The organism is Escherichia fergusonii ATCC 35469 (genome assembly GCF_000026225.1).
Classification (GTDB): domain Bacteria; phylum Pseudomonadota; class Gammaproteobacteria; order Enterobacterales; family Enterobacteriaceae; genus Escherichia; species Escherichia fergusonii.
Genome location: NC_011740.1, coordinates 2,305,809 through 2,363,479 on the forward strand (window position 1 = coordinate 2,305,809; position 57,671 = coordinate 2,363,479).

Annotated in this window: 55 protein-coding genes and 1 tRNA gene (2 of these 56 cut by a window edge); 25 read left to right on the top strand and 31 right to left on the bottom strand. The window is 50.2% G+C overall.

Features of this window, described 5'->3' with window-relative positions; translation table 11 throughout:
* Positions 1-872, bottom strand: partial view of a NupC/NupG family nucleoside CNT transporter gene (locus EFER_RS11295; protein WP_000382947.1) — the 5' portion only. It extends 379 nt beyond the left edge of the window; the window shows 872 of its 1,251 coding nt (coding positions 1-872); its start codon is at positions 870-872; its stop codon lies off the left edge, out of view.
* 99 nt (positions 873-971) lie between these two features.
* Entirely contained in the window at positions 972-1,913 is a 942-nt protein-coding gene (gene rihB / locus EFER_RS11300) for a ribosylpyrimidine nucleosidase (RefSeq protein ID WP_000415422.1), read from the bottom strand.
* A gap of 129 nt (positions 1,914-2,042) precedes the next feature.
* Between rihB and EFER_RS11305 the strand changes: the two genes are divergently transcribed.
* Positions 2,043-2,741: a transcriptional regulator YeiL gene (locus EFER_RS11305; RefSeq protein WP_000658611.1), complete on the top strand. Its 699-nt coding sequence runs from the start codon at positions 2,043-2,045 to the stop codon at positions 2,739-2,741.
* Positions 2,742-2,809: 68 nt separating this feature from the next.
* Here the strand turns inward: EFER_RS11305 and EFER_RS11310 are convergent, their stop codons facing one another.
* The 6 genes from EFER_RS11310 to fruB form a co-directional block, all read right to left on the bottom strand.
* The gene (locus EFER_RS11310; protein WP_000353870.1) at positions 2,810-4,060 is read right to left on the bottom strand and encodes a NupC/NupG family nucleoside CNT transporter; all 1,251 of its coding nucleotides are present in this window, start codon (positions 4,058-4,060) and stop codon (positions 2,810-2,812) included.
* 93 nt (positions 4,061-4,153) lie between these two features.
* Positions 4,154-5,092 (bottom strand): pseudouridine-5'-phosphate glycosidase, encoded by a 939-nt coding sequence (gene psuG, locus EFER_RS11315; protein ID WP_001293152.1) that lies wholly within the window; start codon positions 5,090-5,092, stop codon positions 4,154-4,156.
* Positions 5,080-6,021, bottom strand: a complete 942-nt coding sequence (locus EFER_RS11320; protein WP_001207103.1) for a pseudouridine kinase — start codon at positions 6,019-6,021, stop codon at positions 5,080-5,082. The genes psuG and EFER_RS11320 overlap by 13 nt, the downstream gene beginning before the upstream one ends.
* Before the next feature lie 423 nt (positions 6,022-6,444).
* The gene (gene fruA / locus EFER_RS11325; protein WP_000854391.1) at positions 6,445-8,130 is read right to left on the bottom strand and encodes a PTS fructose transporter subunit IIBC; all 1,686 of its coding nucleotides are present in this window, start codon (positions 8,128-8,130) and stop codon (positions 6,445-6,447) included.
* A 16-nt stretch (positions 8,131-8,146) separates the two neighbouring features.
* A complete protein-coding gene (gene fruK, locus EFER_RS11330; protein ID WP_000091256.1) occupies positions 8,147-9,085 on the bottom strand; it encodes a 1-phosphofructokinase in 939 nt (312 codons plus the stop codon).
* On the bottom strand, positions 9,085-10,215 hold the full coding sequence (fruB, locus tag EFER_RS11335) for a fused PTS fructose transporter subunit IIA/HPr protein (protein ID WP_000487295.1): 1,131 nt from the start codon (positions 10,213-10,215) through the stop codon (positions 9,085-9,087). Before fruB ends, fruK begins: the two co-directional genes overlap by 1 nt.
* Positions 10,216-10,557: 342 nt before the next feature.
* Here fruB and setB point away from each other — a divergent pair, with 342 nt between their 5' ends.
* Complete coding sequence (gene setB / locus EFER_RS11340) at positions 10,558-11,739, top strand: sugar efflux transporter SetB (protein WP_000551996.1); 1,182 nt, start codon at positions 10,558-10,560, stop codon at positions 11,737-11,739.
* On the opposite strand, the gene EFER_RS11345 is transcribed toward setB, so the two are convergent.
* Positions 11,736-11,990: a YkgJ family cysteine cluster protein gene (locus tag EFER_RS11345; RefSeq protein ID WP_015953559.1), complete on the bottom strand. Its 255-nt coding sequence runs from the start codon at positions 11,988-11,990 to the stop codon at positions 11,736-11,738. The genes setB and EFER_RS11345 overlap by 4 nt on opposite strands.
* Before the next feature lie 156 nt (positions 11,991-12,146).
* Between EFER_RS11345 and yeiP the strand changes: the two genes are divergently transcribed.
* Positions 12,147-12,719 (top strand): elongation factor P-like protein YeiP, encoded by a 573-nt coding sequence (gene yeiP / locus EFER_RS11350; RefSeq protein WP_002431443.1) that lies wholly within the window; start codon positions 12,147-12,149, stop codon positions 12,717-12,719.
* 48 nt (positions 12,720-12,767) lie between these two features.
* Here yeiP and EFER_RS11355 read toward each other — a convergent pair whose 3' ends face one another.
* Entirely contained in the window at positions 12,768-14,096 is a 1,329-nt protein-coding gene (locus tag EFER_RS11355; protein ID WP_000547318.1) for an IS4-like element IS4 family transposase, read from the bottom strand.
* A 258-nt stretch (positions 14,097-14,354) separates the two neighbouring features.
* Here EFER_RS11355 and EFER_RS11360 point away from each other — a divergent pair, with 258 nt between their 5' ends.
* From EFER_RS11360 to yejF, 9 genes are all read left to right on the top strand, one after another.
* Positions 14,355-15,821 (top strand): mannitol dehydrogenase family protein, encoded by a 1,467-nt coding sequence (locus EFER_RS11360; protein ID WP_000848195.1) that lies wholly within the window; start codon positions 14,355-14,357, stop codon positions 15,819-15,821.
* A gap of 117 nt (positions 15,822-15,938) precedes the next feature.
* Positions 15,939-16,925 carry a CobW family GTP-binding protein gene (locus EFER_RS11365; protein WP_000198786.1) on the top strand — a complete coding sequence of 329 codons (987 nt, stop codon included), beginning with the start codon at positions 15,939-15,941 and terminating at the stop codon, positions 16,923-16,925.
* 36 nt (positions 16,926-16,961) lie between these two features.
* On the top strand, positions 16,962-17,675 hold the full coding sequence (locus tag EFER_RS11370; RefSeq protein ID WP_000701630.1) for a phosphatase PAP2 family protein: 714 nt from the start codon (positions 16,962-16,964) through the stop codon (positions 17,673-17,675).
* 413 nt (positions 17,676-18,088) lie between these two features.
* Positions 18,089-18,655, top strand: a complete 567-nt coding sequence (gene mepS, locus EFER_RS11375) for a bifunctional murein DD-endopeptidase/murein LD-carboxypeptidase (RefSeq protein WP_000241014.1) — start codon at positions 18,089-18,091, stop codon at positions 18,653-18,655.
* Positions 18,656-18,837: 182 nt separating this feature from the next.
* The gene (locus EFER_RS11380; RefSeq protein ID WP_000493376.1) at positions 18,838-20,394 is read left to right on the top strand and encodes a cyclic di-GMP phosphodiesterase; all 1,557 of its coding nucleotides are present in this window, start codon (positions 18,838-18,840) and stop codon (positions 20,392-20,394) included.
* A 78-nt stretch (positions 20,395-20,472) separates the two neighbouring features.
* Complete coding sequence (locus tag EFER_RS11385; protein WP_000560236.1) at positions 20,473-22,287, top strand: extracellular solute-binding protein; 1,815 nt, start codon at positions 20,473-20,475, stop codon at positions 22,285-22,287.
* Positions 22,288-23,382 (top strand): microcin C ABC transporter permease YejB, encoded by a 1,095-nt coding sequence (locus EFER_RS11390; protein WP_000501574.1) that lies wholly within the window; start codon positions 22,288-22,290, stop codon positions 23,380-23,382.
* Entirely contained in the window at positions 23,382-24,407 is a 1,026-nt protein-coding gene (locus EFER_RS11395; protein WP_000088890.1) for an ABC transporter permease, read from the top strand. The genes EFER_RS11390 and EFER_RS11395 overlap by 1 nt, the downstream gene beginning before the upstream one ends.
* Position 24,408: 1 nt before the next feature.
* Positions 24,409-25,998 (top strand): microcin C ABC transporter ATP-binding protein YejF, encoded by a 1,590-nt coding sequence (gene yejF / locus EFER_RS11400; RefSeq protein ID WP_000082113.1) that lies wholly within the window; start codon positions 24,409-24,411, stop codon positions 25,996-25,998.
* A 3-nt stretch (positions 25,999-26,001) separates the two neighbouring features.
* On the opposite strand, the gene EFER_RS11405 is transcribed toward yejF, so the two are convergent.
* The 3 genes from EFER_RS11405 to rsuA form a co-directional block, all read right to left on the bottom strand.
* Positions 26,002-26,346, bottom strand: a complete 345-nt coding sequence (locus EFER_RS11405) for a YejG family protein (RefSeq protein ID WP_000209718.1) — start codon at positions 26,344-26,346, stop codon at positions 26,002-26,004.
* Positions 26,347-26,674: 328 nt separating this feature from the next.
* Positions 26,675-27,865: a multidrug efflux MFS transporter Bcr gene (gene bcr / locus EFER_RS11410; RefSeq protein WP_000213373.1), complete on the bottom strand. Its 1,191-nt coding sequence runs from the start codon at positions 27,863-27,865 to the stop codon at positions 26,675-26,677.
* A 27-nt stretch (positions 27,866-27,892) separates the two neighbouring features.
* Positions 27,893-28,588, bottom strand: a complete 696-nt coding sequence (gene rsuA / locus EFER_RS11415; protein WP_001234856.1) for a 16S rRNA pseudouridine(516) synthase RsuA — start codon at positions 28,586-28,588, stop codon at positions 27,893-27,895.
* A 148-nt stretch (positions 28,589-28,736) separates the two neighbouring features.
* Between rsuA and EFER_RS11420 the strand changes: the two genes are divergently transcribed.
* The gene (locus tag EFER_RS11420; RefSeq protein WP_000578094.1) at positions 28,737-30,497 is read left to right on the top strand and encodes a DEAD/DEAH box helicase; all 1,761 of its coding nucleotides are present in this window, start codon (positions 28,737-28,739) and stop codon (positions 30,495-30,497) included.
* A gap of 124 nt (positions 30,498-30,621) precedes the next feature.
* A complete protein-coding gene (gene rplY, locus EFER_RS11425) occupies positions 30,622-30,906 on the top strand; it encodes a 50S ribosomal protein L25 (RefSeq protein ID WP_000494197.1) in 285 nt (94 codons plus the stop codon).
* Positions 30,907-31,103: 197 nt separating this feature from the next.
* Here the strand turns inward: rplY and EFER_RS11430 are convergent, their stop codons facing one another.
* Together EFER_RS11430 and yejK are read right to left on the bottom strand one after the other, a co-directional pair.
* Positions 31,104-31,988, bottom strand: coding sequence for an alpha/beta fold hydrolase (locus tag EFER_RS11430; protein ID WP_000247640.1), 885 nt, complete (start codon positions 31,986-31,988; stop codon positions 31,104-31,106).
* 320 nt (positions 31,989-32,308) lie between these two features.
* Positions 32,309-33,313: a nucleoid-associated protein YejK gene (gene yejK / locus EFER_RS11435; RefSeq protein WP_000050772.1), complete on the bottom strand. Its 1,005-nt coding sequence runs from the start codon at positions 33,311-33,313 to the stop codon at positions 32,309-32,311.
* A 181-nt stretch (positions 33,314-33,494) separates the two neighbouring features.
* On the opposite strand from yejK, the gene EFER_RS11440 reads away from it, so the two are divergent.
* From EFER_RS11440 to narP, 6 genes are all read left to right on the top strand, one after another.
* Positions 33,495-33,722, top strand: coding sequence for a YejL family protein (locus EFER_RS11440; protein WP_001135908.1), 228 nt, complete (start codon positions 33,495-33,497; stop codon positions 33,720-33,722).
* Between the two features lie 30 nt (positions 33,723-33,752).
* On the top strand, positions 33,753-35,513 hold the full coding sequence (yejM, locus tag EFER_RS11445; protein ID WP_000256138.1) for an LPS biosynthesis-modulating metalloenzyme YejM: 1,761 nt from the start codon (positions 33,753-33,755) through the stop codon (positions 35,511-35,513).
* A gap of 74 nt (positions 35,514-35,587) precedes the next feature.
* Positions 35,588-35,664, top strand: a tRNA-Pro gene (locus EFER_RS11450).
* Between the two features lie 505 nt (positions 35,665-36,169).
* Complete coding sequence (locus EFER_RS11455) at positions 36,170-36,514, top strand: YMGG-like glycine zipper-containing protein (RefSeq protein WP_002431441.1); 345 nt, start codon at positions 36,170-36,172, stop codon at positions 36,512-36,514.
* 3 nt (positions 36,515-36,517) lie between these two features.
* Positions 36,518-36,850 carry a YmgD family protein gene (locus tag EFER_RS11460; protein WP_000605457.1) on the top strand — a complete coding sequence of 111 codons (333 nt, stop codon included), beginning with the start codon at positions 36,518-36,520 and terminating at the stop codon, positions 36,848-36,850.
* Between the two features lie 258 nt (positions 36,851-37,108).
* Positions 37,109-37,753 (top strand): nitrate/nitrite response regulator protein NarP, encoded by a 645-nt coding sequence (gene narP, locus EFER_RS11465; RefSeq protein WP_001115371.1) that lies wholly within the window; start codon positions 37,109-37,111, stop codon positions 37,751-37,753.
* 39 nt (positions 37,754-37,792) lie between these two features.
* Here the strand turns inward: narP and ccmH are convergent, their stop codons facing one another.
* Genes ccmH through napF form a run of 15 tightly spaced genes read right to left on the bottom strand, consistent with a single transcriptional unit; the run spans position 37,793 to position 49,934 of the window.
* The gene (gene ccmH / locus EFER_RS11470; RefSeq protein ID WP_001211593.1) at positions 37,793-38,845 is read right to left on the bottom strand and encodes a cytochrome c-type biogenesis thiol:disulfide oxidoreductase CcmH; all 1,053 of its coding nucleotides are present in this window, start codon (positions 38,843-38,845) and stop codon (positions 37,793-37,795) included.
* Complete coding sequence (gene dsbE / locus EFER_RS11475; protein ID WP_000824439.1) at positions 38,842-39,399, bottom strand: thiol:disulfide interchange protein DsbE; 558 nt, start codon at positions 39,397-39,399, stop codon at positions 38,842-38,844. The genes ccmH and dsbE overlap by 4 nt, the downstream gene beginning before the upstream one ends.
* Positions 39,396-41,339 carry a cytochrome c-type biogenesis heme lyase CcmF gene (gene ccmF, locus EFER_RS11480; RefSeq protein ID WP_000982421.1) on the bottom strand — a complete coding sequence of 648 codons (1,944 nt, stop codon included), beginning with the start codon at positions 41,337-41,339 and terminating at the stop codon, positions 39,396-39,398. The genes dsbE and ccmF overlap by 4 nt, the downstream gene beginning before the upstream one ends.
* Entirely contained in the window at positions 41,336-41,815 is a 480-nt protein-coding gene (gene ccmE / locus EFER_RS11485) for a cytochrome c maturation protein CcmE (protein WP_001026418.1), read from the bottom strand. Before ccmE ends, ccmF begins: the two co-directional genes overlap by 4 nt.
* Complete coding sequence (gene ccmD / locus EFER_RS11490; protein WP_000186536.1) at positions 41,812-42,021, bottom strand: heme exporter protein CcmD; 210 nt, start codon at positions 42,019-42,021, stop codon at positions 41,812-41,814. The genes ccmE and ccmD overlap by 4 nt, the downstream gene beginning before the upstream one ends.
* The gene (gene ccmC / locus EFER_RS11495) at positions 42,018-42,755 is read right to left on the bottom strand and encodes a heme exporter protein CcmC (protein WP_001295447.1); all 738 of its coding nucleotides are present in this window, start codon (positions 42,753-42,755) and stop codon (positions 42,018-42,020) included. Before ccmC ends, ccmD begins: the two co-directional genes overlap by 4 nt.
* Before the next feature lie 41 nt (positions 42,756-42,796).
* Positions 42,797-43,459 (bottom strand): heme exporter protein CcmB, encoded by a 663-nt coding sequence (gene ccmB, locus EFER_RS11500; RefSeq protein ID WP_000971725.1) that lies wholly within the window; start codon positions 43,457-43,459, stop codon positions 42,797-42,799.
* Positions 43,456-44,079: a cytochrome c biogenesis heme-transporting ATPase CcmA gene (gene ccmA, locus EFER_RS11505; RefSeq protein ID WP_002432385.1), complete on the bottom strand. Its 624-nt coding sequence runs from the start codon at positions 44,077-44,079 to the stop codon at positions 43,456-43,458. Before ccmA ends, ccmB begins: the two co-directional genes overlap by 4 nt.
* 14 nt (positions 44,080-44,093) lie before the next feature.
* Positions 44,094-44,696 carry a cytochrome c-type protein NapC gene (napC, locus tag EFER_RS11510; RefSeq protein ID WP_000528370.1) on the bottom strand — a complete coding sequence of 201 codons (603 nt, stop codon included), beginning with the start codon at positions 44,694-44,696 and terminating at the stop codon, positions 44,094-44,096.
* 9 nt (positions 44,697-44,705) lie between these two features.
* Positions 44,706-45,155: a nitrate reductase cytochrome c-type subunit gene (napB, locus tag EFER_RS11515; protein ID WP_000835177.1), complete on the bottom strand. Its 450-nt coding sequence runs from the start codon at positions 45,153-45,155 to the stop codon at positions 44,706-44,708.
* Positions 45,152-46,015, bottom strand: coding sequence for a quinol dehydrogenase ferredoxin subunit NapH (napH, locus tag EFER_RS11520; protein WP_000013494.1), 864 nt, complete (start codon positions 46,013-46,015; stop codon positions 45,152-45,154). The genes napB and napH overlap by 4 nt, the downstream gene beginning before the upstream one ends.
* A complete protein-coding gene (gene napG / locus EFER_RS11525) occupies positions 46,002-46,697 on the bottom strand; it encodes a ferredoxin-type protein NapG (RefSeq protein ID WP_000091291.1) in 696 nt (231 codons plus the stop codon). The genes napH and napG overlap by 14 nt, the downstream gene beginning before the upstream one ends.
* 6 nt (positions 46,698-46,703) lie before the next feature.
* A complete protein-coding gene (gene napA / locus EFER_RS11530; RefSeq protein WP_000778067.1) occupies positions 46,704-49,190 on the bottom strand; it encodes a periplasmic nitrate reductase subunit alpha in 2,487 nt (828 codons plus the stop codon).
* Entirely contained in the window at positions 49,187-49,450 is a 264-nt protein-coding gene (gene napD / locus EFER_RS11535) for a chaperone NapD (RefSeq protein ID WP_000557378.1), read from the bottom strand. The genes napA and napD overlap by 4 nt, the downstream gene beginning before the upstream one ends.
* Positions 49,440-49,934 carry a ferredoxin-type protein NapF gene (gene napF / locus EFER_RS11540; protein WP_000686723.1) on the bottom strand — a complete coding sequence of 165 codons (495 nt, stop codon included), beginning with the start codon at positions 49,932-49,934 and terminating at the stop codon, positions 49,440-49,442. The genes napD and napF overlap by 11 nt, the downstream gene beginning before the upstream one ends.
* Before the next feature lie 404 nt (positions 49,935-50,338).
* On the opposite strand from napF, the gene eco reads away from it, so the two are divergent.
* A complete protein-coding gene (eco, locus tag EFER_RS11545; RefSeq protein ID WP_000849219.1) occupies positions 50,339-50,827 on the top strand; it encodes a serine protease inhibitor ecotin in 489 nt (162 codons plus the stop codon).
* A 180-nt stretch (positions 50,828-51,007) separates the two neighbouring features.
* Positions 51,008-53,233: a mechanosensitive channel protein gene (ybiO, locus tag EFER_RS11555; protein WP_001267268.1), complete on the top strand. Its 2,226-nt coding sequence runs from the start codon at positions 51,008-51,010 to the stop codon at positions 53,231-53,233.
* Here ybiO and rlmF read toward each other — a convergent pair.
* Positions 53,230-54,156, bottom strand: a complete 927-nt coding sequence (rlmF, locus tag EFER_RS11560; protein ID WP_001275938.1) for a 23S rRNA (adenine(1618)-N(6))-methyltransferase RlmF — start codon at positions 54,154-54,156, stop codon at positions 53,230-53,232. The genes ybiO and rlmF overlap by 4 nt on opposite strands.
* 274 nt (positions 54,157-54,430) lie before the next feature.
* Between rlmF and mcbA the strand changes: the two genes are divergently transcribed.
* The 3 genes from mcbA to ybiX all read left to right on the top strand — a co-directional run.
* Positions 54,431-54,691, top strand: coding sequence for a DUF1471 family periplasmic protein McbA (gene mcbA / locus EFER_RS24125; RefSeq protein WP_024256498.1), 261 nt, complete (start codon positions 54,431-54,433; stop codon positions 54,689-54,691).
* Between the two features lie 264 nt (positions 54,692-54,955).
* Complete coding sequence (locus tag EFER_RS11570) at positions 54,956-57,238, top strand: catecholate siderophore receptor Fiu (protein WP_000430059.1); 2,283 nt, start codon at positions 54,956-54,958, stop codon at positions 57,236-57,238.
* 41 nt (positions 57,239-57,279) lie between these two features.
* Positions 57,280-57,671, top strand: the 5' portion of a protein-coding gene (gene ybiX, locus EFER_RS11575; protein WP_000990142.1) for a PKHD-type hydroxylase YbiX. 286 nt of this gene lie beyond the right edge of the window; 392 of the gene's 678 nt are visible here — the first part of the coding sequence; its start codon is at positions 57,280-57,282; its stop codon lies beyond the right edge, outside the window.

The following is a 57,671-nucleotide window of genomic DNA, read 5'->3' on the forward strand; positions in this document are numbered from 1 at the left end:
TGTTCAAAACCAAACCAACCGCCAACGCCGCCGATAATACCGTTAATCAACGCAATGATGGCAACAAATGCCATCACCACTGTCGCCACACCTGCGGCGATTTTCAGCCCGGTCATTGCCCCTGTAGCGGCGGCTTCAATAATGCTTTTTGGCGGTGTTTCGGTGAAAGAGAGGTTATTAAAGGAAACCTGCGAAGATTCCGTAGCCGGACTTAACATGCGGGCAAACAAGATCCCGCCAGGGATAGCCATTAACGATGCCGCCAGCAGATATTCCACAGGCACGCCCAGTGCGGCGTAACCAATCATTGTCGAACCAGCAATCGAGGCCATCCCGCTACAAATCGCTGTAAATAATTCATTGCGATTCAGACGATCGATAAAGGGTTTGACGATTGCCGGAATTTCGTTTTGCCCGAGGAAAATGGTAGTGACCGCGACGAATGACTCGATCTTGCTGATATTTAAAGCTTTCTGGAAGATACCGCCGAGAATGCGAATTAAGATCCCCATCACACCGATGTAGTAGAGAATACTCACCAGTGCAGTGACGAAGATAATTGCCGGTAATACCCTGAAACCAAAGATAAATCCTGCACCATCAAATAAGGTGTCCATTTTCGGTCCGACCAGAGAACCGAAGATAAATGCGCTACCTGCATCGCTGTACGCCATCACTTTATGCACGCCAAAAGCGACTTTTTCTGCGACCCAACGCCCTGGCGGTAACCAAAGCATAATGCCGCCAATCACGACCTGTAACACTAACGCCGCGCCAACGGTACGCAGGCTGATCTTCTTCTTGTTTACTGACAGCAAAAACGCAATTGCCAGCAGTACCACCATTCCCAGAACACTTCTCATGACATCCATAGTTATTATCTCTTCATGTCATTTTGGGCGACGGCTTTCTGCCCATCAGAAATAGCCGGGCCTGCATCTTGCGATACTGTCCCAGCTTGTTATCAACACTTAATGGGTTTTGATGTAGCCGCGCACGCACTCTTCGACTAATCCCCAGAACCAGTCGGTATCAATAGTGATGCCGACTTTGGTATTGGCGGGCTTGCCAAGAACGCCCAGCTCGTCGCAGACGGTACGCCCGTAACAAGGGCCACTGTTAACGTCCACTTCGACGTACATCTCCTGGGTTTTAATACCATCGGGGTTAATCAGATAACCGATACAGGTGGCGTCATGTACCGGGCCGCCAGCCAGACCGTAGTTTTCGAACTGGGTTTTCAGAGTGAAGTTCATGATGTCGCTGAACAACTCTCCGGCAGGGCCGCCTGCCCTTTCCATCCGTGCAATCACGTCCGGAGTGCAAACGGTCTGGTTGGTGAGATCGAGGCCCATCATCACTAATGGAACGCCGGAGGTGAACACCACGCGTGCGGCTTCCGGGTCAGCAAAAATGTTGAACTCGGCAGAAGGGGTGAAGTTGCCAGTACCGTAAGCGCCGCCCATTAGCACAATTTCACGGATTTTTGGCAGGATTGCGGGTTGCATACGCATTGCCACCGCGATATTTGAAAGCGGACCAACCGGCACCAGAGTGATATCGCCATCGCTTGCCATCAGGGTATCGATGATATATTTCACCGCATGGGTGTTTTCTGCCTGACGAGTCAGCGGTTCGAATACCGGGCCATCCAGTCCGGTTTCACCGTGAATATTATCGGCAACGATTTGTTGCCGCATAATGGGTTGTGGCATCCCCGCATAAACCGGAACATTAATCTCCAGTTTCTGGCAAACATTCAGGCCATTAATTAATGTTTTATCGAGGGTTTGATTCCCCGCCACAATAGTGATACCTAATAAATCAATCGCCGGATGTTTCGCGGCCATCATTATGGCAATAGCATCATCATGACCCGGATCACAATCCAGAATAATTTTTCTCTTTTCCATTGTTTATTTCCTCTGTTTCCAGTTGCGTTATTTTTTCTACAGCAAAGAAAATTCGACCGGGCCGATGATTGAATCTTAACAACAGCGTACGTATGCTAAATATGAGAAATCTCATAGCGGATAAACATCGTGAAAGAAATCCACAATAATGATCTTAAGCAGCAATTGATGAGTGAGTCCGCGTATAAGGATTGCTTTTCAACGGATGTTTCAGCCGATGCACGGCTGTTTCATTTTTTAGCACGTGACTACATTGTGCAGGAAGGGCAACAGCCGTTATGGCTGTTTTACCTGACGCGAGGCCGCGCCAGGCTTTACGCCACGCTTGCTAATGGTCGTGTGTCGCTGATTGATTTCTTTGCTGCACCCTGTTTTATTGGTGAGATTGAGTTAATCGATAAAGATCATGAACCACGAGCGGTACAGGCGATTGAAGAGTGTTGGTGCCTTGCACTCCCCATGAAACATTACCGTCCGCTGTTATTAAACGACACGCTATTTTTACGAAAACTCTGCGTCACCTTAAGTCATAAAAATTATCGTAATATTGTTTCTTTAACTCAGAATCAATCATTTCCGTTAGTGAATCGCCTGGCAGCATTTATATTACTCTCGCAGGAAGGTGATCTTTATCACGAAAAACATACCCAGGCAGCAGAGTATTTAGGTGTTACTTATCGTCACTTACTATATGTGATCGCTCAACTCATTCACGACGGTTTATTAATTAAAAGTAAGAAAGGGTATTTAATTAAAAACAGAAAGCAGTTGTTAGGGCTGGCACTGGAGATGGACCCGGAGAATAAATTCTCCGGGATGATGCAGTAAAAAATAATCTGGAATAGCGCGATTGCCGGATGCAACGCTTAATAAGCGCGTACATCCGGTAATGAAACTCAAGCTAAACCAATAAAGAACCCGGCAATGGTCGCGCTCATCAGGTTGGAAAGCGTTGCTGCTGCCAACGCCCGTAACCCAAGCTGAGCGATTTCCGGCGCGCGTTTTGGCGAAATAGCCGAAAACGCCCCAACGACTACACCGATAGAACCAAAGTTAGCAAAACCACAAAGCGCAAAGGAGATAATCGCAATGGTTTTCACTTCCAGCGTGCCGCCCGTTTGCAGGTATGGAGAGAAACTCAGGTAAGCGACGAATTCGTTAATCGCCAGTTTCTGCCCAATCAGGCTACCCGCAAGGTTGGCATCACTCCAGTCCACACCCATGATCCACGCCAGCGGTGCCAGCACATAGCCAAAAATACTTTCCAGAGAGGCATTGGAAAAACCAAACCAGCCACCAATTCCGCCGATAATGCCGTTGATCAGCGCAATAATTGCCACAAACGCCATTACCACCGTCGCCACACCAGCGGCGATTTTCAACCCGGTCATCGCACCGCTCGCCGCCGCTTCGATAAAACTTTTTGGCGGCGTTTCGCTGAACGACAGATTTTCAAATGTCACCTGCGAAGGCTCGGTTGCCGGGCTAAGAATACGCGCAAACAGAATACCACCGGGGATCGCCATCAGCGATGCCGCTAACAGGTAGTCTATTGGTACGCCCATTCCGGCATAACCAATCATCATCGAACCAGCAATGGACGCCATCCCGCTGCAAATTGCGGTAAACAACTCGTTGCGATTCATGCGATCGATAAACGGTTTTACGATCGCCGGGATCTCATTTTGCCCAAGGAAAATAGTGGTAACCGCAACAAAAGATTCGATTTTGCTGATGTTGAGGGCTTTCTGAAAAATACTGCCAAGAATGCGGATTAGCAGCCCCATCACGCCAATGTAGTACAGCAGGCTGATGAGCGCAGTGACAAAAATAATCGCCGGAAGTACGCGAAAGGCGAAGATAAAGCCTGCGCCATCAAACAGGACATCCATTTTCGGCCCGACCAACGAACCAAAAATAAAGGCACTTCCGGCGTCACTGTAAGACATCACTTTATGTACGCCTAATGCCGCCTGCTCTACCGCCCATTTTCCGGGTGGAAAATAGAGCATGATTCCGCCAATAGCGATTTGCAGCAGCAATGCAGCTCCGACCGTGCGTACGCTGATACGCTTTTTATTCACTGACAATAAGAATGCAATTGCCAGCAATACCACCATACCCACCAAACTTCTCATTATATCCATAATGATTTTCCTTTCATGCCAGTAAACCCGGCGCAAGCGCCAGGTTTCGGTATGTATGATCAGTACGGGCGACGGCTTTCTGCCCGTCAGAAATTAACCCGCGAGACGCTGGTATTCTTTGGCAATTTCGCTCGCCAGAATGGCGTTGTTGAACACCAGTTGGATGTTGGATTTCAGGCTGTCACCGCCAGTCAGTTCAGCAACACGAGCCAGCAGGAACGGTGTACTTTCTTTACCAATAACGCCCTGCTCTTCGGCTTCGGCGACGGCTTGATCTATGGCTGCATTGATAGATTCCTCCGGCATCGCAAACTGTTCCGGGATCGGATTCGCCACTACCAGGCCGCCGTTCAAACCGGTTTGCCATTTCACTGCCATTGCACGAGCGATTTCCGTGGCACTATCAAGGCGAATACTGACTTCAAATGGGCTGGTACGGCAGAAAAACGCAGGCAGCGCTTTTGTCTGATAGCCAATTAACGGTACACCGAAGGTTTCTAAATATTCTGTTGTTAATCCTAAATCGAGAATAGATTTTGCACCGGCACAAACAACGGTGACATTAGTATTTGCCAGTTCCTGTAAATCGGCAGAAATATCGAATGTATGTTCCGCACCGCGATGCACACCACCAATACCCCCCGTTGCAAATACTTTAATTCCTGCCAGTGCCGCGATAATCATCGTTGAAGCAACGGTGGTCGCACCATTTTTCCCTGCGGCAACGACAAAAGGTAAATCACGGCGACTGACTTTCGTCACGTTATGCCCTTCACGGCCTAACAATTCAATTTCTTCTTTGCTCAAACCTACTTTCATGACACCACCAATAATGGCGATTGTTGCAGGTACAGCACCGTTTTTACGAATTGTGTCTTCTACTTCAATTGCCGTCTGAGCATTTTGCGGAAATGGCATACCATGCGAAATAATGGTTGATTCAAGAGCAACAATCGGTTTTTTATTTTTTAAAGCTTCTTGTACTTCGGCAGATATTTGTAATAGTTCAGGGGACAGAGTTAATTCAGACATTCGGAGTTCTCCACTAACGATGTAACATTGGCAATTGATAATTCAGGGTTATTGGTATATTCACAGGCAAGTGCCATTGACGAACATCCCTGCGCAAATCGAACAGAATCGGTAAACGACATCCCATCTACCCAACAGGAGGCCAGCCCCGCCATCATGGCGTCACCTGCTCCGGTAACATTAATGACATTGGTTTTAATCGGCGCAGACCAGCCACTTTCACCGCCGATATCACTGTAATAAACACCATCACCGCCCATGCTCAGCACCAGGCGGTTCAGGCCGTGTTGATGAAACCAGGCTGCGACCTTTGCGACATCTTCACGCCCAGACAGTGCAATTCCACTCAGTGTTTCAGCTTCAAGACGGTTAGGTTTCAGAGTATGAATTTTGCTCAGATGATCGCGAATTTTGACGCATTTCCACGCCGATACCGGATCAATAAATACAGGCGTTTCCCCGCTATTTTCCAGAACCCAGACCAGCGCCTCTTCACTCAGGTTGCAATCCGCGACAATAACATTTGCACCACGAATAAATTCCTGATGCTGAGACAGAAATTTTGCAGAAATACAGTCGCTAATATTCATGTCATTAATAGCAACAAGCATTTCTCCGGTATTATCGAGCAGTGATAAATAACTGGAGGTATTTTCACCCGGCACAATTAAGCATTTATCGACATAAACACCAGATTGATTAGTTTGCGCCAGTAATGACTGTCCATAGAAATCACCGCCCACTGCACTTAAAAGCCAGGCATTTTTTCCCAGCAACGCCAGATTATGAGCGATATTTCTCCCCACACCGCCTGGGGTAAATTTTATTTTTCCGGGATTCGAATCCGCATAATTCAATGACTGGTGTGAATACCCCGCCACATCAATATTCGCCGAACCAATAATTACTATGTAGTCCTTTTCGCGCATAGCACGCCCCCTGGCAATAAATTGCCAACGAAGAAATTGGGTAAAATAGTCTTTATGAAAGATAAGACTATTAGAGCACATGTTCAGATTTAAACACGTGTTCATAATAGACCTGTTTAAATTAATGTAAATCGATCAGAAAAAGCGAAATAAGCCAGATATGAAGGCGGTCACAAAATTTGGTTGCTTATACAGCAATAAAAGGAAAAGTTGTGATGCATAACACGTTGTACTTGTCATACTTCACGTTGCATGTGCTACGTCTGCGGGTTAATCGGCCTCAGGCCTCAGCCTTTCAGGACCAACACAAGCGTTGTTCAAAACGCCACTGCCGTTGTGTCCTGCAACTCGAATTATTTAGAGAATATAAGAACAGGGAAAGGAAAAGGGCAGAGAAGACTCTGCCCTGATGATGAAGAGGAATTATGCGGTTTTTTCTACTGCTTGTGTTTCGGGACGTTTGAGGAAGGCGTAAGACAAACCAGCCACCAACGTACCCGCGATAATTGCCACCAGATAACCCACTACTGGAGTGATTGCACCAGGGATGAGCAGCACAAACAGACCACCGTGTGGTGCCATCAGTTTCGCGCCAATCGCCATCGAAATTGCGCCTGTCAGCGCGCCACCAACGATACAGCACGGAAGTACACGCATCGGATCACGGGCAGCAAACGGAATCGCACCTTCAGAAATAAAGCACAGTCCCAGTACCAGAGCTGCTTTACCACCTTCCTGCTGCGCTTTGTCGAATTTGCGCCGTGCCACCATTGTTGCCAGACCCATCGCCAGCGGTGGAACCATACCCGCAGCCATGATCGCCGCCATCGGTGCGTAAGTTTGCGTACTCAGCAGACCAACACCAAACGCATATGCTGCTTTGTTTACCGGACCACCCATATCGGTACACATCATGCCGCCGAGGATCGCTCCCAGCAGAACAGCATTCGCAGTACCCATGGTTTGCAGCCAGTGCGTCAAGCCTTCCAGAATACCTGCGACAGGTTTACCGATAAGGTAGATCATCGCCAGACCAACCACCAGGCTGGAGATTAGCGGAATAATCAGAATCGGTTTCAGCGCTTCCATACTTTGTGGCAGCTTAAGCTGAGTGCTAATGAGCTTCGCCATATATCCAGCCAGGAAACCAGCAATGATGCCGCCGATAAAACCTGAGCCGGTGCTGACAGCCAACATACCGCCAATCAAACCTGGCGTCAGACCTGGGCGGTCCGCAATAGAAAACGCAATATATCCCGCCAGTACCGGTACCATTAGCGCAAAGGCTGAACCACCACCAATTTGCATCAAAGCCGCTGCCAGCGTACCCGGTTCTTTGAACGCTTCGATACCGAAGGCAAAAGAAAGGGCGATACACAGACCACCAGCAACCACCATCGGCAGCATATAAGAAACACCCGTCAACAGGTGACGATAGGCGCCAGCACTCTCTTTTTTACTTTCCGTTGGAGTGGCAGATTGCCCCGCAGGTTCATATGGTTTGGCTTCTGCTACTGCTTTATCCAGTTCCTGAGCGGTTTTCTTCAGCGCCAGTCCGGTTGAAGTACGGTACATCGGTTTACCGGCAAATTTGGCCAGATCCACTTCGATATCTGCCGCTACAATCACCAGATCTGCCGCAGCCACCTCTTCCGGAGTAATGGCATTACCCGCTCCCACAGAACCACGGGTTTCAACTTTCACCCACCAGCCGCGTTTTTTCGCTTCGGTTTCAATGGCTTCTGCCGCCATAAAGGTATGAGCAACACCTGTCGGACAAGCTGTCACCGCAACTACACGTTTCTGTCCGCTGGCAGGAACAGGCGTAGCAACAGCCGGAGAACTGTACGGTTTGGCATGACCTTTTGCTTCACTCAGAAACAGTTCAGGATGTGCAACCGCACGGTTGATATCACCCAGCCAGACCTTTTTACCGTTCAGGGCACTGTCGGCAGGCATAGTGCTACCCAGAATAATAGCCATATCGGCATCATTTGGGTTGTCGATAATATCCAGATTCGCTTTATGCGCCGCCGCGCCCAGCAGGGTTTTCGCCATATAGGCGCGAGCCTGACCGAGATTAGCGTCAATAATCAGCAGCGTTTTCATTATGCCTCTCCTGCTGTCAGTTAAACGGTTGTAAGTCGACACGCGCCATCATTGCGGCCAACTGAGGACGATCAGTAATACCGACGTTACTTTGACTAACCGCCAGGGCAGCTACGGCGGTTGCCAGGCGTAACGTGTGTTCGCTGGATTCACGCATCAGCAGGCCGTAAATCAGGCCACCAACCATTGAATCCCCTGCACCTACAGTACTTACCACCTCAACAGCAGGCGGTTTTGCAATCCACTCACCAGACGCATTAACCCACAGCGCGCCTTCTTCACCAAGCGAGATAACCACATGTGCAATGCCCTGTTCACGCAATGCATGTGCGGCTTCAATAACATCTTTCATTTCTGGCAACTTACGGCCTGCCCAGATTTCCAGCTCGCGGCGATTCGGTTTTACCAGCCACGGAGCGGCTTTCAGACCCGCGACCAGCGCTTCACGACTACTGTCGAAAATAATGCACGGACACTGGCTACGCAGGCGAGTCATCCAGTCAGTGAACGCCTCCGGGCTGACACCCGCAGGAAGGCTTCCGCTGACACAAACCATATCGAACTGACCCAGCCAGCTCAGAGAATCATTGACAAAGCGCTCCCAGTCAGCTGGCGTCACTTCAAAACCAGAGAAGTTAAAATCAGTGACTTCACCATCTTTTTCCGTCAGCTTGACGTTAATACGGGTACGCCCCTGCACGACCTGAAAACGGTTAGCAATACCCAATTCGCTGAACAATTGCTGAAAACCGTCCTGATTATCTTTACCCAGAAAACCGCCAACGGTGACATCAATACCCAGATCTTTTAAAACCTTAGCAACGTTGATACCTTTACCCGCCGCATGCAGACCAGTGGTTTTCACCAGATTAACTTCACCACGTTCAATTTCCGGGCAGAAACCGACCAGATCATAAGCCGGGTTAAGGGTGATAGTGGCAACACGTCTGCTCATTACACACCCTCCCCAAGACCTGCTGCGATTGCATCGCCAATAGCATTCAGCGCCTGTTCAGCATCTTCACCTTGTGCGGTAAAGCGTAGACGATGACCTTTCTTAACTCCTAACGCTACGACTTTCATCAAGCTCCTTCCGTTCGCAGGTTTTCCAGTGCCATCAAGGTTTGTCACCGTGATTTCACTGTTAAATTGTTTAATCGTGTTCACCAACATTGTGCCAGGACGGGCGTGCAAACCGTGTTCATTACGCACTACAAATTCCGCACTTAACACGTCGTCAGTCGGCGCATCATCGCTGGTCAGCAGCGCCAGCAATGTCGCTGAATCTGCTTTCAGCAGACGATCTGCTTTGTTATCGAGCAGCAGATCGGCAACACGCTTCAGGACGGCTAACGGCTGTTCGTCATTCATGGCGACAGTCAGCAGTAATGCGGCAGGATCCCCTTCCACTTCAAATGCATTCGCTGCACGGCTGACCGCAACAGCGCTTGCCAGGTTGCCTTCAACACCATCATTGAGCCAAATCCCCTGTCCGAGATGCATCGGAGATTCATTGATAGCTTTAGCAACGAACGCGGCATCAACAGCGCCAGCCTCTTTCAGACGTGCAGCATTCAACGCCTGTAAGGTGACCAGATCATTTGCAGCAACATCCAGCATCAGCATGTCATTATCTAATTTCAGCTGTTCGCTTTGCTTTTCACCCATCAGCAATGCCCGCAGCTCTTCCGCTGTCGTGGCTGATTTAAGTTGACCAGCAACAGAGTCATCACTCAATACGTGCGTTAACTGACGTAGCAAGCCGAGATGTTCATCAGAACTTGCCGCTATACCAATCGCCACATATGCGGTCTGCCCTTCGCCCCAGGTAACACCTTCCGGGAATTGAAACACCTGAACACCGGTTTTCAATACCTGATCACGCGTGTCAGTTGTGCCATGGGGAATAGCAATACCATTACCCAGGAACGTGGAGGTCTGCTGTTCGCGTGCCAGCATCCCATTGACGTAACCCTCAGCAACGTTACCGGCCTGTACCAGCGCAGCGGCAATGTGTCGAATGGCATCTTCTTTGTTTCCGGCCTGTTGGCCCGGATGAATATCTTGTACAGATAACTGAAACATGGTTCTCCTCTCCCGCTGAATTGAAACGATTCAGCCAACATGAGAAAAAAAGCGCCATTCGATCACTTGGTTGATAATACGATAGCGCTGAAACGTTTCAAGAAGTTTCGATCCATCTGCGGAACTTCGCAAGCAAAGCCGTAAAATTGATCACAAAAATTAGACACAATGCACATTTTTACGTCTAAAAATCTTATTTGCTGAACGATACATTACTTCAGCCAGCACGTTTTCAGCTGATTTCAGCCTTTAACATTTCGTGGCGTGCTTGATTTGGCAACCTGTTTATTTTCTGACAAGCCGCGTAAACTCCGCATCTCTTTACGTCACAGATACCGATGTATGCATAACTCCCCTGCTGTCTCCACGCCTAAGGCGTTTGATTTGACTGCCACGGCATTTCTCATCGTGGCCTTTCTCACCGGTATTGCCGGGGCGCTACAAACTCCCACATTAAGTTTGTTTCTGACGGATGAAGTCCATGCCCGGCCTGGTATGGTTGGTTTCTTTTTTACCGGCAGTGCGGTGATCGGCATTCTGGTAAGTCAATTTCTGGCAGGACGTTCAGATAAAAAAGGTGATCGTAAAAAGTTGATTGTCTTTTGTTGTCTGATGGGCACGTTGGCTTGTGTACTTTTCGCCTGGAATCGCAATTACTTTATTTTGTTGTTTCTTGGTGTATTTCTTAGCAGTTTCGGTTCGACTTCCAACCCACAAATGTTTGCTCTGGCGCGGGAACATGCCGATCGCACGGGTCGGGAAGCGGTGATGTTTAGTTCATTTTTGCGCGCTCAGGTGTCTCTGGCCTGGGTGATTGGTCCGCCGCTGGCTTATGCGTTAGCCATGGGGTTTGGTTTCACCGTGATGTACCTCAGCGCTGCGGTAGCATTTATTGTCTGTGGCGTGATGGTATGGCTGTTTTTACCTTCAATGCGCAAAGATGCTCCTCTCGCCGTTGGAACACTGGAAGCGCCACGTCGTAATCGTCGCGATACCCTGTTGCTATTTGCTATCTGTACGCTGATGTGGGGCACTAACAGCCTCTATATCATTAATATGCCGCTGTTTATCATTAATGAATTGCATCTACCGGAAAAACTTGCAGGTGTGATGATGGGTACAGCAGCAGGCCTGGAAATACCCACAATGCTGATTGCAGGTTATTTTGCTAAACGGTTGGGTAAACGCCTGCTGATGATCATTGCCGTAGCAGCAGGTTTTGCATTTTATGCAGGAATGTTGCTCGCTCACTCACCAATGGTATTGCTCGGCTTGCAGCTGCTGAACGCTATTTATATTGGGATTCTCGGCGGTATTGGAATGCTCTATTTTCAGGATTTAATGCCCGGACAGGCAGGATCAGCCACCACGCTCTATACCAATACGATTCGTGTTGGCTGGATTATCGCCGGATCGCTGGCCGGAATCGCCGCTGAACTGTGGAGTTATCATTCTGTCTTCTGGTTCGCATTAGCAATGACCGTTGCTGCCGTGTTTTGTCTTTTCAAAATTCGGGACGTTTAGGGAGCTGTCAGGGCTTCAAGTTCAATAAGCCAGGTCATCGCTTGCTGACGCGTTTGCCCGCACATTTCAGCACTGGGTTGTAACCCGGCACAGACTTTAGGGCGTAGTGGCGAGAGGAAAATTTTGCAGCGCTGTTGTTCATCAAGTTGAATACAAGGCGTATTTGCAGGTTTGCCGTCAGGCATTCCGGGGATGGGGCTTGATATTGAAGGCGCTGTGCAACATGCACCACAGTCCGGACGGCAATCCATAGGGTATTCTCTTGTTGGTTAACCACCGGAGTGATGAGCGCGCACATTAACACCTTTTTTACCACGACAAAAGTACGATTACCCCTTGCCTGAAAGGCCCGTCACGAGTAGTTTGACGCGATATTTTTGACACTTTGCAAAACAGGAATTTTTTCGATGCCAAGAGCGAACGAAATTAAAAAAGGTATGGTTCTGAATTACAACGGCAAACTGCTGTTGGTGAAAGATATTGATATTCAATCGCCGACGGCACGTGGTGCTGCAACGCTTTATAAAATGCGTTTTTCCGATGTCCGTACCGGGCTGAAAGTTGAAGAACGTTTTAAAGGCGACGATATTGTTGACACAGTAACGCTGACTCGTCGCTACGTCGATTTCTCCTATGTTGATGGCAACGAGTATGTCTTTATGGATAAAGAAGACTATACCCCGTATACCTTCACCAAAGACCAGATTGAAGAAGAGCTGATGTTTATGCCGGAAGGTGGCATGCCGGATATGCAGGTTCTGACCTGGGACGGCCAACTGCTGGCACTTGAATTACCCCAAACAGTTGATCTGGAAATTATTGAAACGGCACCGGGCATCAAAGGGGCTTCTGCCAGCGCCCGTAACAAACCAGCGACATTGAGCACGGGTCTGGTGATTCAGGTGCCGGAATACTTAAGCCCGGGCGAAAAAATTCGTATCCATATCGAAGAACGCCGTTATATGGGCCGCGCAGACTAATTTGCGCAATCTGAAACTGAGGGCGGCGCAGGCTGTAATGCCAGTCAGTTAAGCAACTGACTGGCTCTTTTTCGGGGCTGTGGGGTATTTCCAGGGCCTCTCCTTTACCACTCTCGGGAAGGCCCTTTCCCTTCTTGTCGGTAATTTCACAAGTTGTCCCATACTTGCAAGATCGCGCATCAGCTCCGGTATACGTCCCGGTGAAGCGCCCTGCAATGTCATCAGCATTCTCATCACCATTCCGCATGATTCTGAGAAACTCAGTTGATTCGGCCAGTAACCTTTCTGATGTTCCGCCATTTTAATCATCTGATATCTCACCAGATTATAAGCCAGTAAGACACCCCACAGCTCTTGCTCCACAAGCTCCGGCTTTTTACTTCTCAGCGTCAGCCTGCTCAGTTGCATCGTCTGTTTTATCTCCCTGTATCCCAGTTCGATTTCCCAGCGATGACTGTACAGATCCGCCATTTCTCCTCCGGGGAAGCGCATGGCGTCCGTCATCGACGTCAGCAGATGGCAGACCTTTCCTTTGCGCGTCACAGTCAGCAGGCGGGCTGTCACCTCATTTCCCAGTCCCGGCCACTTTTTTCGTGCCTGTGGGCTGGTTTTCAGCTTCACCAGATGATCGCCTTTACCCAGTTTTCTGATCTCTTCATATTGCGCTCCCTTTCTGAGAGGGATCATCCAGTGGCGGTGTTCTCCCGCCAGGCTCCAGGCATTTAACAGTCCCAGTGAGTAATAACCTTTATCCATTAACGTCAGAGTGTTATCGCCGGTTTGTTCTATAAGTTGCTCAGCAAGCTCATTTTCGCTGTTCTTCATCGTGCCGAAGGCTGCAGCCGTCAGCAGATGGCTGGTCAGTTCCATCTGGCAGACCATTTTGACCTGCGGGTAGAGCGCCGGGTTCCCGGCATGTGTCTGGCGGGGGAAGGCTGCATCGTTCTCTGGTGTATCCGGTGTGCGCCAGAACACACCATCGATGGCCAGCAGGGTCAGGCCGCACCATTGCGGATGCGGCGTGGCGTTATGCCAGAGCTGCGCTGTTTTCGTGAACACGCGGCGGACAGCCTCACTTCCCAGGCGCTGGCGGGCCTGAATAACGGCACTGGGGGCAACGAAAGGGCGATTGCCCGGCAGCATGATGTCCAGGCGATTCACAATCTGGTGAAGAGGTTCTTTACGCTCAAGCGCCATGCCAACAATACACCAGACCATCATTTCGAGGGGAAGACGGCGCTTGCGTAGCGTTACAGTACCAGATTCGGCAAGGCAACGAGAGATGAGTTCGGGGTCGAGGTAATCCCCCAGAGAAGTCAGTGGGTTACGCAGAGAATCATAACGGGATACCAGATCAAGAGCCTGTCCAATGTGCATAAAAAAATCCGGAAACGAGTGAGCGTTTCCGGATTCTTACACAGCCACTGGATCGGTCAACTGATCCTTAACTGATCGGCATTACGGCGCAGGCTGCCCTTTTTTATTAAACTTATTATACCAATTCCCCCTTCTTTCCGGCCAAAGATTGATCTCCTTCACACTTCAGATTATTAACAAATCACACCAATATTATTTTCTGTCATATAACTTTAAAGTAACAATATTTAGTACAAACATTCTTAAGGTGTGCCATCAATGAAAACCATCGCCTCAGCCCAACTTCCCCAGGGAGTGCTGACACCACATTATGATCGGCAAAAGCTACAATCCCGTATTGTTCATTTTGGCTTTGGTGCGTTTCATCGGGCACATCAGGCTTTATTAACTGACCGGGTACTTAATGCCCGTGGTGGTGACTGGGGGATCTGCGAAATCAGCCTGTTTAGCGGCGATCATTTAATGCGTCAACTCCGTGAGCAGGATCATCTATTTACTGTTCTTGAGAAAGGCGCTGAGGGCGATCAGGCCATTATTATTGGCGCTGTTCATGAATGTCTTAATGCGAAACTGGATTCATTAGCCGCCATTATTGAGAAATTCTGCGAACCGCAGGTGGCGATTGTTTCACTGACCATTACAGAAAAAGGCTATTGCATCGACCCGTCTACGGGTGAACTTGATCTGCATAACGCAAGAATCCTTCATGACCTTGCATCTCCGCAAGAACCCCATTCAGCACCAGGCATTCTGGTTGAAGCGCTGGCTCGTCGTCACCAGCGTGGCTTGCCACCCTTTACCGTGCTCTCTTGCGACAATATTCCTGACAATGGTCATGTTGTAAAAAATGCCGTGTTGGGAATGGCCGCAAGACGTTCACCAGAACTGGCAGAATGGATAAAAACACATGTCAGCTTCCCTGCCACAATGGTTGATCGCATTGTTCCTGCGGCAACAGAAGAGTCTCTGGCTGAAATATCTCAGCATCTGGGCGTTACTGATCCTTGTGCAATAAGTTGTGAGCCGTTTATTCAGTGGGTCGTGGAGGATGATTTTGTTGCCGGAAGACCTGAATGGGAAGTCGCAGGTGTACAAATGGTCCGTGATGTCGTGCCATGGGAAGAGATGAAATTGCGGATGCTTAATGGCAGCCACTCATTTCTCGCTTATCTTGGCTATCTCTCAGGTTTTGCACATATCAACGACTGTATGCAAGACAAGGTATTTCGCCAGGCTGCACGACGTTTAATGCTGCAGGAGCAAGCCCCCACGTTGCAAATTACGGACGTTGATCTCACGCTTTATGCCGACAAACTTATCGAACGCTTCGCTAACCCGGCTTTGAAGCATAAAACCTGGCAGATCGCGATGGATGGCAGTCAGAAATTGCCTCAAAGAATGCTCGCCAGTATTCGTATTCATTTGCAACGTGAAAGTACCTGGCCTCTGCTGGCGCTAGGTGTTGCAGGCTGGATGCGTTACGTCAGTGGCTTTGACGATGCAAACAAAACCATAGATGTCCGTGATCCACTTGGTGACAAAATCGCCATACTCGTGGCAAAAAGTACATCAGCGCAGCGAGTAAAAACCTTGTTATCACTCAATGAAATATTCGGTGAGGACCTGCCAGACAATCCTCGATTTGTTGAGGCGATTAGCGAAGCATGGCAGCAAATCGAGCAATATGGCGCTCATCAAGCCGTCGCTCATGCACTAAAAAATTAACAATTTCTGCGGTATAAGCGGGTGATCCCTCTGGTTACCCGCTCAGTTCTTCTCTTTTTGCTCTTTTTTGTCCAGGATTAATAGCAAATTTCGTTTCTCATCTTTTCTGGAGTGGCTGTGACCAGAACCAACCTTATTACCGGCTTTCTCGGCAGCGGGAAAACAACATCAATCCTTCATCTTTTAGCGCACAAAGATCCCGCTGAAAAATGGGCCGTCCTGGTTAACGAATTTGGCGAAGTGGGGATCGATGGTGCCCTGCTCGCGGATAGCGGAGCGTTATTGAAAGAAATCCCCGGCGGCTGTATGTGTTGTGTTAACGGCTTGCCCATGCAAGTGGGGCTGAATACTTTGCTGCGTCAGGGAAAGCCGGATCGTTTGCTTATTGAACCTACTGGACTGGGGCATCCTAAACAGATCCTTGATTTGTTAACCGCCCCGGTTTACGAACCCTGGATTGATCTGCGTGCCACTCTTTGCATTCTCGATCCCCGTCAGTTGCTGGATAAAAAAAGTGTTGATAACGAAAACTTCCGCGACCAGCTTGCCGCTGCGGATGTCATTGTGGCGAACAAAAGCGATCGGGCAACGGATGAAAGTGAAAACGCCCTGCAACAATGGTGGCAACAATATGGCGAAGATCGGCTACTGGTGCAGTGTGAACAAGGCCGAATCGATGGAAAACTCCTTGATCTGCCACGTAAAAATGTCACGGAGCTACCTGCCAGTGCAGCTCATAGTCATCAGACAGTAGAACGAAAAGGATTAGCAGCGCTAAGTTTACCAGCACATCAACGTTGGCGACGTAGCCTCAACAGTGGTCAGGGGCATCAGGCCTGCGGCTGGATATTCGATGCAGATACCGTCTTTGACACCATTGGTGTTCTTGAATGGGCTCGTCTTGCCCCTGTTGCACGCGTTAAAGGTGTAATGCGTATTGCCGAAGGTCTGGTACGGATTAATCGTCAGGGTGACGATTTGCATATTGAAACTCAAAATGTTGCTCCTCCCGATAGTCGTATCGAGCTTATTTCCAGTACCGATACCGACTGGAATGCCTTACAGAGCGCGCTGTTGAAGCTTCGTTTAGTTACAGGTGAGTAAGGTTGCCCGCTGATTTTAGATAGTGAAGACGTAAATATGAAAATACAGCTAAACCGGATTCTGTTACTCAATTTATCAGGAGTGGGCTTATTCCTCTCCTGGTATCTTCCCGCCGAACATGGGATATGGGCAGCTGTTGATTCAGGCATTATCCATTATTTCAATCATAAGGTGATAGAAAGTCAGCCACTTCTCTGGTTGGTAGCAATAACCAATAATCGTGCTTTCGATGGCTGCTCGCTACTGGCTATGGGCGGTTTAATGCTCTGGTTCTGGTTGCAAGAATCAAAGGCTGGAAGGCGACGTATCGTCATTATTGGTCTGGTCATGCTGCTGGCTGCCGTGATTTTAAATCAGCTCGGGCAGGCATTAATTCCGGTTAAACGCGCCAGCCCAACGCTCACCTTTTCGGATATTGTTCGCGTTAGCGAACTCAGTCAAATTCCTACAAAGGATGCTTCGCGTGACAGTTTTCCGGGTGATCACGGGATGATGTTGCTTATTTTTTCCGCTTTTATGTGGCGCTATTTTGGCAAAATCGCCGGAATTATCGGCCTTATTATTTTTGTGGTTTTTGCCTTCCCAAGAGTAATGATTGGCGCACACTGGTTTACTGATATCGCCGTCGGATCGTTAACAGTCATTTTGATTGGTTTACCCTGGTGGCTAATGACTCCATTAAGCGATCGTCTCATTTCTCTTTTTGGGCAATATCTTCCCGGCAAAAACAAACAAACTCAAAACAAATAACACACAGTGATTAACATGTTCATCAGGATTTAAAATGAATCCTGATGAATTTATCCTTATTCCGCCGCCATTCGTTCATCTTTTCATCATCTTATTCATGTTGAAAATTAATTAGTTGCTCAATTAACACACAACCTGATGTTTCTTTAGCCAATGCCGCTTATTAACTTTCTGTATCACTTTTTCTTATAAAAAATAGCGTAAAAGCACTCGCCAAGCCAGCTGTGATCGGGTAATCTCGAACTCGTTTTGCCTCGCCTGGTAATTATTCTTATCACGAATAAATTTGTGCGTTGTGCCACAGTTTTGTACATACACAATTGTCACCAGAAGCACAGGTAATTAGTCTCGTCACGTTTGGCATTTTTTATAACGATATTTATCGTTAAGGACTTCAAGGGATAACAAACAACATGGTCAAATCTCAACCGATTTTGAGATATATCTTGCGCGGAATTCCCGCGATTGCAGTTGCGGTTCTGCTTTCTGCATGTAGCACAACAAACACCGCAAAGAATATGCATCCTGAGACACGTGCAGTGGTTAACGATAATTCGTCACTGCAAGCTTCTCAGGATGAATTTGAAAATCTGGTACGTAATGTCGACGTTAAATCGCGAATTATGGATCAGTATGCTGACTGGAAAGGCGTACGTTATCGTCTTGGCGGCAGCACCAAAAAAGGTATCGACTGCTCTGGTTTTGTACAGCGTACATTCCGCGAACAGTTTGGCTTAGAGTTACCACGTTCCACCTGGGAACAACAAGAAACCGGTAAATCTGTTTCCCGCAGCAATTTGCGTACTGGTGATTTGGTTCTGTTCCGCGCGGGTTCTACCGGGCGACATGTTGGTATCTACATTGGCAACAACCAGTTTGTTCACGCCTCAACCAGCAGTGGCGTTATTATTTCCAGCATGAACGAGCCGTACTGGAAAAAACGCTACAACGAAGCACGCCGGGTTCTGAGTCGCAGTTAATATTCGTTAGGTTGCTATCCCTTGGTTATCCTGACGAGAACATTAAAGCACTGCTTCGGCGGTGCTTTTTTGTTTCTGCCATTCGGCATAAGAAATGTATGACGATACAGCAAAATCCAGGCTATAGTCCTGCCTGACACCCCCTTTACTTACTGTAATTCTGCAGGATATCTTCAGTAACTATGTTTACAGCTGCCAACGCATCAGGTCGAAAAATCCTTCTTACCTGTTTCATTACAGGCCTGGTCGTTGCTGTTATCATCAGTTGCTTACAGTTTACAGTGAGCTGGCATAAACGTGAGGTGAAGTACGATACGCTGATCACTGATATCAAAACTTACCTGGTCCACTATTTTGCCGATCTGAAAACCTCTACCGACAAGCTGCAGCCATTGACGTTATCGTCCTGTAAAAAAGCAGCCCCTGAACTTACTGCCAAAGCTGCGTTCAGTCTTAATGTTCGGACCTTTTTGTTAGTCAGAGATAAAAAAGCATTTTGCTCGTCGGCAACAGGCAATATGGATATCCCCCTCGCCCACCTTGTTCCGGCACTGGATATTTCTAAAGATGTTGATATCGCCATCTTGCCCGGAACCCCCATGATGCCCGGGAAACCCGCCATGGTGATCTGGTATCGCAATCCGCTTATCAGCAACAGCGGTGTCTTCACTGCACTCAATCTTAATTTGACGCCTTATCTTCTTTATACCTCACGACAGGAAGATTTTGACGGGATTGCCATGATTGTTGGCGATACGGTGCTCTCAACATCTTCTTCTCACTTGCTCAATATCAATGAGCTAAGCGGTCCGCCAGCACGCCAGGTGAAAGTGGAAGGTATACCGCTGACAGTGCGCCTTTATGCTACTGAATGGACATGGAATGATTTGTGGTACGCCCTACTCCTTGGCGGTATGAGTGGTATCGCAGCGGGTCTGCTCTGTTTTTATATTCTGTCTGTTCGTCTGCGTCCCGGTAGAGAAATACTTACCGCGATTAAACGCGACCAGTTCTATGTGGTCTATCAACCGGCGGTAGATACACAAAGCCTGAAGGTAACCGGGCTGGAAGTACTCCTGCGCTGGCGTCATCCTGTAGCGGGCGAGATCCCACCGGATGCCTTTATTCACTATGCCGAAGCCCAGCGGATGATCGTACCGCTGACGCAACATCTCTTTGAACTTATTCGCCGTGATGCCCACGTACTGCAACGGGTACTGCCAGTTGGCGTGAAGTTCGGCATTAACATTGCGCCTGACCATCTGCATGGTGAAACGTTCAAAAAGGATATCCGCCAGTTAGTCGAATCCTTACCGGCGCATCATTTCCAGATCGTTCTGGAGATTACCGAGCGTGATATGCTGAAGCAACACGAAGCTACGCAACTCTTTGAGTGGTTGCATTCCGTCGGTGTTGAAATCGCCATTGACGATTTTGGTACCGGGCACAGTGCATTGATTTATCTCGAACGCTTCACCCTTGATTACCTGAAGATTGATCGTGGCTTTATTAATGCGATTGGTACGGAAACGGTCACCTCACCAGTGCTTGACGCCGTACTCACTTTATCAAAACGCCTTAATATGCTGACCGTAGCCGAAGGTGTAGAAACGCCAGAGCAAGCCAAATGGCTGCGTGATCGTGGCGTTAATTTCCTTCAGGGCTACTGGATCAGCCGTCCCTTGCCACTGAATGAGTTTGTGCAATGGCTGAAGAAACCAGACACACCGCAGTGGTAAGCCAGACAGGCGTCCATTATGATTAAAATATGACGCTTGCCGCTTGCGGAACAAATTATTAAGGAAAATCCCTTGCAGATGATTGCTCACCTGACGCTGATATTTGTCGCCCTGTTTAGTTTTGTGGCACAGGCGCAGGAAATTAAAGAAAGTTACGCTTTTGCTGTACTTGGTGAACCCAAATACGCCTTTAATTTTGATCATTTCGATTATGTGAATCCTGCAGCGCCCAAAGGAGGGGAAATCACACTTTCGGCAATTGGCACCTTTGATAACTTCAACCGCTATTCTCTACGCGGAAATCCTGGTGTACGCACCGAGCAACTCTATGACTCACTGTTTACCACCTCTGATGATGAACCTGGCAGCTACTACCCTCTGATTGCCGAAAACGCGCGCTATGCTGATGACTTCTCATGGGTCGAAGTCGCGATAAATCCCCGTGCGCGTTTCCATGACGGTACGCCCATTACCGCTCGTGACGTGGAGTTTACCTTTCATAAGTTTATGACCGAAGGTGTACCGCAGTTTCGTCTGGTATACAAAGGCACGACGGTAAAAACCATCGCACCTCTTACAGTACGTTTTGAGCTGGCCAAACCCGGTAAAGACGATATGCTCAGCCTGTTTTCTTTACCGATCATGCCGGAAAAATACTGGAAAGATCATAAACTCAGCGATCCGCTTTCAACTCCCCCCCTCGCCAGTGGCCCGTATCGTATTACGCAGTGGAAAATGGGGCAGAATATTGTCTATTCCCGTGTGAAGGATTACTGGGCGGCGAATTTACCGGTAAACCGTGGACGCTGGAACTTCGATACTATTCGCTACGACTACTATCTCGACGATAACGTCGCGTTCGAGGCATTTAAAGCAGGTGCTTTTGATTTGCGTCTGGAAAACGACGCCAAAAATTGGGCTACACGTTACAGTGGCAAAAATTTCGACCTTAAATACATCATCAAAGACGAGCAAAAAAACGAATCCGCGCAAGACACTCGTTGGCTGGCATTTAATATTCAACGTCCGGTATTCACTGATCGTCGTGTACGAGAAGCCATCACCCTGGCTTTTGATTTTGAATGGATGAACAAGGCGCTGTTTTATAACGCCTGGAGTCGTACCAACAGTTACTTCCAGAACACCGAATATGCTGCCAGAAATTACCCTGACGCAGCTGAGCTGGTATTGCTGGCACCAATGAAAAAAGATCTTCCCCCGGAAGTTTTCACCCAAATTTATCAACCGCCAGTATCAAAAGGTGAAGGTTATGATCGTGAAAACCTACTGAAAGCCGATAGTTTATTAAACGAGGCTGGGTGGGTAATGAAAGATCAGACACGAGTTAACGCAACCACAGGCAAACCACTCAGTTTTGAGTTGCTTGTTCCTTCCAGCGGCAATAACCAATGGATATTGCCTTTCCAGCATAGTTTGCAACGGTTAGGCATTACGATGAATATTCGTCGGGTCGATAACTCCCAAATCACCAATCGAATGCGTAGCCGCGATTATGACATGATGCCCCGACTATGGCGGGCAATGCCGTGGCCCAGCTCCGATTTACAAATTTCGTGGGCGTCACAATATATCGACTCCACTTATAACGCCCCTGGCGTGAAAAGCCCGGTGATAGATTCGCTCATTACGCAGATCATTGCAGCTCAGGGCGATAAAACCAAACTTGTGCCACTCGGTCGCGCACTGGACCGCGTTTTAACATGGAACTACTACATGTTACCGATGTGGTATATGGCAGAAGACCGACTGGCGTGGTGGGACAAATTCTCCCAACCGGCGACTCGCCCGATTTATACTATCGGGCTCGATACCTGGTGGTATGACGTCAATAAAGCCGCAAAACTACCTGCTGCCAAACGACAGGGAGAGTAAATGGGCGCTTATCTTATTCGTCGCTTATTACTGGTGATCCCGACTATCTGGGCCATCATCACAATTAACTTTTTTATTGTTCAGATTGCCCCAGGAGGACCGGTTGATCAGGCCATTGCCAATATTGAATTTGGCAATAGCAGCGCCCTGCCTGGCGCAGGTAACGGAGGGATGCAGGCCAGCCACGCGCAAACCGGTGTGGGTAATCTCAGCGACAGCAACTATCGTGGTGGGCGTGGCCTTGATCCTGAAGTCATTGCAGAAATTACCCATCGCTATGGCTTCGATAAGCCCATCCACGAGCGCTACTTCAAAATGCTCTGGGATTATATTCGTTTTGATTTTGGCGATAGCCTGTTTCGCAGCGCATCCGTGCTCTCGTTACTAAAAGAGCGACTGCCAGTTTCTGTCACCCTTGGATTATGGAGTACACTCATCATCTACCTGGTTTCGATTCCACTGGGTATCCGCAAAGCCGTACACAATGGCAGCCGTTTTGATGTCTGGAGTAGCGCATTTATTATTATCGGCTATGCCATTCCCACTTTCTTATTCGCCATTTTATTGATTGTATTCTTCGCAGGTGGCAGTTACTACGACCTCTTTCCACTGCGTGGGCTGGTTTCGGCAAACTTTGACACGCTACCGTGGTATCAAAAAATCACTGATTATCTCTGGCACATTACCCTGCCAGTCACAGCTACCGTGATTGGCGGTTTTGCCACACTGACAATGCTGACTAAAAACACTTTCCTTGATGAAGTTCATAAGCAGTATGTAGTCACCGCCCGTGCCAAAGGGGTCAGTGAAAAAAACATTCTCTGGAAGCATGTTTTTCGTAACGCCATGCTATTAGTGATCGCTGGCTTTCCTGCCACCTTTATCTCGATGTTTTTTACCGGTTCGTTGTTAATTGAAGTCATATTTTCACTCAATGGCATCGGTTTACTGGGCTATGAGGCAACCGTATCCCGCGATTATCCGGTAATGTTTGGCACTCTGTATATTTTTACCTTGATCGGCCTGCTGCTGAATATTATCAGTGATATCAGCTATACCCTGGTCGATCCTCGTATTGATTTCGAGGAACGATAATGTCGCGACTTAGCCCTATGAATCAGGCCCGTTGGGCACGTTTTCGTCGTAATCGTCGCGGCTACTGGTCGTTATGGATTTTTCTCATGCTGTTTGGCTTGAGCTTATGTGCAGAATTGATCGCCAACGATAAACCGTTATTAGTGCGCTACGATGGTAGCTGGTATTTTCCACTGGTGAAAAATTACAGTGAAAGTCAATTTGGTGGACCATTAGCCAGTGCTGCTGATTATCAGGACCCATGGCTCAAACAACGACTGGAAGAAAAAGGTTGGGTGCTGTGGGCGCCGATACGCTTTGGTGCGAACAGTATTAACTACGCGACAGATAAACCTTTCCCTTCACCACCTTCCGCACAAAACTGGCTGGGAACAGACGCTTACGGCGGCGATGTACTGGCACGTATTTTATATGGCACACGTATTTCAATTCTTTTTGGTCTGACACTGACATTTTTTTCCAGCGTAATGGGCATCATAGCTGGTGCATTACAAGGATATTACGGTGGGAAAATCGATCTCTGGGGGCAGCGTTTTGTTGAAGTGTGGTCCGGGATGCCGACCCTGTTTTTGATTATTCTTCTTTCAAGTGTCGTGCAGCCGAATTTCTGGTGGTTGTTGGCAATAACCGTGATTTTTGGCTGGATGGGGCTGGTGCCTGTAGTACGTGCAGAGTTTTTGCGCACCCGAAACTTCGATTACATCCGGGCGGCACAAGCGCTCGGCGTCAGTGACCGTAGCATTATGTTTCGTCATATGTTACCTAACGCCATGGTCGCCACACTGACCTATTTGCCGTTTATTTTGTGTAGTTCGATTACGACCCTGACCTCGCTGGATTTTCTCGGCTTCGGTTTACCACTTGGTTCCCCGTCGCTCGGCGAATTACTCCTACAGGGGAAAAATAACCTACAGGCCCCGTGGCTTGGTATCACCGCTTTCTTGTCGGTGGCTGTTCTGTTGTCATTGCTGATCTTTATTGGTGAAGCAGTGCGCGATGCATTTGATCCCAGCAAGGCGGTATGAAATGAGTCAACCTCTGTTAACCATTGAAAATTTATCGGTGGGTTTTCGCAACCAGCAGACTGTACGCACGGTCGTAAATGATATTTCTCTGCAGGTTGCCGCCGGAGAAACACTGGCGCTGGTGGGGGAATCAGGTTCTGGGAAAAGTGTTACTGCTTTGTCAATATTGCGGCTGCTACCCTCTCCTCCTGTTGAATATCTGGCCGGAGATATTCGATTTCATGGTGAATCATTGCTTCATGCCAGTGAGCAGAAACTACGTGGTGTGCGTGGTAACAAGATCGCCATGATTTTTCAGGAGCCGATGGTTTCGCTAAACCCTCTGCATACTCTTGAAAAACAATTATATGAAGTGCTCGCGCTACACCGGGGTATGCGCCGGGAAGCCGCGCGTGGTGAAATTCTCAGTTGTCTGGATCGCGTGGGTATCCGTCAGGCAGCCAGGCGACTGAACGATTTTCCACATCAACTTTCTGGCGGTGAACGTCAGCGTGTCATGATTGCAATGGCATTACTGACCCGCCCTGAATTGTTAATTGCTGACGAACCCACAACGGCCCTCGACGTCTCGGTTCAGGCACAAATTCTGCAACTGCTGCGCGAACTGCAAGGCGAGCTGAACATGGGCATGTTATTTATCACACATAACCTCAGCATTGTCAGAAAACTGGCCGATAGTGTAGCGGTCATGCAAAACGGTCGCTGTGTCGAGCAGAATCGCGCTAAGGCGTTATTTGCTACTCCTGCGCATCCCTACACACAAAAACTCCTTAATAGCGAACCCGCAGGCGATCCCGTGCAGCTTCCCGAGCAAGCGGTCCGGTTACTCAACGTCAACCAGTTACAGGTGGCTTTTCCGATCCGCAAAGGTATTTTTAAGCGCGTGGTGGACCAAAACGTGGTGGTTAATGACGTGAGTTTTAACCTCCGAGCAGGTGAAACACTGGGGCTGGTTGGAGAATCAGGTTCCGGTAAAAGTACAACCGGACTGGCACTATTACGACTGATTAACTCTCAGGGAAGCATCGTGTTTGATGGTAAACCGCTGGAGAAACTTAGTCGCCGCCAGTTGTTGCCATTTCGTCATCGGATGCAGATTGTTTTTCAGGATCCAAATTCCTCGCTCAATCCCCGGCTGAACGTATTGCAGATCATTGAGGAAGGGTTACGGGTGCATCAGCCAGTACTTTCAGTAAAACAGCGTGAAGATCAGGTGATCGCGGTGATGAATGAAGTGGGGCTATCGCCTGATACCCGCCATCGTTACCCGTCAGAATTTTCCGGTGGTCAACGCCAGCGGATCGCTATCGCCCGCGCGTTGATCCTCAAACCTGCGTTGATCATTCTGGATGAACCAACGTCCTCACTGGATCGCACAGTTCAGGCACAAATTCTGGCATTGTTAAAATCGCTGCAACAAAAACATGGTCTGGCCTATATCTTCATCAGCCATGATCTGCACGTGGTACGTGCATTATGTCACCAGGTTATCGTTTTACGTCAGGGAAAGGTGGTCGAACAGGGGCCGTGCACACGCGTCTTCAATGCACCACAGCACGAGTATACCCGTCAGCTGATTGCCTTAAGCTGACGTTCAAAAAGGATTGTTGTTGGAAAAAGGCTCTGCTATCGCCACGCCGACATTTTTCAAACGACAGGTTGCAGCAAATTCATCCTGACGATTAACGAAAAGACACGGCTCGCCTTCACACTCCAGTACAGAACAGGAGAGTTTAATATCACTCAGGGCCTGGCTGAGTTTATGCATTACCGGCCATGCATTGTCGTCGTCCGGACTGAGCAGTTTGAGTGCCACAAGGCTGTTTTCGCCGCACTGACTGTTCTGCGGAATCGGTTCAACTTTTGAACCTGCGAAACCCGCCGACCAGCGATAGCTCTGCGGCAGACGATGAACGATTGAAAGTTGTAATGTAGTCACGATATTCCCCGGAAGCAAAAATACTTCACAATTTATTTACATCAATATTAACACATCATCAACAATCCGTCCTGAAACAGATTGCAAAGGTTATGCCCCGTCTGCCTGACCTGTTTGGCCATTGTTAAAATAATGTTTACAGACATAAGCAGATGACGGGCTATATGTACCCGTTTCTGCGATCCAACTCAACCTTTTTAAATACAATGGTGTGACTTTTTACATAAATTGATTTTACATAAATCAAACAAAAGGCGGAGAAATGATGAATTTGTCGTTGATATGCATCAACAAAGGGGGCCTTACGGCCCCCATATTGTGCAATTGATCACCGTTTTTTCGGTCGACTGGCGTACAAACAGAAGAGAATTGAACACGTCGCACAGAGAGCGATTGACCAGATCATTGGCCATGCGGAGTTGAAGGTTGCCAGCGATAGCAATGCACCAACAATGGCGCCAATACCAAAGCGGAAAGTGCCTGCCAGTGACGATGCCGTTCCTGCCATGTGTGGAAACTCATCCAGAATGACTGCCATCGCATTGGATGACACCATCGACACGCAGCCCACAAACGCCGCAACACCAACCACCAGAGACCAGAACCCCAGGCCCAGCAGCGCGCTAATGACCATCCATGCCGCCACCATAAACTGGATCCATAATCCTGCCCGAAACATATTTAACGCGCCAATACGACGAACAAAGCGGCTGTTAAAGATGGTCATCACAAACAGGAAAACAATGTTCAGCGCAAAGTAATAACCAAAATTTTCCGGCGCGACGTGGTTAATTTCAATGTAGACAAACGGTCCGGCGCTTAAGAATGAGAACATCCCGGCAAAGCTGAAACCACTGGCCAGCATATAACTCAGGACACGCTTATGGCGGAACAGTGCCGCAAAGTTACCAATAGTGGTACGAATGTGAAATGGCTGACGGCGCTCTGGCGGCAACGTTTCTTTAATCAGGAAGAAAATCATTGCCGAAGCCAGAATCGCCGCCAATGCCAGGATCCAGAAGATGTAATGCCAGCTTAACCATACCAGCACCCAGCCGCCGACAATCGGTGCCATCAACGGTGCAATAGTGGTCACCAGCATGACAAACGACATCATCCGCGAGAACTCTTCTTTCGGGTAGATATCGCGCATCAGGGCGTTAATGACCACGCTGGCCGCAGCTGCCGCCAGGCCGTGGAAGAAACGCATCACAATCAGCTGATCGATGGTTTGTGCCAGCGCACACGCCACCGCGGCGGCGGCAAACACCAGCGTACCGCCAAGAACCACCGGCTTACGCCCGAAGCTGTCTGCCATCGGCCCGTAGATTAACTGCCCTAACGCAAACCCCAGAATATAAGTACTGAGGGTCATCTGCGTACTACCTGCCGGTACGCCAAACTGCGCTGAAATTACCGGTAGCGCGGGCAGATACATATCAATCGACAGCGGCATCAACATGGCCAACAGGCCAAGGATAAAAACAATAGCAAACGATGAGTGCTGTCGAGTGGTCACAACGGGCTCCTGAAAGTCATTAAAGTGTTAGACGACGCTGGCAACTTCTTCTTCAGTTAACGGACGATATTCACCGGGGGCTAAATCTGCATCCAGGGTAATACCACCAATACGTTCACGATGCAGCTCAACCACGTGGTTGCCCACGGCGGCGAACATGCGTTTCACCTGATGATAACGCCCTTCGCTGATGGTCAGACGAACCTGCGTTGGGGTAATCACTTCCAGTACCGCAGGCTTAGTGAGATCTTTTTCATTATGCAACTGCACGCCTTTAGCAAATTGCTCTGCCGTATCGTCAGCTACGGGTGATTCCAGTGTCACCAGATAGGTCTTCTCGCAATGATGGCGCGGCGAAGTAATGCGATGCGACCACTGACCATCATCAGTCATCAGCACCAGACCGGTGGTATCGATATCCAGACGCCCTGCGGCGTGCAGTTTCCACGCTACCGGTTCATCAAGAAAATAGAGCACCGTTGGGTGATCCGGGTCATCAGTTGAGCAAACATAGCCCTGAGGCTTATTGAGCATGAAGTAACGAGGACCGTGTTGCTGCGCCAGCGGGTTGCCATCGTAAGCGACTTCATGTTCAGGTAGCAGTTTGAACGCTGCGTTACGGACGATTTCGCCATCGACGGTGACACGATTGCCGCGGATTTCACGCCCGGCAATAGCACGGCTAACGCCGAGTTGCTGTGCGATAAATTTATCAAGTCGCATGTGTGTGATTTTGCCTGTAAAAACGGAGGTCGGGCATTGACCCGAAAATCTGAACTGTTGTCTGCCCAGTATAGCGGTCTAATAACATCCCTCAAGGGAAAAAGATCCATGGCATACTATTAGCAGAATAATCTACCTACGCGAGACCATGATTTTTACACTCCGTCCATATCAGCAAGAAGCCGTGGATGCCACGCTCAACCATTTTCGTCGTCATAAAACCCCTGCCGTTATCGTGCTGCCCACCGGTGCAGGTAAAAGCCTGGTGATAGCGGAACTGGCGCGGCTGGCGCGTGGTCGTGTGCTGGTGCTGGCACACGTTAAAGAGCTGGTGGCGCAAAACCATGCAAAATATCAGGCACTGGGACTGGAAGCCGATATCTTTGCCGCTGGGCTAAAGCGTAAAGAGAGCCACGGTAAAGTAGTATTTGGCAGCGTGCAATCGGTCGCCCGTAACCTTGATGCCTTTCAGGGTGAATTTTCACTGTTGATTGTCGATGAATGCCATCGTATTGGTGACGATGAAGAGAGCCAGTATCAGCAAATCCTCACTCACCTGACAAAAGTGAATCCCCGCTTACGCCTGTTAGGGCTGACTGCCACGCCTTTTCGGTTGGACAAAGGCTGGATTTATCAGTTTCATTATCACGGCATGGTACGCGGCGATGAGAAAGCCCTTTTCCGCGACTGTATTTATGAGCTGCCGCTGCGTTATATGATTAAACACGGCTATCTGACGCCGCCAGAACGACTGGATATGCCAGTAGTGCAATACGATTTCAGCCGATTGCAGGCACAGAGTAACGGGCTGTTCAGCGAAGCCGATCTCAACCGCGAGCTGAAAAAACAGCAACGTATTACCCCGCACATCATCAGCCAGATTATGGAGTTCGCCGCAACGCGCAAAGGGGTGATGATTTTCGCTGCGACAGTCGAACACGCAAAAGAGATTGTCGGCTTGCTGCCCGCTGAGGATGCAGCACTTATTACTGGCGACACGCCAGGCGCTGAACGCGATGTATTAATTGAAGATTTTAAAGCCCAGCGTTTTCGCTATCTGGTCAACGTCGCGGTACTGACCACCGGATTTGACGCCCCGCACGTCGATCTTATCGCTATTCTGCGCCCTACCGAATCAGTGAGTCTTTACCAACAAATTGTCGGGCGCGGTCTGCGTCTGGCTCCCGGGAAGACTGATTGCTTAATTCTTGATTATGCGGGTAATCCTCACGATCTCTACGCGCCGGAGGTCGGTACACCAAAAGGCAAAAGTGACAACGTCCCGGTACAGGTTTTCTGCCCTGCCTGCGGTTTTGCCAACACCTTTTGGGGGAAAACGACCGCCGACGGGACATTGATTGAACACTTTGGTCGTCGTTGTCAGGGATGGTTTGAAGATGACGACGGTCATCGCGAACAGTGTGACTTCCGTTTCCGTTTTAAAAATTGCCCGCAATGTAACGCAGAAAATGATATTGCCGCCCGCCGCTGCCGCGAATGTGACACCATACTGGTTGATCCGGACGATATGTTAAAAGCGGCGCTACGACTGAAAGACGCGCTGGTATTACGCTGTAGCGGCATGTCTTTACAGCATGGGCACGACGAGAAAGGCGAATGGCTGAAAATCACCTATTACGATGAAGACGGCGCGGATGTGAGTGAGCGTTTCCGTCTGCAAACGCCCGCCCAGCGTACCGCCTTCGAGCAGCTTTTTATCCGCCCGCATACGCGTACACCGGGCATCCCTCTGCGCTGGATCACCGCTGCTGATATCCTCGCCCAACAAGCGTTGCTGCGCCATCCGGATTTCGTCGTCGCACGAATGAAAGGCCAGTACTGGCAAGTGCGCGAAAAAGTGTTTGATTACGAAGGTCGTTTTCGTCGGGCACACGAATTACGCGGTTAATGGTAGTTTTAATTGATGTGCAAGGCGATTGAGTATAGAATCTCGCCCGCTTTTGCATATGCAAAGCAGATCACTTACCTGTTGCTGGGTCGCCTGTAGCAGGATTAATTTAAGAGAGAAAGAAATGTTTACTATCAACGCAGAAGTACGTAACGAGCAGGGTAAGGGTGCGAGCCGCCGCCTGCGTACCGCTAACAAATTCCCGGCAATCATCTACGGTGGCAACGAAGCGCCGCTGGCTGTTGCTCTGGATCACGACAAAGTCATGAACATGCAAGTTAAAGCTGAATTCTACAGCGAAGTTCTGACCATCGTTGTTGACGGTAAAGAAATCAAAGTTAAAGCTCAGGACGTACAGCGTCACCCGTACAAACCTAAGCTGCTGCACATCGACTTCGTTCGCGCTTAATCGCTGAATAAGTTGTAAAAATACCGCGCAGGCGGAAGTACTGTTTGAGCGTTTCTTCGCGAATCTTTAAATTCAGTACTAAAAAGCTCCCGATTTCGGGAGCTTTTTTATTGTTTCTTAGCGATGTTAATAAGTACTGTCTATAGTCACTCTCACTAGATCACTTATGTCTTCTGAAAGTAAATACTGTGATTTAGTCAACGTTTTGCCACTTGTTGTTTCAGGAACGCAGTAGTAGACATGTAAAAAAGCGTTGACTTATCAGGTGATTGAAATATCGCATGACCACTGCCTGGAATTATTGCCATCTCACCTTTTGGTAATAAATGATAGAGTTCTGTAACTTCTTCAACAGTAAAAAATTCATCACGATCACCCGCAATCACCATAACTGGCACTTGAATTTTTTTAACATCCTCAGCTATAGAGAATGGTGTTGTCCACATTGGCCAAATATTTTTTAAGAAAATTCGCCAATATTCAGGTTGCTCAGGATGATGCATATTCTGAAAAAAAGTCACCATTTCTGGCATGTCGCGTGCCATTTGACTCAAATAAGCGTCAGTCAATACTTGATGAGGCGCACCTTTGCCATAGAAAACCTCCATCCCCTTCATGTAATGAGCAGATGCAAAACGGTGTGTTGCACCTCCGACCACAGCAGCACTGGCTAAATCCGGGTAGCGACTTATCAGCTTCAGAACAACCATGCCGCCATCGCTGTACCCCATCACCAACGGCTTTTCAAGTTTTAGTGCTTTGATTAATTCAGCCATATCCTCGGCCATCAGGTCATAACTAAATTGACCATCAGGGTTATTTGTTAAACCATGACCACGACTGTCAGGCATAATGACACGAAAATTCTTCGCGGCAACAGCTGCCATTCCCTTCCAACTTTTTGAAGTCAGGCCTCCACCATGAATCAATAATAATGGAGGTCCGTTTCCCCCCTCCTGATAATGGATTTTAAGCCCATTAGCTTCGATAAATTTATCGGGACGTGATTCCGTTGCAGCTGTACTTAATGAAATTAAAGATGTGAATAGAAATATAATTAGCGCTTTAAATAAATTAACCACATACCCTCCTGATAATGGTACCAGGCTTTGACACCCAGATTATCCAATTCATTGTATTAACGACATTTTTCAAAACCTAATTTATATACACTGAATAATCAATAGTGGTAGCACCAAGTATGCGATCCAGTTTCGGACCTTCGTTTATTTGTGTTTTTTTAATTTGTGGGGACAAAAGAACGAGGTAAAAGCATTGTGGGAAGTTATTGATAAACAGGTTCAGAACAATTCACAGTATGCAGTTTAGAGCGCCATCGGATCATTCCAGATGGCGCTTAGCGCATGCAACTTGAAGTATGAAGAGTAGTGAAAGGTCGAGATTAGTTGCCAGACGTCCGGCGCTGCAATTGATCGCGCAGGTTCGGCGGCGTGCCTTTAATGGTCAGGGTATCGGTCGCCGGGTCCCAGAAAATACGCTCACCTAACAGCATCGCATCAAAGTTAATGGTTAAGCCTCCGCCGCTACCGGCAAACTTCGTCAACTGACGCAGCGTGCTGCGGTCTGCCGGGAAGCTCTCTTCCAGTTCGTAGCCTTTTTCCGCCGCAAATTCCGTGAAGCTCACTTCGCTGACGCCCGCCAGTTCTTTCGACAGCGATTCCAGCTCGATCTCTTCGCCCGCCTGCAATTGCTCATTACAGTAGCTATAGACCTGCTGGCGCACGTTCTGTCGTTCTGCTTTATCCAGTTGTGCTTCGGCAGTGAAATCATCGACCGCCTGTAACAGACCACGGTTTTGCGCTTTCGCATTCAACCCTTCGCTGGCACCAAGGAAATCCATAAAGAAATCCGCTACTTTGCGCCCTACTCGCCCTTTCAGGAAAGTCAGGTAGCGCGTTGATTCCGGGTTGGTTTCCCATTCGGTTAAATCGATGCGTGCAACGATATCAGCATGATTGATATCGAGATAATGGGTCGGGTTAATGTCGAGATTTTCATTAACACGCATACTGCTTAAATTGTTCAGCACGCAAATTAGCAAATACTCAACCGCCAGATAACGATAGTGGCAAAACAGCACAAAACCACCATCGGCAAAGGGATACTTTGCCAGTTCGTCACGCAGTCGCCCGGTTGCTGCCCGGCTAAAGGCGAGGAAATCCTCCTCCCCCTGCCGCTGCAAACGCAGAGCCTGCGCCAGTTCACTCTCTTCGCTGAACAGGCCATATGCTTTATTCTTGGCGCTGTAAACACGATGAAGTTCCGCCACCATTTCGCTAACGGTGTCAGTCGGTTCCAGTAATGAATCGCGCAGGACCAGCTCAAGATTTTGCTCATCGCGCTTGATAAGCTGGTGCAGGGCAATCTGGTTGATATCCAGACTCATGATAAACTCTCCTTTAAGACCGGGCGGTATTCAACCACCACCCGCGAGGCGACGCAACCGCCGAAGGCCGTCATTTTGCACCCTGGTCTGTAATACGTATGATTTAGGGTATAAAAAAGCAGAAAAAAAGCTGTTGCTACGGTAATATGTTGCCCTTTCATCAACTCATTGATTTTGATTTATGCCACAACTCTCTCGTTACAGTGATGAACAGGTTGAACAACTCCTTGGTGAGATGCTCAACGTACTGGAAAAACATAAGGCGCCTACTGATCTTTCCCTGATGGTTCTGGGAAACATGGTCACTAACCTTATAAACACCAGCATTGCCCCGGCCCAGCGCCAGGCGATTGCAAACTCTTTTGCCCGCGCACTGCAGTCATCGATCAACGACGACCCGGCGCATTAAGAGACGGCTTGGGGAAACGAACGACTCGTTATGGTAACTCATCGTCAGCGCTACCGTGAAAAAGTCTCCCAGATGGTTAGCTGGGGGCACTGGTTTGCACTGTTCAACATTTTACTGGCCATTGTTATTGGCAGTCGTTACCTGTTTGTTGCCGACTGGCCGACTACGCTTGCAGGTCGCATCTATTCTTACCTGAGCATTATCGGCCATTTCAGCTTTTTGGTGTTTGCCACCTACTTGCTGATTTTGTTTCCCCTGACCTTTATTGTCGGTTCCCAGCGGCTGATGCGGTATTTGTCAGCCATTCTGGCAACAGTGGGAATGACGCTGCTACTTATCGATAGCGAAGTCTTCACCCGCTTTCATCTCCATTTAAATCCTATTGTCTGGGAACTGGTCATCAACCCTGACCAGAATGAAATGGCACGAGACTGGCAACTGATGTTTATCAGTGTGCCCGTTATCCTGTTAATAGAAATGTTGTTTGCGACATGGAGCTGGCAAAAACTGCGCAGCCTGACGCGCAGACGGCATTTCGCCAAACCGCTGGCGGCCTTCTTTTTCGTCGCCTTTATCGCCTCCCATGTGGTTTATATCTGGGCCGATGCGAACTTCTATCGCCCTATTACCATGCAGCGTGCCAACCTGCCGCTTTCTTATCCGATGACTGCACGCCGTTTTCTGGAAAAACATGGGTTGTTGGATGCACAGGAATATCAGCGTCGGTTGGTTGAGCAGGGTAATCCTGATGCGGTATCCGTACAATATCCGCTAAGCGAGCTGCAATACCGTGATATGGGAACAGGCCAAAACGTCCTGTTAATTACTGTGGATGGCCTTAACTACTCGCGCTTTGAACAGCAGATGCCAGCACTGGCTGAGTTTGCTGAACAAAATGTGTCATTTACCCGGCATATGAGTTCAGGAAACACTACCGACAACGGCATTTTTGGCCTGTTCTATGGTATCTCACCGAGCTATATGGACGGTATTTTATCGACCCGTACACCAGCAGCGTTGATCAGCGCGCTCAACCAGCAGGGCTATCAGTTGGGGCTGTTCTCCTCTGATGGCTTTACCAGCCCGTTATACCGTCAGGCTTTGCTTTCAGATTTCTCGATGCCAAGCGTGCGGACACAGTCAGACGAGCAAACAGCCAGCCAATGGATCAACTGGCTGGGGCGCTACGCACAGGAAGATAACCGCTGGTTCTCATGGGTTTCCTTTAATGGCACAAATCTGGACGACAGCAATCAGAGTGGTTTCACCAGTCGTTATTCACGTGCAGCGGGTAAAGTCGATAAACAAATCGAGCGTTTAATCACAGCGCTACGAGATGCAGGAAAACTGGACAATACGGTGGTGATTATTACTGCCGGGCGAGGTGTTCCACTTACGGAAGAACAGCGTAATTTTGACTGGTCACGCGGTCATCTTCAGGTACCACTCGTGATTCACTGGCCAGGAACGCCAGCACAGCGTATTAACACTCTTACAGATCATACTGATGTCATGACTACGCTGATGCAGCGTCTGTTACATGTAAGCACACCTGCAAATGAGTATTCTCAGGGGCAAGATCTGTTCAACGCCAATCGCCGCCACAGTTGGGTAACGTCGGCAGACAGTCGTACCCTGGCTATCACAACCTCGGCCATGACGCTGGTCCTGAACAATAACGGCACCTACCAGACCTATAATTTGCAGGGTGAAAAACTTCGCGATCAGAAACCACAACTCAGTCTGCTACTGCAAGTACTGACTGACGAAAAACGTTTTATCGCTAACTGATTTATAATTAATCAGTTAGCCGTTTTCTCCCCTTGCAATCGGTGTGGAAAACGGTAGTATTAGCTCCCACGAGTCGGCACGTAGCGCAGCCTGGTAGCGCACCGTCATGGGGTGTCGGGGGTCGGAGGTTCAAATCCTCTCGTGCCGACCAAAAATCCCAAGAAAACCAACCCATTGCGGTTGGTTTTTTTATGCCTGTTTTTTGTGCGGGGAATTATTGGGGAGTCACCGGGCGAAAACTGCCACGTGTTTGAGCTAACAACAACAGTGTCAGGCTCCTGGTCTCTGTAAATTCCCTTATTTGGTGGAGAAAGTAAAAATATTATTGAGGACTACCTTAAATTAATAAATACTTCTAAAAAACACCAACAAATAAATAACATAATCAATCACGCCTAATCACATATTGCCATAAAGCATCAACTATCCCTCATCATCAAATAATGTTATTGGTATTAAAAATTAGCACCCTATTTAAAAGTTTACTGAGCATAATATATTAATTATCGTTTAAGAGTATTCTTATACAGGATTAATTCCGCATCATTACCATTGGTTCTGCGTTTATCAAAGCGCATTACCAGACGTTCTTTACTTAATTTTAATGAAGAAGAGAACCCTGCATGGATATTTCATCTAAACCTCGGTCATCTAATTTGAAGAAACATACGTTAGCTTTAGGGCTTATATCAGCTTTATTTTTTTCCTTTCAGGCTCACGCCGATCTGAGCAGAACTTCTAAAGGTGCATTATTAGGTGCCGGTGTTGGTCTGTTGTCGGGAAATGGCGTTAACGGTGTACTGAAGGGTGCCGCTGTTGGCGCTGGCGTTGGTGCCGTGACAGAAAAAGGAAAAGACGGAAAAAAAGCCCGTAAAGGGGCCAAAGTTGGCGCAACTCTCGGTGCTGTTGCTGGCGTTCTGACCGGTAATGGTCTGGAAGGCGCAATTAAAGGTGCAGTAATTGGCGGTGCCGGCGGTGCCATTGTTGGCAAAATGAACTGAGGAATGATTATGAAAAAAGTAGCATTATTAGCGGGCTTATTTATTTTTGCGCCAATGACCTTTGCGCAGAATTATGACATTAAAAACGGACTGCCTTCAGAAGCGTATATGACCTGTGCAGATGCCAATGAACTGGCTAAAACTGATAGCGCTTACGTGTCTGAAGTTGTAGCCGTGATGGGTAATGCCAGCGTCACCAGCAGAAACCTGAAAATTGAACAATCCCCGGAACTGAGCAACAAAGTCGTAGAAAAACTGAATCAGGCTTGTGCAAAAGATCCGCAAATGCTGTTAATTACCGCCATTGACGATACCATGCGCCAATTGAGCAAATAACAGACTTGTTCTGCCGGGCTTTGGTAATTAAGCCCGGTTTTGCATTAATAGCCCTTCAAAGTTTTCCCCTCTTCTACTTGAAATAGTTTTTCACCGGTATAGATGAAAAACTTTATATTCTGCTGTGTTAATAAACAATTTTTACTACTTACCCATAAGGAAAATAGGGTAAAATTCCTGGTCTCGTCAGCATAATTAATCATGCTGATTTTCACGCCATAAACAATAACGATTCTAATAATTACTCAGGAGATGAATATGCCTGAAACAACACCTTTTCAGGTGCTGATCGTGGATGATCATCCACTGATGCGACGAGGAATTCGTCAATTACTGGAACTGGACCCGGCATTTGAAGTGGTCGCCGAAGCAGGCGATGGCGCAAGCGCGATCGATCTGGCTAATCGCCTTGATCTTGATCTGATCCTGCTGGATCTGAACATGAAGGGTATGAGTGGCCTGGATACCCTCAATGCTCTACGCCGGGATGGCGTGACGGCACAAATTATCATCATTACTGTTTCTGACTCTGCCAGCGATATCTATGCGTTAATCGATGCGGGTGCAGATGGCTATCTACTGAAAGACAGTGAGCCGGAAAGTCTGTTGGCCGCGATTCAAAAAGGGGCGAACGGTGGAAAAGTATTCAGCGCCCGCGTCAGTGAATATCTGCGCGAACGTGAACGCTTTGGTTCAAAAGATGATCCGTTCAGCACTCTTACAGAACGTGAGCTTGATGTATTACACGAACTGGCGAAAGGTTTATCCAATAAACAGATTGCCTCGGCACTGAATATTTCCGAGCAGACAGTAAAGGTACATATCCGCAACTTACTGCGTAAACTTAATGTCCGCTCCCGTGTGGCGGCCACCATTCTGTTCCTGCAACATCGCGGAATATAATAAAAAAATAGCCCGATGGATTTCCTATCGGGCTTGTTCTTATTTACTCTCCTGTGGTGATAAGTGTTGCATCGCCTGCGCGATACTGCGTTCAATCACCGCACGGCGAGTATCGTTGGCAGGTAAGAGTTTCAACATCATCTCCCACGCGGCAACGGCTTCGCCAAATCGCTGCTGCTCAAAGGCATTAAACGCATACATGCTTAACACACGGATATTGCTATGGTCCGTTCTCACCAACTGGCGTAGCAGTTCACCACCCAGGCGGTTGTCATTGGGATCAGATGAACGTGTCAACGCTTCAGCGTATCCGAGTGCGGCATCACTGTTCTTCGGATCGAGGCGATACGCAGTGGCGTATGCATCGGTGGCGATACTGGCGTTACCCAGCGCCATACCAACGCGCCCCAACATAATCCAGCCTTCTATATCTCCCGGATTTTTTTGCAGTTGGGTACGCATCCCCAGCGCAAGGCGGGACATCTCTTCTTCGTTGAGCGGATCGGCTTTCGGATCCAGCGCCCTGTCCAATAATGCCGGCGCCTGTGCCGTGGCCTGCTGCCAAATTTTCACCTGCTGATAATTGCCGGTCTGGTAGTAGCTGACGCCAGCCACAATTAACGCCACCACAATACCCGGCAGATAAACAACATATCCGGCACGCTTACCTTCCGGCACGCTTTGTTCAGGAAACGCTTCCTGCACCACGCGTACCCGACGCCGCGAGCGGGCGTAAATGACCCAACCGCCAATGCCAATAGCCACCACCGGTAGCACCCACAGCAGCACGGTCAGCGGCGTTAACGGTGGATCGTAAGTGACGAAGTTGCCGTAGCGCGCCACCATATAATCGACAATCTCTTTCTTACTTTTACCTTCCTGCATCAGTTCGTACACTTTCTGGCGCAGGTCGGTGGCAATCATCGAGTTAGAATCGGCAATGCTGTTGTTCTGGCATTTCGGGCAGCGCAGTTCTTCAGTGAGCTGACGGAACTGTTGTTCCTGTGCTTCATCTTTAAACTGCAACACGTCGATGGTCGCCAGCGCTGAGCCGGAGATCATCAGCATCAGCACGCCCAATAAAAACCTCATTGTGCGGCCTCCTTACTGTATTTCTCCCACAACGGCTTGATCTCTTCTTCCCAGACGCGGGGATTGAGATCACCCGCATGGCGATAGCGAATGATGCCGTTGCCGTCGATGAGGAACGTTTCTGGCGCACCATAGACACCGAGATCCAGCCCTAACATACCGTCACCATCAAACAGGCTTAACGCGTAAGGATTGCCCAACTCTTTCAGCCAGCTGATCGCTTTCTGGCGATCGTCTTTATAGTTCATGCCGACTACTCGGATGCCCTGCGCTGAAAGCTGATTCAGATATTGATGTTCCGCGCGGCAGGTCGGGCACCAGGTCGCCCAGACGTTGAGCAGTACCGGTTTGCCCTGGGTCAGCACGTCCGCCTGATAAAACTGACCAGGATTGTCCAGCGATTCGAGGCGAAACTTTGGCACCGGCTTGCCAATGAGCGCCGATTCCAGATTGGTCGGATCATCCCCTTCGGCATTACGCGCCAGCTGCCACAGCAACGCCGCAGCAATCGCCAGGAAGATAATTAAAGGAATTAACAATACTTTGCGCTTCATACAGCCTCCGGCGCAGTTTTTTGCGGGTTCACGCGCTTACGATAGCGAGGATCAAACAGACACAGCAGTCCGCCCAACGCCATCATCAGCCCGCCCGCCCAGATCCAGCGAACAAACGGTTTGTAGTAAAGGCGCACAGCCCACGCACCGTTTTCCAACTCTTCACCGAGCGCTGCGTACAGGTCACGCGTGATCCCACCATCAATCGCTGCTTCTGTCATCATCGACCCGGCTGTGTTGTAATAACGTTTTTCCGCATACAGCACCGTTTCCGGCTTGCCATCTCGCGTTACGCCGATAGTCGCCACACCGCCGCGCCAGTTCGGACCAGTCACTTCTTTGACATCACGGAAGGTGAAGCGATATTCATGAATATCGACGCTATCGCCGGACTTCATGCGCACATCACGCTCAACGCTATAGTTCTGGCTAAAGGCAATACCAACAATTGTCACTGCCAGCCCCAGATGAGCCGCCACCATTCCCCAATAACTGAAGGTGGTTTTCGTGCCGCGTGAAATACGCAGCGCAGCTTCCGCAATTGCCAGCACCGCAATCCAGCAGGCCATTGCCAGGCCGAGCACCGTCATCGCCACAACTTTGCTTTCGAACAGCCACGGCACTATCAGCGACAACACCAGCGTAGAGATGAAAGCGATAATCAATAAATTGCGGATTTTACGTGGGCGATCGCGCCCCCAGCGCACCAGTGGACCGACACCAAGCAGTAGCGCAAACGGCACCATCAGCCAGGTAAACATAGTGTTGAAGAACGGTTCGCCAATCGAAATGCTGCCCAGTCCCAGTTGCTTGTGCACCAGCGGCAGCAGCGTCCCCAGCAACACCACCAGCATCGCGGCGACCAGCAAAACGTTGTTCGCTAACAGCAAAGATTCCCGCGACCACAGCGCATTGTTTACGCGTGAGCGAACTTTGTGTCCACGCGCGGCAAACAGCAGCAGCGAACCGCCAATCACCAGCACCATAAAGGCGAGGATAAACATACCGCGCGCCGGATCAGACGCAAACGCGTGTACCGATACCAGCACGCCGGAACGCACGAGGAAAGTCCCCAACAGACACAACGAGAAGGCACTGATTGCCAGCAGTAATGTCCACGCTTTGAAGCTGGCGCGTTGTTCAGTGACCGCCAGTGAGTGCATCAGCGCAGTCCCCACCAGCCACGGCATAAACGAGGCGTTTTCTACCGGATCCCAGAACCACCAGCCGCCCCAGCCGAGTTCGTAATAGGCCCATGCGGAACCGAGCACAATGCCGAGCGTCAGGAAGATCCACGCTGCCAGCGTCCACGGGCGGGTAAAACGCGCATAGGTGCTGTCCAGACGCCCACTCAACAAAGAAGCAATGGCGAAAGCAAACGCCACCGAGAAACCGACGTACCCCATATAGAGCAGGGGCGGGTGGAAGATCAGCCCCGGATCCTGCAACAGCGGGTTAAGATCGCGACCTTCAATCGGGAAATTCGGCAGCGTGCGTGAGAACGGGTTAGAGGTAAAGAGAATGAACAGCAAAAAGCCGACACAGACCATCCCCATTATCGCCAGTACACGGGCCACAATATCCAGCGGAATACGCTGACTAAAAATCGCCACCGCAAATGTCCAGCCGCTCATCAGCAGCACCCACAGCAGTAGCGAGCCTTCATGCGCACCCCAGGTTGCCGCCACGCGATACCACACCGGAAGCTGGGTATTGGAGTTGCTGGCAACATAGGTGACAGTAAAGTCATTCACCACGAAAGCATTGACCAGCACCAGAAATGCGCCAGCCACAGACATAAATAGCAGCCAGGCAAACAAGCGCGAAGAAGCCATCATGCGCGCATCCCCGCGCGCCACGCCCCATAGCGGATACACGGACAGCAACAGCGCAATTCCTAGCGCCAGGCACAGCAGTCCGTTACCAATTTCTGGCATCATGATGCTGGGTCCTTATAAACACTCGCCGGGCGACGGTGATTAGCTTCCATCGCTTTCTCGACTTCTGGCGGCGTGTAGTTTTCATCGTGTTTCGCCAGTACTTCTTTCGCAAGGATATGATTGCCTTTTTCCAGTTCGCCCTGCACCACAACGCCCTGCCCTTCACGGAACAGATCCGGCAAAATGCCTTCGTAAGAGACATCTACTGAACCTTCAGCGTCGTAAATAGTGAACGTTACTTTTAGCGAATTCGGATCGCGCTGCACGCTACCCGGCATTACCATCCCGCCAACGCGCAGACGCTGACCGACTTCCGGCATCTGTTGAGTTTCACGCTTGCCGTAGAGAATTTCCCCCGGCGTATAAAAAAGATCGATATTCGAGCGCAGCGCATACAACACCAGGCCGATAGTCAGCGCCAGCCCCGCCAGCACGGCACAGGCAATCCACAAGCGGTTTTTACGGCGAATATTCATGCAGCCTCCTGCTGTTGCGCAGCACGTAAACGCGCCTCACGCGCCCGCTGTTGCGCCACGCCACGCAGAATTGCGCGATGCTGCAACACGGAGTGCACGACCAAAACCACCAGCGGAATAACGGTCATCACCACCGCCAGCCAGACAAAAAAGGCGTAACCGCCCATTGCGAAAAATTCATTCCAGGAAGCAAATGCAGGGGTCATTTACGGCCTCTTTTCAGTATCAGTTCACTCACCCACGGACGGCGTTTTTCCATCAGCAAAATTAAATTACGCATCCGCATCAGCGTCAGCGTGGCAGACAGCAGCAGGAAGCCAAAAATCGACCAGCGCAGCGGCGAACGCATCGCCGGATCGATACTTTGCTGCATCCGCGTTGATCCCTGATGCAGGGTGTTCCACCACTCCACGGAGTAATGAATAATCGGCAGATTCACCACGCCAATCAGCACCAGGATACCTGCCGCACGGCCCGCCAGACGACGGTCGTCGAAGGCGTGCCACAGGGCAATCACACCAACATACAGAAACAGCAGCACCAGTTCAGAGGTCAGGCGTGCGTCCCATACCCACCAGGTGCCCCACATCGGTTTTCCCCATGCGGAGCCAGTGACCAGGGCAATAAAGGTAAACACGGCACCAATGGGAGCCATCGCCGCGACCGCCAGGTTAGCCATTTTCATCTGCCAGACCAGGCCAATAAACGCCGCCACCGCCATTGATGCATAAATGCCCATCGACCAGATCGCCGCAGGCACATGCAGGTAGATAATGCGATAGCTATTTCCCTGCTGATAATCAGCAGGAGCAAAGCCGAATCCCCAGATCCAGCCGACGGTAAGCACGACCACACTGGCAATTGCCAGCCACGGTATAAACCAGCCACAGATTTGATACAGCCGTGGTGGGATCGCCAGTTGATGCAGTGTTTTCCACATAGTTTCGATACCAGACTCGAACAAAAATCAGTAATCCAGCGTTATTGAATGCTGATTCGTAACGCTGCCGCCGTCGCAAAAGGACTTAATGTCGCGGTGCCTGCCAGCAACGCGCCTAAAATTGCCAGATACCCGTCAACGGGCAAATGCATCGAAGCCGCGTCCATCGCGGCGGTGGCAAAGATGAGTAATGGGATAGTCAGCGGTAACACCAGTATGCTGAGCAGCACACCACCGCGTTTAAGTCCCACTGTCAGCGCCACGCCCGGTGCACCGAGAAAACCAAGCGTTGGGGTTCCCAGCAGCAGCGTCAGCGCCATCACTTGCCAGCCATAAACATCTATTCCCAGTAGCATTGCTACCAGTGGCGAAAGGATGAGTAACGGCAGACCTGTTACCATCCAGTGCGCCATCACCTTCGCCAGCACAACGGCGGGCAAGGGTAACGGCAACAACATCAATTGTTCAAGACTGCCGTCCTGCAAATCGTCACGGAACAGTCGTTCCAGTGCCAGCAAGGATGAAAGCAGCGCTGCAACCCAGATAATGCCTGGGGCAATACGCGCGAGCAGTTGCGGCTCCGGGCCGATACTGAGCGGAAAAAGGGTAATAACAATCAGGAAGAACCACAGCGGGTTGGCGATTTCGGCGCTATGGCGAAACGCTACGCGCAGCTCAAGACGGAAAATGCGCCAGAACATCATGCGGCCCTCGTTTGCGTCAGTGAAATGCGGCGAATTTTACTTTCAGCAACGTTGAGCGGCTGGTGGGTAGTCAGAATCACAATCCCCCCCTGCTCCGTATGCTGCGCCATGCGCTGGGTCAGACGATCGACGCCGTTGACGTCAATCGCGGTAAAAGGTTCGTCGAGTATCCACAACGTGGCACGGGTCAGCCACAGACGCGCTAAAGCGACGCGGCGTTGTTGCCCGGCAGAAAGTTGATTTACCGGAATATCTTCGAATCCGGCAAGCCCGGCCTGCGCCAGGGCTTCCAGACATTGTGCGGTATCGCCATCGCGATGATAAAAGTGCAGATTTTCCAACGCCGTCAGCCGGGTTTTGATCCCCGGCTGATGGCCTATCCATAACAGGTTTTGATGGTAGCTGTCGCGTACCTGATGCAAGGGCTGCCCTTGCCAGAGAACCTCGCCTGCGTCAGGGCGCGATAACCCTGTCAACAGGCGGAGAAGTGTCGTCTTCCCCGCACCGTTACTTCCGGTAATCTGCACCCACTCCCCTGCTTTCAGGGAAAACGATAAATCACTGAACAACGTTCGTTCATCACGCTCGCAGAGCAAACCTCTGGCTTCAAGCATTACCACTCATCTTTACCTTGTCAGAAACCTGGCTCAACTTCGCGCATATCAGGCAGCTTATGTGCAATCCCTTTATGGCAGTCGATACAGGTTTGCCCAGCTTTTACTGCCTGGTCGTGCATTTTTGCAGCGACAGATTTCTGGGCAGTTGCATCCATATACTCGAAGTTGTGACAGTTACGGCACTCCTGCGAGTTGTTATCTTTCATGCGCCGCCACTCGTTTTGCGCCATCGTCAGACGATGTGCTTCAAACTTCTGCGGTGTATCAATGACACCGAAAATCTTGCCGTACAGCTCTTTACTGGCTTTGAGTTTACGGATCATCTTCGGCACAAACTCGTGCGGGACATGGCAATCAGGGCAGGTCGCACGGACGCCGCTACGATTGTTGTAATGCACGGAATCCATGTATTCCTGATACACCGTGTTACGCATTTCGTGGCAGCTAATGCAAAACTCTTCAGTGTTAGCTTTTTCCATCCCGGTGTTAAAGCCGCCCCAGAAGACGATACCGCCAACAAAACCGATCAACAGCAGCGTACCCAGCGCCAGACGGCTGGGGGTACGCCACCATTTCCACAGGCGCTTAATCAGACCAGGCTTACGGTCAGAATTTCCCATAATAACCTCTTATTTCCCGTAACCTTTTGACGGGGTAAAGGTATTCCCCACGATTGGCGCGGTATCAGCCTGCGGTACGTGACATTGCAGACAGAAGTAACGACGTGGCGCCACTTCCGCGCCCACTTTGCCGTCGCTGTCCATAAAGTGAGTAGGACTGATGCGCGGCGCGCCAGTGGTGCGATAGCTTTCGACACCGTGGCACTGCAAGCAGCGGTTGGTATTGGTCGTTACCTGATAACCTTCAACGCTATGCGGGATCATTGGCGGCTGATTCACATAGTTCAGCGGCATCCGTTCCTGCTCTTTTGGCATCCGAATGGCCCCTTCCTGCGTCCCGGATACTTCCGGCGACTGGCTAAAATCGACGCCATTAGCCGCCCAAACCGCGCCGCTCACCACCAGGGCCAGCATCGCCGTCCATTGACACAGCGCTTTCTTCAGGTCATGGCTTTTCATGATTTCGCTCCCGAACTCCATCGTGTAGTTATTGTAAATACATCCTCAGAACAGACATCCACGCAGCGACCGCACGTCATGCAATCGCGGCTGGTGACCTGCACCGGGCTTTGTTCATCCAGCACCGGGGCACGTAGCACATGCGGTTCCGGGCAAACATGAAAACAATCCATACAGCGGTTACATTTCTGCCGATCGCTGGCCGCAACGGTAATCACACCTTTGCTACCCAATACGCCATACAGCGCACCAACCGGACAAATGTGCCCGCACCAGCCGTGTTCAACGACCAGTAGATCAAATAAAAACAGCGCGAGAATAAGCAGCGCACCGCTGCCGAATCCCATTACCAGACTGCGCCCCATCAGGGAAACGGGGTTGATCCATTCCCAGATGAGCGTGCCGGTTAAGGCTGATCCCACCAGAATGACCACCAACAGCACGTAGCGAATGTGGCGAGGGATCGTCGCAGACTGATTGAGGTCAAAACGCCTGCGTAACCAGTTTGCTAAATCGGTAATCGGGTTCAGCGGGCAGACCCAGCTGCAAAATAATCGCTTTCCTGCCAGGGCGTAGAGCACGGTGATAATCACCGCACCGGTCAGCGCCACCGTGGCAGGCAGATGACCGCTGGCAAGACTTTGCAACATCATCAGCGGATCGGTCAGTGGAACGGTGTCGAATAACAAGCTACTGCTGTAGTTGCCGTGCAAGATCCACACACCAAACCACGGGCCGCTCAAAAACATTCCCAGCACGAAGAACTGACAAAGGCGACGTAACACTAACCAACGGTGACTGCGCCACCAGCCTTTTTTCTCCAGCGCCTCGCGCCCGGCGTCACGTTTACGATTTGCCATTGTTCCCCTCCAGCCAGCCGAAGCGGTAATGGTGACCTAACTCCCCTTTCGCCAGTGACAGCGGTAACACCTTGATTGCGGGTTGTTCCAGCACGCACACTTTTTCGCACTTACCGCAGCCGGTACAGGCGTCGCTGTGAACCGTCGGCAGAAAACGGGCGTGCTTACCGGTACGCGTGTTACGCTCCAGTTCCAGGGTGATGGCCTCATCAATTTTCGGGCATTCGCGATAACAAACATCGCAGCGCAGCCCCTGAAAGTTGAGACAGTTTTCCTGGTCCACCAGTACCGCCAGCCCCATCCGCGCGTCGTCGATCGATTCGATCTCACGATCCAGCGCACCGCTCGGGCACACTTTGGCGCACGGAATGTCCTCACACATTTCGCAAGGAATATCCCGTGCGACAAAATATGGCGTGCCCGCCGACAGGCCAGAAGCCAGCGTCGCCAGTTTTAAGGTGTCGTAAGGGCAAGCCTGAACACACTGACCGCAACGCACACAGGCACTGGCAAAGGCGTTCTCGTTTATGGCTCCGGGCGGGCGCAACCGCACACCAGATGCGCGTGCGGTTTGCTGTTGTAACCCCAGCGCCACACCCACGGCAGCCAACCCGCCAGCTGTGCGAACGACATCGCGCAGAAAGCGGCGGCGACCATTTTGAGGTTTCGCTGACCGGGACATAATGGCTTACACCTTCTCCAGTTTTACCGCACACTTCTTGAAGTCCGTCTCTTTCGAGAGCGGATCGGTCGCATCCAGCGTCAGTTTGTTAACCAGCTGTGCGGCGTCGAAGAACGGCATATACACCAGGCCCTGCGGCGGACGGTTACGACCGCGCGTTTCAACAATCGAGATCACTTCGCCACGGCGAGAAACCACTTTCACTTTGTCGCCACGACGCAGATCGCGCGCTTTCGCATCCAGCGGATGAATAAACAGGACCGCTTCCGGGAAGGCACGGTGCAGTTCCGGTACACGGCGAGTCATACTGCCGGTGTGCCAGTGCTCCAGGACGCGTCCGGTAGAGAGCCACAGGTCGTACTCTTCATCCGGTGCTTCCGCCGCCGGTTCGAACGGCAGTGCGAAGATCACTGCTTTGCCATCCGGTTTACCGTAGAACTTGTAGCCTTCGCCCGCTTTCACGTACGGGTCGTTACCTTCGCTATAACGCCACTGCGTTTCTTTACCGTTAACCACCGGCCAGCGCAGACCACGTGCTTTGTGGTAGTCATCGAACGGTGCCAGATCGTGACCATGACCGCGACCAAACCATGCGTACTCTTCGAACAGCCCTTTTTGCAGATAGAAGCCCAACTCGCGGGATTCATCGTTCAACTGATCTTCCGCCAGTTCGGATACCGGGAATTTGCTCACTTCCGGAGTGGCATACAGAACCTCATACAGCGTTTTGCCACGCAGTTCCGGTTTCTTCGCCAGCAACTCTTCCGGCCACACTTCTTCAGTTTTGAAGCGGCGGGAAAACTGAACTAACTGCCAGAGATCCGATTTCGCTTCGCCCGGTGCCTGTACCTGCTGACGCCAGAATTGAGTACGGCGTTCGGCGTTACCGTAAGCCCCCTCTTTTTCTACCCACATTGCTGTCGGCAGGATCAAGTCGGCTGCCAGCGCACTGACTGTCGGATACGGATCGGAAACGATGATAAAGTTGCGCGGATCGCGCCAGCCCGGCATACGCTCTTCATTAATGTTCGGCCCGGCCTGCATGTTGTTGGTACACATGGTCCAGTAAACATTCAGTTTGCCGTCTTTCAGCGCACGGTCCTGTGCCACCGCGTGCAGGCCGATTTTCGCCGGAATGGTGCCGCTCGGGATATTCCACTTCTTCTCGCAGATATCACGGTGTTTCTCGTTAGTCACCACCATGTCCGCAGGCAGACGGTGAGCAAAGGTGCCGACTTCACGCGCAGTACCGCACGCAGAAGGCTGCCCGGTCAGGGAGAACGGACCGCAACCCGGCTGAGAAATTTTGCCAGTCAGCAGGTGCAGGTTGTAGACCAGGTTGTTGGCCCACACGCCACGGGTATGCTGGTTAAAGCCCATCGTCCAGTAGGAGATGACTTTCTTGTTCGGATCGGCATACAGCTGCGCCAGTTGTTCTAACTGGTCTTTCGGCACGCCGGTCATTTCAGCGGTTTTTTCCAGCGTATACTCAGCAACGAAGGCTTTGTAATCTTCAAAGCTCATCGGTTCGGAAGCGTCAGAACCTGGGTTCTTCGCTGCTTTTTCCAGCGGATGGGTCGGACGTAAACCGTAGCCGATGTCCGTCGCCCCTTTGCGCAGGTTAACGTGTTTGCTAAAGAAGTCCTGATTTATCGCGTTGTTTTGAATGATATAGTTGGCGATGTAGTTCAGGATCACCAGGTCAGACTGTGGCGTAAAGATGATGCCGTTATCCGCCAGCTCGAAGCTACGATGCTGGTAGGTAGAAAGCACCGCCACGGTGACGTTCTGGTTAGAGAGACGACGGTTGGTGATGCGCGACCAGAGGATCGGGTGCATCTCCGCCATGTTAGCGCCCCACAGCACAAACGCGTCAGCCTGTTCGATGTCGTCATAGCAGCCCATCGGCTCATCCATACCAAAGGTACGCATAAAGCCAACTACCGCCGACGCCATACAGTGACGCGCGTTCGGGTCGATGTTGTTCGAACGGAAGCCCGCTTTGAACAGCTTGGACGCGGCATAACCTTCCCAGATAGTCCACTGACCAGAACCGAACATACCGATCGATTCCGGCCCTTTTTCTTTCAGGGCAGTCTTGAATTTTTCTTCCATCACATCGAAGGCCTGATCCCAGGTGATTGGGGTGAACTCGCCTTCTTTGTCATATTTACCGTTTTTCATACGCAGAAGCGGCTGCGTCAAACGGTCTTTACCGTACATGATTTTGGGCAGGAAATAGCCCTTAATGCAGTTCAGACCACGGTTAACCGGTGCGTCCGGGTCGCCCTGACAGGCCACCACACGCCCCTGCTGCGTTCCGACCAGAACGCCACAACCAGTACCGCAGAAACGGCATGGTGCTTTATCCCATTTAATGGCTTCCTGCTGACCAACAACGGCGCGGGCAACGCCCGGCACGCTGAGACCGGCAGCCGCCGCAGCGGCCGCAACGGCGTTAGCTTTCATAAAGCTACGACGACTGAGTTTCATGGTGTTTCCTCACCTTGCTCTTCCTGCTGGTGATAAACCAGCGACACCGCCAGCACGCCCTCTACGTTGCGTACTGACTCAATGGTTTGGATCAGCGTTTCGCTGTCTTCTGCTTCCACCACCACAATCAACTGACCGCTCGGCGCGTCGCTGACAGCGACTTCACAGCCGGGAAAGGCGTTCAGTTGGGTGCTGATGTCTGAAATTCGTTCGCTTTTGGCCTGCACGACCAGGCTGCAAACTTGCCAGTTAGTGTGCATGGAGATACTCCGCAGTTATGGCTGATACCGGACAGCTGGCTGCACATGCTCCACATCCGTTGCAAAGTTGGCTATTAAGTTGCGGCTGGTAGATCCCGGAGAGCGTCGGGCGAAAGATAATTGCCATTGGCTCACAGCTATCCTGACAGCGGCGGCATTCAACTGACTGATACGCCAGGCACGCGTCCCCAATGGTGAACTGCAAATCCCAGGCCCTGGTGTGGCGCGGAGAAAATAGCGATTCGGGGCAAGCCTGCGCGCAGGCATAACAGAAGCTGCACTCGTTATTTTTGAAATTAACGCTCGGATAGCCCCCCGCGCCGCGTTGCAGAATGTTGTTTTCACAAGCATTAATACAGGCGTCACAGCGGGTGCAATGGGTCAGAAAATGAGATTCATCACCTGACCAGGGCGGACGGATACCGTTACTGGCTTTGCGCCAGCGACCAGTGAGTATGCCCCGACGGGATGCATCAATCTTCACATTGACCTTCCAACATTAACGCGCTCTGAAAATTGAGAGCGAGCAAATAAACCACACAACTAATAAGCTATTTTTATGCCCGCTAAGATATAAAAGGTTGTGTCAAAGATGCATACCCCGATCGGGGTAAAACATGTTGTCGGATCAAAAGAGCAGCAGTAAAGGAAGCAAAAATGCGATTTTACTCACATTTCATATGGTTAGGCATCTAATTATATAGCGCGCATTTAACCAAATAATTTCCTACCCTGAAATTTAATAGAAGCATATAACACCAATAGATTAGGTAAAACTGTCTGAATATTCTTTAAGTTATTCATAAAGCAAATTAATAAATACGATGAATATGTTAACCTTCAACGACATCATCGGTGAAAACCTATAAATGAAGAAGGAAAGCAAAAATGAAGACCATTCTACCTGCAGTATTGTTTGCCGCTTTCGCCACCACCTCCGCCTGGGCGGCAGAGAGCGTCCAGCCACTGGAAAAAATCGCGCCTTATCCGCAAGCTGAAAAAGGCATGAAGCGTCAGGTGATTCAGTTAACCCCGCAAAAAGATGAATCTACCCTGAAAGTAGAACTGTTAATCGGTCAGACGCTGGAAGTCGATTGCAATTTGCATCGTCTCGGCGGGAAGCTGGAAAGCAAAACGCTGGAAGGCTGGGGCTATGATTATTACGTCTTTGATAAAGTTAGCTCGCCGGTTTCCACGATGATGGCCTGCCCGGATGGCAAGAAAGAGAAGAAATTTGTCACCGCGTATCTGGGCGATGCCGGAATGCTGCGTTACAACAGCAAGCTGCCTATCGTGGTGTATACCCCGGACAATGTGGATGTGAAATACCGCATCTGGAAGGCAGAAGAGAAAATTGACAACGCAGTAGAAAAATAAGTCGCTCACACCTGGTCATCCGCCAGTCTCGACGTGGTATTACCCATTCTCGTGACAGCTGATGGATGACCAGTTAAATCTTCACTGCCTGAACCCCCCCCCGGAATCCTCTCATTTAAAATCGTCCCTCCCCCAGCATCTATACTTATCTTTTTGCTCTGTTTTCTCACTGGAGGAGTCATGCGGTGGATCCTGTTCATCCTCTTCTGCCTACTGGGCGCACCTGCCCATGCGGTATCCATACCCGGCGTTACAACCACAACGACAACGGACTCAACGACTGAACCGGCCCCGGAACCGGATATCGAACAAAAAAAAGCAGCCTATGGCGCACTGGCAGATGTGCTGGATAACGACACCTCGCGTAAAGAGTTGATTGACCAGTTGCGTACTGTCGCCACTACGCCCCCTGCGGAACCGGTACCGAAGATCGTGCCGCCGACGCTGGTTGAAGAGCAAACCGTGCTGCAAAAGGTCACCGAAGTCAGCCGCCATTATGGTGAAGCCCTTTCTGCCCGCTTCGGACAACTTTATCGCAATATCACCGGCTCCCCGCATAAGCCGTTTAATCCACAAACCTTCAGCAATGCGCTGACCCATTTTTCAATGTTAGCGGTATTAGTGTTTGGTTTTTACTGGCTGATTCGGCTGTGCGCGCTGCCACTGTATCGCAAAATGGGTCAGTGGGCGCGGCAAAAAAATCGTGAGCGCAGTAACTGGTTGCAGCTTCCGGCGATGATTATCGGGGCGTTTATTATCGACCTGCTGTTACTGGCGCTGACATTATTTGTCGGCCAGGTATTAAGCGACAACCTGAATGCGGGCAGTCGCACCATCGCTTTCCAACAAAGTTTGTTTCTCAACGCCTTTGCCCTGATTGAATTTTTCAAAGCTGTACTACGCCTGATTTTTTGCCCCAACGTGGCGGAGCTGCGCCCGTTCACGATTCAGGACGAAAGCGCCCGTTACTGGAGTCGTCGCCTGAGCTGGTTAAGCAGCCTGATTGGGTATGGTCTGATTGTGGCTGTGCCGATTATCTCTAATCAGGTGAATGTGCAAATCGGTGCGCTAGCGAACGTCATCATTATGCTGTGCATGACCGTCTGGGCGCTGTACCTGATCTTTCGTAATAAAAAAGAGATTACGCAGCATTTACTCAACTTCGCGGAACACTCGCTGGCCTTTTTCAGCCTGTTTATTCGCGCTTTTGCGCTGGTGTGGCACTGGTTGGCAAGCGCCTATTTTATCGTGCTGTTTTTCTTTTCGTTGTTCGATCCGGGCAACAGCCTGAAATTTATGATGGGTGCAACGGTACGCAGCCTGGCGATTATTGGTATCGCAGCGTTTGTTTCCGGTATGTTTTCCCGCTGGCTGGCGAAGACCATCACTCTCTCGCCACATACTCAGCGTAATTATCCGGAACTGCAAAAACGGCTGAACGGCTGGCTTTCGGCGGCATTGAAAACGGCGCGTATTCTGACCGTCTGCGTGGCGGTGATGTTGCTGTTGAGCGCATGGGGATTGTTCGATTTCTGGAACTGGCTGCAAAACGGCGCGGGGCAGAAAACCGTAGATATCCTGATCCGTATCGCACTCATCCTTTTCTTCTCGGCGGTTGGCTGGACGGTGCTCGCCAGTTTGATCGAAAACCGGCTGGCTTCGGATATTCATGGCCGCCCGCTACCCAGCGCCCGTACGCGTACCCTGCTGACGCTGTTTCGTAACGCGCTGGCGGTGATTATCAGTACCATCACCATCATGATTGTGTTGTCGGAAATCGGCGTCAATATCGCGCCATTGCTGGCAGGTGCCGGGGCATTAGGTCTGGCTATCTCGTTTGGTTCGCAAACGCTGGTGAAAGATATTATCACCGGGGTATTTATTCAGTTTGAAAACGGCATGAACACTGGAGATTTGGTTACTATCGGGCCGTTGACCGGTACTGTGGAACGGATGTCGATTCGCTCCGTGGGCGTACGCCAGGATACCGGGGCGTACCACATCATTCCGTGGTCTTCGATAACCACCTTTGCTAACTTTGTCCGCGGCATTGGTTCGGTAGTGGCAAATTATGATGTTGATCGCCATGAAGATGCTGATAAAGCCAATCAGGCACTGAAAGATGCGGTAGCGGAATTAATGGAAAACGAAGAAATTCGCGGGCTGATTATTGGTGAACCGAATTTTGCCGGGATTGTCGGCTTAAGCAATACCGCGTTTACACTGCGTGTTTCGTTCACCACGCTGCCACTCAAACAGTGGACGGTACGCTTTGCCCTCGACAGCCAGGTGAAAAAACATTTCGACCTGGCGGGTGTTCGCGCGCCAGTGCAGACTTATCAGGTGCTGCCTGCTCCGGGCGCGACCCCGGCTGAACCGTTGCCGCCGGGGGAACCAACGCTTTAACGCTGGCGATTGACAAAACGGCGGCGCTGCTCGTCGTTCATAAAGGTCCAGGCAATAAAGCGACTCTGCTTTTGCCCCTGGGCCATCTCTTTTTTAACCACCTTCACCGCGCCCACGTCCGTCAGGGCACGATACAACGGCGGTAAGTTTTCACCACGAGATACCAGTGAGGTAAACCACATCACCTGCTTCGCGAAGCCTTTGCTCTCTTCAATCATCTTTTTGATAAAGGTGACTTCACCGCCTTCACACCACAACTCCTGTTGCTGGCCGCCAAAGTTCAGTGCATCGTCTTTGTTCAGCCCCAGGTTACGGCGTTTACGCTCACTACCTGCCCGTGCCGCAGCAGCGGAATCGTGGAATGGCGGGTTACACAAGGTCGCGTCGTATTGCTCGTTTTTATGGATGATGCCGTTAAAAATCGCCCCACTCTCTTTTTGCCGACGCAGACGAATGGCGCGGTTAAGCCCCGGATTAGCACTGATGATCGCCTGCGCACTGCTTAACGCCTGGCTGCTGGTTTCACTACCGGTAAAACGCCAGCCATATTCGTGTACGCCAATCAGCGGATAAATACAGTTCGCACCAACGCCAATATCCAGAATGCTGGCCCTGGCAGGGATCGTTCCGCTTGCTTCAGCCAGTAAATCAGCAAGATGATGAATATAATCCGCCCGGCCCGGTACTGGTGGGCAGAGAAAACCGTCTGGAATATCCCAGTTCGCCACAGCGTAAAAATGGGCCAGTAACGCCTTATTGAGCGCCTTCACCGCCAGTGGATTGGCGAAGTCTACGCTTTGTTCCCCGGCAGGCGTTAGCGTGAGGAATTGCTTCAGTTCAGGATTCACCTGACAAAGCGTGGCAAGATCGTAGCGGCTGTGATGACGGTTGCGCGGATGCAACCCCGGTTTCTGGGCGGACATAGCATTCTCCTTTAAGCAGCGGCGTAAGATACCCGCATAACGCGACAGGGTAAATATCTGGCTGCGTTTATCATTCTCCAAACCTTGACATGACTATGGTTTATGGCAATTCACCATAAAAATCAGCACCATGCATGTCATTGATTTGTCTTATTTTGTAAAAATATATCGTTCAAAAAATAAGCACATCTCTGTCAATTTTTTGCGTCATTTGCATCGCGCAGGCGACCTACACTTATCAGGCACTACCCGTTGTATTTATGAGGATGTCATTATGAAAAAGTGCCTCACACTACTGATTGCCACCGTCCTGAGCGGGCTCTCTCTCACGGCTTATGCCGCGCAACCAATGAGTAACCTGGACAGCGGTCAGCTACGGCCCGCCGGTACCGTTTCAGCAACTGGCGCATCAAACCTAAGCGATCTGGAGGATAAACTGGCAGAAAAAGCGCGCGAACAAGGCGCGAAAGGTTATGTCATTAATTCCGCAGGCGGAAATGACCAGATGTTCGGTACTGCAACCATCTACAAATAACCCCACCAACGTAACTGCATTCGCCTCTGGATGCAGTTTTCGCCTGTTTTGTAATCAAAAAACATCAAATATGAACTTAATGTAAATAAATGTATTTCTTTTTCGCGCAATGGGTGATAGAAAATCGCGCCAAGTGATAATGCTTATCAAAACTATTATCACTTGCACGAACGCTATCACGGGATTAACAGTGGCATCGCATCCGCAGAGATGCTTTCTCGTGACAGTGAAAATTTCAACATATAAGAAAAAGTCACCTGCAAAATGGAAAACAATCGCAATTTCCCTGCCAGACAATTTCATTCGCTCACGTTCTTTGCCGGTCTTTGTATTGGTATTACGCCTGTGGCACAGGCACTCGCCGCCGAAGGGCAAACTAACGCGGATGACACGCTGGTTGTCGAAGCATCAACGCCTTCGCTTTATGCACCACAACAATCTGCCGATCCGAAATTCTCGCGTCCGGTAGCGGATACGACCCGCACGATGACGGTGATTTCTGAACAAGTGATTAAAGATCAGGGCGCAACCAACCTTACCGATGCGCTCAAAAACGTCCCCGGAGTGGGTGCGTTTTTTGCTGGTGAGAACGGTAACTCCACCACTGGCGACGCCATTTATATGCGCGGTGCCGATACTTCTAACAGTATTTATATTGATGGCATTCGCGATATCGGCAGCGTCTCACGCGACACCTTCAATACCGAACAGGTCGAAGTGATTAAAGGGCCGTCCGGCACCGACTACGGGCGCAGCGCGCCGACGGGCTCGATCAATATGATCAGCAAGCAGCCGCGCAATGATTCAGGCATTGACGCTTCCGCCAGTATTGGCAGCGCCTGGTTCCGCCGCGGCACGCTGGACGTCAATCAGGTCATTGGTGATACCACCGCGGTGCGCCTGAATGTGATGGGTGAAAAAACGCACGATGCCGGACGCGACAAAGTTAAAAATGAGCGTTACGGCGTCGCCCCTTCTGTAGCTTTTGGCCTTGGCACAGCGAATCGTTTGTATCTTAATTATCTGCATGTCACCCAGCACAACACGCCAGACGGCGGCATTCCGACCATCGGTTTGCCGGGCTATTCTGCCCCATCTGCGGGAACGGCGGCCCTGAATCATTCCGGAAAAGTTGATACGCATAACTTTTACGGCACGGATTCCGATTACGACGATTCGACCACCGACACCGCTACCATGCGTTTTGAGCACGACATCAACGATAACACCACCATTCGCAATACTACCCGTTGGTCGCGCGTAAAGCAGGATTACCTGATGACGGCGATTATGGGCGGGGCATCGAATATTACCCAGCCCACCAGCGATGTGAATAGCTGGACGTGGTCACGTACGGCGAATACCAAGGATGTGAGTAATAAAATTCTCACCAACCAGACCAACCTGACCTCGACGTTCTATACCGGTTCTATCGGTCATGATGTCAGTACTGGCGTGGAATTTACCCGTGAAACGCAGACTAACTATGGCGTTAATCCGGTCACGTTACCTGCGGTGAATATTTATCATCCTGACAGCAGCATTCATCCTGGCGGCCTGACGCGTAACGGCGCAAACGCCAATGGTCAGACGGATACCTTCGCAATTTATGCCTTCGATACGCTGCAAATCACCCGTGATTTTGAGCTGAACGGCGGGATCCGTCTGGATAATTATCATACTGAATATGACAGTGCCACCGCCTGCGGCGGCAGTGGCCGAGGTGCCGTTACCTGCCCAGCTGGCGTGGCGAAAGGTTCTCCGGTCACCACTGTTGACACCGCCAAGTCTGGCAATCTGGTGAACTGGAAAGCCGGGGCGCTGTATCACCTGACGGAAAACGGCAATGTCTATATTAACTATGCCGTTTCCCAACAGCCGCCGGGCGGCAACAACTTCGCCCTTGCGCAGTCTGGCAGCGGTAACAGTGCCAACCGTACCGATTTTAAACCGCAAAAAGCCAACACCAGCGAGATTGGCACCAAATGGCAGGTTCTGGATAAACGCCTGTTGCTCACCGCCGCGCTGTTCCGTACTGATATCGAAAATGAAGTTGAGCAAAATGACGACGGGACTTACTCGCAATACGGTAAGAAACGCGTCGAAGGCTATGAGATATCCGTAGCCGGGAATATCACTCCCGCGTGGCAGGTGATTGGCGGCTATACCCAGCAAAAAGCAACCATCAAAAACGGCAAAGATGTTGCCCAGGATGGTTCCTCATCGCTGCCGTATACCCCGGAGCACGCCTTTACCTTATGGAGCCAGTATCAGGCAACCGATGATATCTCTGTTGGCGCGGGCGCTCGCTATATCGGCAGTATGCATAAAGGTTCAGACGGCGCGGTGGGAACGCCAGCATTTACCGAGGGTTATTGGGTCGCCGATGCCAAACTGGGGTATCGGGTTAATCGCAATCTCGACTTCCAGCTAAACGTCTACAACCTGTTTGATACCGATTACGTCGCCTCAATCAACAAGAGCGGCTACCGTTATCACCCGGGCGAGCCAAGAACCTTCCTGCTCACGGCCAATATGCATTTCTGATTCAGATGTGGGGCGCAGGCCCCACTTTTTGGAGAACTTGTATGATGTACCACATTCCCGGCGTGCTATCGCCAAAGGACGTCGCCCGGTTTCGCGAACAACTGGAACAAGCCGAATGGGTGGATGGACGCGTCACCACCGGCGCACAAGGCGCGCAAGTTAAGAACAATCAACAGGTCGACACCCGCAGTGCGTTATACGCCGCCCTGCAAAATGAGGTGCTGAACGCGGTTAACCAACATGCATTGTTCTTTGCCGCTGCCTTGCCGCGTACCCTTTCCACGCCGCTGTTTAATCGTTATCAGAACAATGAAACCTATGGTTTTCATGTGGATGGCGCGGTACGCAGTCACCCACAAAACGGCTGGATGCGCACTGACCTTTCTGCCACGCTGTTTTTAAGCGATCCGCAAAGTTACGACGGCGGCGAACT

What these genes read in the sequence shown, in the direction of transcription:
- rihB (WP_000415422.1), bottom strand. Translation starts at nt 1,913, where the DNA reads ATGGAAAAGAGAAAAATTATTCTGGATTGTGATCCGGGTCATGATGAT.
- EFER_RS11310 (WP_000353870.1), bottom strand. Translation starts at nt 4,060, where the DNA reads ATGGATATAATGAGAAGTTTGGTGGGTATGGTGGTATTGCTGGCAATT.
- psuG (WP_001293152.1), bottom strand. Translation starts at nt 5,092, where the DNA reads ATGTCTGAATTAACTCTGTCCCCTGAACTATTACAAATATCTGCCGAA.
- EFER_RS11320 (WP_001207103.1), bottom strand. Translation starts at nt 6,021, where the DNA reads ATGCGCGAAAAGGACTACATAGTAATTATTGGTTCGGCGAATATTGAT.
- fruA (WP_000854391.1), bottom strand. Translation starts at nt 8,130, where the DNA reads ATGAAAACGCTGCTGATTATTGACGCTAATCTCGGTCAGGCTCGCGCC.
- fruK (WP_000091256.1), bottom strand. Translation starts at nt 9,085, where the DNA reads ATGAGCAGACGTGTTGCCACTATCACCCTTAACCCGGCTTATGATCTG.
- fruB (WP_000487295.1), bottom strand. Translation starts at nt 10,215, where the DNA reads ATGTTTCAGTTATCTGTACAAGATATTCATCCGGGCCAACAGGCCGGA.
- setB (WP_000551996.1), top strand. Translation starts at nt 10,558, where the DNA reads ATGCATAACTCCCCTGCTGTCTCCACGCCTAAGGCGTTTGATTTGACT.
- EFER_RS11345 (WP_015953559.1), bottom strand. Translation starts at nt 11,990, where the DNA reads ATGGATTGCCGTCCGGACTGTGGTGCATGTTGCACAGCGCCTTCAATA.
- yeiP (WP_002431443.1), top strand. Translation starts at nt 12,147, where the DNA reads ATGCCAAGAGCGAACGAAATTAAAAAAGGTATGGTTCTGAATTACAAC.
- EFER_RS11355 (WP_000547318.1), bottom strand. Translation starts at nt 14,096, where the DNA reads ATGCACATTGGACAGGCTCTTGATCTGGTATCCCGTTATGATTCTCTG.
- EFER_RS11360 (WP_000848195.1), top strand. Translation starts at nt 14,355, where the DNA reads ATGAAAACCATCGCCTCAGCCCAACTTCCCCAGGGAGTGCTGACACCA.
- EFER_RS11370 (WP_000701630.1), top strand. Translation starts at nt 16,962, where the DNA reads ATGAAAATACAGCTAAACCGGATTCTGTTACTCAATTTATCAGGAGTG.
- mepS (WP_000241014.1), top strand. Translation starts at nt 18,089, where the DNA reads ATGGTCAAATCTCAACCGATTTTGAGATATATCTTGCGCGGAATTCCC.
- EFER_RS11380 (WP_000493376.1), top strand. Translation starts at nt 18,838, where the DNA reads ATGTTTACAGCTGCCAACGCATCAGGTCGAAAAATCCTTCTTACCTGT.
- EFER_RS11385 (WP_000560236.1), top strand. Translation starts at nt 20,473, where the DNA reads ATGATTGCTCACCTGACGCTGATATTTGTCGCCCTGTTTAGTTTTGTG.
- EFER_RS11390 (WP_000501574.1), top strand. Translation starts at nt 22,288, where the DNA reads ATGGGCGCTTATCTTATTCGTCGCTTATTACTGGTGATCCCGACTATC.
- EFER_RS11395 (WP_000088890.1), top strand. Translation starts at nt 23,382, where the DNA reads ATGTCGCGACTTAGCCCTATGAATCAGGCCCGTTGGGCACGTTTTCGT.
- yejF (WP_000082113.1), top strand. Translation starts at nt 24,409, where the DNA reads ATGAGTCAACCTCTGTTAACCATTGAAAATTTATCGGTGGGTTTTCGC.
- rsuA (WP_001234856.1), bottom strand. Translation starts at nt 28,588, where the DNA reads ATGCGACTTGATAAATTTATCGCACAGCAACTCGGCGTTAGCCGTGCT.
- EFER_RS11420 (WP_000578094.1), top strand. Translation starts at nt 28,737, where the DNA reads ATGATTTTTACACTCCGTCCATATCAGCAAGAAGCCGTGGATGCCACG.
- rplY (WP_000494197.1), top strand. Translation starts at nt 30,622, where the DNA reads ATGTTTACTATCAACGCAGAAGTACGTAACGAGCAGGGTAAGGGTGCG.
- yejK (WP_000050772.1), bottom strand. Translation starts at nt 33,313, where the DNA reads ATGAGTCTGGATATCAACCAGATTGCCCTGCACCAGCTTATCAAGCGC.
- EFER_RS11440 (WP_001135908.1), top strand. Translation starts at nt 33,495, where the DNA reads ATGCCACAACTCTCTCGTTACAGTGATGAACAGGTTGAACAACTCCTT.
- yejM (WP_000256138.1), top strand. Translation starts at nt 33,753, where the DNA reads ATGGTAACTCATCGTCAGCGCTACCGTGAAAAAGTCTCCCAGATGGTT.
- EFER_RS11460 (WP_000605457.1), top strand. Translation starts at nt 36,518, where the DNA reads ATGATTATGAAAAAAGTAGCATTATTAGCGGGCTTATTTATTTTTGCG.
- narP (WP_001115371.1), top strand. Translation starts at nt 37,109, where the DNA reads ATGCCTGAAACAACACCTTTTCAGGTGCTGATCGTGGATGATCATCCA.
- ccmH (WP_001211593.1), bottom strand. Translation starts at nt 38,845, where the DNA reads ATGAGGTTTTTATTGGGCGTGCTGATGCTGATGATCTCCGGCTCAGCG.
- dsbE (WP_000824439.1), bottom strand. Translation starts at nt 39,399, where the DNA reads ATGAAGCGCAAAGTATTGTTAATTCCTTTAATTATCTTCCTGGCGATT.
- ccmF (WP_000982421.1), bottom strand. Translation starts at nt 41,339, where the DNA reads ATGATGCCAGAAATTGGTAACGGACTGCTGTGCCTGGCGCTAGGAATT.
- ccmE (WP_001026418.1), bottom strand. Translation starts at nt 41,815, where the DNA reads ATGAATATTCGCCGTAAAAACCGCTTGTGGATTGCCTGTGCCGTGCTG.
- ccmD (WP_000186536.1), bottom strand. Translation starts at nt 42,021, where the DNA reads ATGACCCCTGCATTTGCTTCCTGGAATGAATTTTTCGCAATGGGCGGT.
- ccmC (WP_001295447.1), bottom strand. Translation starts at nt 42,755, where the DNA reads ATGTGGAAAACACTGCATCAACTGGCGATCCCACCACGGCTGTATCAA.
- ccmB (WP_000971725.1), bottom strand. Translation starts at nt 43,459, where the DNA reads ATGATGTTCTGGCGCATTTTCCGTCTTGAGCTGCGCGTAGCGTTTCGC.
- napC (WP_000528370.1), bottom strand. Translation starts at nt 44,696, where the DNA reads ATGGGAAATTCTGACCGTAAGCCTGGTCTGATTAAGCGCCTGTGGAAA.
- napB (WP_000835177.1), bottom strand. Translation starts at nt 45,155, where the DNA reads ATGAAAAGCCATGACCTGAAGAAAGCGCTGTGTCAATGGACGGCGATG.
- napH (WP_000013494.1), bottom strand. Translation starts at nt 46,015, where the DNA reads ATGGCAAATCGTAAACGTGACGCCGGGCGCGAGGCGCTGGAGAAAAAA.
- napG (WP_000091291.1), bottom strand. Translation starts at nt 46,697, where the DNA reads ATGTCCCGGTCAGCGAAACCTCAAAATGGTCGCCGCCGCTTTCTGCGC.
- napA (WP_000778067.1), bottom strand. Translation starts at nt 49,190, where the DNA reads ATGAAACTCAGTCGTCGTAGCTTTATGAAAGCTAACGCCGTTGCGGCC.
- napD (WP_000557378.1), bottom strand. Translation starts at nt 49,450, where the DNA reads ATGCACACTAACTGGCAAGTTTGCAGCCTGGTCGTGCAGGCCAAAAGC.
- eco (WP_000849219.1), top strand. Translation starts at nt 50,339, where the DNA reads ATGAAGACCATTCTACCTGCAGTATTGTTTGCCGCTTTCGCCACCACC.
- ybiO (WP_001267268.1), top strand. Translation starts at nt 51,008, where the DNA reads ATGCGGTGGATCCTGTTCATCCTCTTCTGCCTACTGGGCGCACCTGCC.
- rlmF (WP_001275938.1), bottom strand. Translation starts at nt 54,156, where the DNA reads ATGTCCGCCCAGAAACCGGGGTTGCATCCGCGCAACCGTCATCACAGC.
- mcbA (WP_024256498.1), top strand. Translation starts at nt 54,431, where the DNA reads ATGAAAAAGTGCCTCACACTACTGATTGCCACCGTCCTGAGCGGGCTC.
- EFER_RS11570 (WP_000430059.1), top strand. Translation starts at nt 54,956, where the DNA reads ATGGAAAACAATCGCAATTTCCCTGCCAGACAATTTCATTCGCTCACG.